This window comes from Kitasatospora sp. NPDC087861 (assembly GCF_044742585.1).
GTDB lineage: Bacteria > Actinomycetota > Actinomycetes > Streptomycetales > Streptomycetaceae > Kitasatospora.
Genome location: NZ_JBIUUS010000023.1, coordinates 66,915 through 121,892, shown reverse-complemented (window position 1 = coordinate 121,892; position 54,978 = coordinate 66,915). Strand labels below are relative to the sequence as shown.

Annotated in this window: 42 protein-coding genes, 3 pseudogenes and 2 CRISPR repeat arrays; of the genes and pseudogenes, 19 read left to right on the top strand and 26 right to left on the bottom strand. The window is 69.8% G+C overall.

All coding sequences use genetic code 11. From position 1 onward, the window contains the following. Positions 1-77 precede the first annotated feature (77 nt). Both ACIOJE_RS29150 and istA read right to left on the bottom strand, forming a co-directional pair. A complete protein-coding gene (locus ACIOJE_RS29150) occupies positions 78-485 on the bottom strand; it encodes an ATP-binding protein (RefSeq protein ID WP_400780131.1) in 408 nt (135 codons plus the stop codon). Continuing rightward, complete coding sequence (gene istA / locus ACIOJE_RS29145; RefSeq protein WP_400780129.1) at positions 485-1,753, bottom strand: IS21 family transposase; 1,269 nt, start codon at positions 1,751-1,753, stop codon at positions 485-487. The genes ACIOJE_RS29150 and istA overlap by 1 nt, the downstream gene beginning before the upstream one ends. A gap of 551 nt (positions 1,754-2,304) precedes the next feature. Between istA and ACIOJE_RS29140 the strand changes: the two genes are divergently transcribed. From ACIOJE_RS29140 to ACIOJE_RS29110, 7 genes are all read left to right on the top strand, one after another. Next, positions 2,305-3,051: a hypothetical protein gene (locus ACIOJE_RS29140; RefSeq protein WP_280685535.1), complete on the top strand. Its 747-nt coding sequence runs from the start codon at positions 2,305-2,307 to the stop codon at positions 3,049-3,051. A gap of 819 nt (positions 3,052-3,870) precedes the next feature. Beyond that, positions 3,871-4,260: a hypothetical protein gene (locus ACIOJE_RS29135; protein WP_400780126.1), complete on the top strand. Its 390-nt coding sequence runs from the start codon at positions 3,871-3,873 to the stop codon at positions 4,258-4,260. Beyond that, entirely contained in the window at positions 4,260-6,029 is a 1,770-nt protein-coding gene (locus ACIOJE_RS29130; RefSeq protein WP_400780124.1) for an alpha/beta hydrolase, read from the top strand. Before ACIOJE_RS29135 ends, ACIOJE_RS29130 begins: the two co-directional genes overlap by 1 nt. After that, positions 6,026-6,640, top strand: coding sequence for a hypothetical protein (locus ACIOJE_RS29125; protein WP_400780122.1), 615 nt, complete (start codon positions 6,026-6,028; stop codon positions 6,638-6,640). Before ACIOJE_RS29130 ends, ACIOJE_RS29125 begins: the two co-directional genes overlap by 4 nt. Before the next feature lie 58 nt (positions 6,641-6,698). Then, entirely contained in the window at positions 6,699-7,178 is a 480-nt protein-coding gene (locus ACIOJE_RS29120; RefSeq protein WP_400780120.1) for a hypothetical protein, read from the top strand. Positions 7,179-7,380: 202 nt separating this feature from the next. Beyond that, entirely contained in the window at positions 7,381-7,539 is a 159-nt protein-coding gene (locus ACIOJE_RS29115) for a hypothetical protein (protein ID WP_400780118.1), read from the top strand. A 156-nt stretch (positions 7,540-7,695) separates the two neighbouring features. Then, entirely contained in the window at positions 7,696-8,022 is a 327-nt protein-coding gene (locus ACIOJE_RS29110) for a deoxyxylulose-5-phosphate synthase (RefSeq protein WP_280685529.1), read from the top strand. Positions 8,023-8,302: 280 nt separating this feature from the next. Here the strand turns inward: ACIOJE_RS29110 and ACIOJE_RS29105 are convergent, their stop codons facing one another. Next, positions 8,303-12,283 carry an AAA domain-containing protein gene (locus tag ACIOJE_RS29105; RefSeq protein WP_400780116.1) on the bottom strand — a complete coding sequence of 1,327 codons (3,981 nt, stop codon included), beginning with the start codon at positions 12,281-12,283 and terminating at the stop codon, positions 8,303-8,305. 404 nt (positions 12,284-12,687) lie between these two features. Then, positions 12,688-13,754: direct repeats of the CRISPR family, unit length 29 nt; unit sequence GTCCTCCCCGCACACGCGGGGGTCAGCCG. Between the two features lie 526 nt (positions 13,755-14,280). On the opposite strand from ACIOJE_RS29105, the gene ACIOJE_RS29100 reads away from it, so the two are divergent. Together ACIOJE_RS29100 and ACIOJE_RS29095 are read left to right on the top strand one after the other, a co-directional pair. Continuing rightward, entirely contained in the window at positions 14,281-14,562 is a 282-nt protein-coding gene (locus ACIOJE_RS29100; protein ID WP_280685526.1) for a hypothetical protein, read from the top strand. Next, on the top strand, positions 14,559-14,840 hold the full coding sequence (locus tag ACIOJE_RS29095; RefSeq protein WP_280685525.1) for a hypothetical protein: 282 nt from the start codon (positions 14,559-14,561) through the stop codon (positions 14,838-14,840). The genes ACIOJE_RS29100 and ACIOJE_RS29095 overlap by 4 nt, the downstream gene beginning before the upstream one ends. 43 nt (positions 14,841-14,883) lie before the next feature. On the opposite strand, the gene ACIOJE_RS29090 is transcribed toward ACIOJE_RS29095, so the two are convergent. The 6 genes from ACIOJE_RS29090 to ACIOJE_RS29065 all read right to left on the bottom strand — a co-directional run bounded on the left by ACIOJE_RS29090 (position 14,884) and on the right by ACIOJE_RS29065 (position 22,551). Then, entirely contained in the window at positions 14,884-15,120 is a 237-nt protein-coding gene (locus ACIOJE_RS29090; RefSeq protein WP_400780113.1) for a hypothetical protein, read from the bottom strand. Positions 15,121-15,142: 22 nt separating this feature from the next. Next, a complete protein-coding gene (locus tag ACIOJE_RS29085; protein WP_400780111.1) occupies positions 15,143-18,325 on the bottom strand; it encodes an ATP-binding protein in 3,183 nt (1,060 codons plus the stop codon). Beyond that, positions 18,318-18,587, bottom strand: coding sequence for a hypothetical protein (locus tag ACIOJE_RS29080; RefSeq protein ID WP_400780109.1), 270 nt, complete (start codon positions 18,585-18,587; stop codon positions 18,318-18,320). The genes ACIOJE_RS29085 and ACIOJE_RS29080 overlap by 8 nt, the downstream gene beginning before the upstream one ends. A gap of 620 nt (positions 18,588-19,207) precedes the next feature. Continuing rightward, positions 19,208-21,190: a CRISPR direct-repeat array (repeat unit 29 nt; unit sequence GTCCTCCCCGCACCCGCGGGGGTCAGCCG). A 344-nt stretch (positions 21,191-21,534) separates the two neighbouring features. Next, on the bottom strand, positions 21,535-21,696 hold the full coding sequence (locus tag ACIOJE_RS29075) for a hypothetical protein (RefSeq protein WP_400780107.1): 162 nt from the start codon (positions 21,694-21,696) through the stop codon (positions 21,535-21,537). A 199-nt stretch (positions 21,697-21,895) separates the two neighbouring features. Next, entirely contained in the window at positions 21,896-22,372 is a 477-nt protein-coding gene (locus ACIOJE_RS29070) for a hypothetical protein (protein WP_400780105.1), read from the bottom strand. Next, a complete protein-coding gene (locus ACIOJE_RS29065) occupies positions 22,366-22,551 on the bottom strand; it encodes a hypothetical protein (protein ID WP_400780103.1) in 186 nt (61 codons plus the stop codon). The genes ACIOJE_RS29070 and ACIOJE_RS29065 overlap by 7 nt, the downstream gene beginning before the upstream one ends. Before the next feature lie 203 nt (positions 22,552-22,754). Here ACIOJE_RS29065 and ACIOJE_RS29060 point away from each other — a divergent pair, with 203 nt between their 5' ends. Beyond that, on the top strand, positions 22,755-24,020 hold the full coding sequence (locus tag ACIOJE_RS29060; RefSeq protein ID WP_400780101.1) for a transcriptional regulator: 1,266 nt from the start codon (positions 22,755-22,757) through the stop codon (positions 24,018-24,020). Here ACIOJE_RS29060 and ACIOJE_RS29055 read toward each other — a convergent pair. Further along, on the bottom strand, positions 24,001-24,660 hold the full coding sequence (locus ACIOJE_RS29055; RefSeq protein ID WP_400780099.1) for an HAD family hydrolase: 660 nt from the start codon (positions 24,658-24,660) through the stop codon (positions 24,001-24,003). The genes ACIOJE_RS29060 and ACIOJE_RS29055 overlap by 20 nt on opposite strands. 71 nt (positions 24,661-24,731) lie before the next feature. Here ACIOJE_RS29055 and ACIOJE_RS29050 point away from each other — a divergent pair, with 71 nt between their 5' ends. The 3 genes and pseudogenes from ACIOJE_RS29050 to ACIOJE_RS29040 all read left to right on the top strand — a co-directional run bounded on the left by ACIOJE_RS29050 (position 24,732) and on the right by ACIOJE_RS29040 (position 25,424). Beyond that, entirely contained in the window at positions 24,732-24,971 is a 240-nt protein-coding gene (locus ACIOJE_RS29050; RefSeq protein WP_400780097.1) for a hypothetical protein, read from the top strand. Between the two features lie 76 nt (positions 24,972-25,047). After that, a pseudogene (locus ACIOJE_RS29045) lies at positions 25,048-25,170 on the top strand (phytanoyl-CoA dioxygenase family protein); the annotation flags it as partial. A gap of 131 nt (positions 25,171-25,301) precedes the next feature. Beyond that, on the top strand, positions 25,302-25,424 hold the full coding sequence (locus ACIOJE_RS29040; RefSeq protein WP_400780095.1) for a hypothetical protein: 123 nt from the start codon (positions 25,302-25,304) through the stop codon (positions 25,422-25,424). Positions 25,425-25,623: 199 nt separating this feature from the next. Here the strand turns inward: ACIOJE_RS29040 and ACIOJE_RS29035 are convergent, their stop codons facing one another. Together ACIOJE_RS29035 and ACIOJE_RS29030 are read right to left on the bottom strand one after the other, a co-directional pair. Then, positions 25,624-26,925 (bottom strand): nucleotidyl transferase AbiEii/AbiGii toxin family protein, encoded by a 1,302-nt coding sequence (locus tag ACIOJE_RS29035; protein ID WP_400780093.1) that lies wholly within the window; start codon positions 26,923-26,925, stop codon positions 25,624-25,626. Next, positions 26,922-27,689 carry a hypothetical protein gene (locus ACIOJE_RS29030; RefSeq protein ID WP_400780091.1) on the bottom strand — a complete coding sequence of 256 codons (768 nt, stop codon included), beginning with the start codon at positions 27,687-27,689 and terminating at the stop codon, positions 26,922-26,924. The genes ACIOJE_RS29035 and ACIOJE_RS29030 overlap by 4 nt, the downstream gene beginning before the upstream one ends. A 424-nt stretch (positions 27,690-28,113) precedes the next feature. On the opposite strand from ACIOJE_RS29030, the gene ACIOJE_RS29025 reads away from it, so the two are divergent. Then, a complete protein-coding gene (locus ACIOJE_RS29025) occupies positions 28,114-28,749 on the top strand; it encodes a hypothetical protein (protein WP_400780089.1) in 636 nt (211 codons plus the stop codon). A 159-nt stretch (positions 28,750-28,908) separates the two neighbouring features. Here the strand turns inward: ACIOJE_RS29025 and ACIOJE_RS29020 are convergent, their stop codons facing one another. After that, a complete protein-coding gene (locus ACIOJE_RS29020) occupies positions 28,909-29,346 on the bottom strand; it encodes a hypothetical protein (protein WP_400780087.1) in 438 nt (145 codons plus the stop codon). A gap of 206 nt (positions 29,347-29,552) precedes the next feature. Between ACIOJE_RS29020 and ACIOJE_RS29015 the strand changes: the two genes are divergently transcribed. Next, positions 29,553-30,713, top strand: coding sequence for a hypothetical protein (locus ACIOJE_RS29015; protein ID WP_400780085.1), 1,161 nt, complete (start codon positions 29,553-29,555; stop codon positions 30,711-30,713). A gap of 303 nt (positions 30,714-31,016) precedes the next feature. Here the strand turns inward: ACIOJE_RS29015 and ACIOJE_RS29010 are convergent. The 4 genes and pseudogenes from ACIOJE_RS29010 to ACIOJE_RS28995 form a co-directional block, all read right to left on the bottom strand. Beyond that, positions 31,017-31,449 (bottom strand): annotated as a pseudogene (locus tag ACIOJE_RS29010) (transposase). A 35-nt stretch (positions 31,450-31,484) separates the two neighbouring features. Continuing rightward, positions 31,485-31,694 (bottom strand): annotated as a pseudogene (locus ACIOJE_RS29005) (helix-turn-helix domain-containing protein); the annotation flags it as partial. A gap of 163 nt (positions 31,695-31,857) precedes the next feature. After that, positions 31,858-32,568: a DUF2637 domain-containing protein gene (locus ACIOJE_RS29000; protein ID WP_400780083.1), complete on the bottom strand. Its 711-nt coding sequence runs from the start codon at positions 32,566-32,568 to the stop codon at positions 31,858-31,860. A gap of 48 nt (positions 32,569-32,616) precedes the next feature. After that, positions 32,617-32,766, bottom strand: a complete 150-nt coding sequence (locus tag ACIOJE_RS28995) for a hypothetical protein (RefSeq protein ID WP_280685498.1) — start codon at positions 32,764-32,766, stop codon at positions 32,617-32,619. Between the two features lie 5,635 nt (positions 32,767-38,401). On the opposite strand from ACIOJE_RS28995, the gene ACIOJE_RS28990 reads away from it, so the two are divergent. From ACIOJE_RS28990 to ACIOJE_RS28980, 3 genes are all read left to right on the top strand, one after another. Beyond that, complete coding sequence (locus tag ACIOJE_RS28990) at positions 38,402-38,929, top strand: ATP-binding protein (protein ID WP_400780081.1); 528 nt, start codon at positions 38,402-38,404, stop codon at positions 38,927-38,929. A gap of 205 nt (positions 38,930-39,134) precedes the next feature. Continuing rightward, positions 39,135-39,446 (top strand): hypothetical protein, encoded by a 312-nt coding sequence (locus ACIOJE_RS28985; protein WP_400780079.1) that lies wholly within the window; start codon positions 39,135-39,137, stop codon positions 39,444-39,446. 58 nt (positions 39,447-39,504) lie between these two features. Next, the gene (locus tag ACIOJE_RS28980) at positions 39,505-39,747 is read left to right on the top strand and encodes an integrase core domain-containing protein (RefSeq protein WP_400780141.1); all 243 of its coding nucleotides are present in this window, start codon (positions 39,505-39,507) and stop codon (positions 39,745-39,747) included. Positions 39,748-39,800: 53 nt separating this feature from the next. On the opposite strand, the gene ACIOJE_RS28975 is transcribed toward ACIOJE_RS28980, so the two are convergent. From ACIOJE_RS28975 to ACIOJE_RS28940, 8 genes are all read right to left on the bottom strand, one after another. Next, on the bottom strand, positions 39,801-40,223 hold the full coding sequence (locus tag ACIOJE_RS28975) for a hypothetical protein (protein ID WP_400780077.1): 423 nt from the start codon (positions 40,221-40,223) through the stop codon (positions 39,801-39,803). Positions 40,224-40,532: 309 nt separating this feature from the next. Beyond that, positions 40,533-40,772 carry a hypothetical protein gene (locus tag ACIOJE_RS28970; RefSeq protein WP_280685493.1) on the bottom strand — a complete coding sequence of 80 codons (240 nt, stop codon included), beginning with the start codon at positions 40,770-40,772 and terminating at the stop codon, positions 40,533-40,535. A 133-nt stretch (positions 40,773-40,905) separates the two neighbouring features. Continuing rightward, positions 40,906-41,655 carry an IPT/TIG domain-containing protein gene (locus tag ACIOJE_RS28965; RefSeq protein WP_280685492.1) on the bottom strand — a complete coding sequence of 250 codons (750 nt, stop codon included), beginning with the start codon at positions 41,653-41,655 and terminating at the stop codon, positions 40,906-40,908. A gap of 441 nt (positions 41,656-42,096) precedes the next feature. Beyond that, entirely contained in the window at positions 42,097-43,416 is a 1,320-nt protein-coding gene (locus ACIOJE_RS28960; RefSeq protein ID WP_280685491.1) for a Mu transposase domain-containing protein, read from the bottom strand. 370 nt (positions 43,417-43,786) lie between these two features. After that, positions 43,787-44,209, bottom strand: coding sequence for an ATP-binding protein (locus tag ACIOJE_RS28955; protein WP_280685490.1), 423 nt, complete (start codon positions 44,207-44,209; stop codon positions 43,787-43,789). 92 nt (positions 44,210-44,301) lie between these two features. After that, entirely contained in the window at positions 44,302-50,736 is a 6,435-nt protein-coding gene (locus tag ACIOJE_RS28950; protein ID WP_400780074.1) for an SDR family NAD(P)-dependent oxidoreductase, read from the bottom strand. A gap of 80 nt (positions 50,737-50,816) precedes the next feature. Then, positions 50,817-52,103, bottom strand: coding sequence for a beta-ketoacyl synthase N-terminal-like domain-containing protein (locus tag ACIOJE_RS28945; protein ID WP_280685541.1), 1,287 nt, complete (start codon positions 52,101-52,103; stop codon positions 50,817-50,819). A gap of 228 nt (positions 52,104-52,331) precedes the next feature. Next, positions 52,332-52,550: a DUF5988 family protein gene (locus ACIOJE_RS28940; RefSeq protein ID WP_400780072.1), complete on the bottom strand. Its 219-nt coding sequence runs from the start codon at positions 52,548-52,550 to the stop codon at positions 52,332-52,334. Positions 52,551-53,162: 612 nt separating this feature from the next. On the opposite strand from ACIOJE_RS28940, the gene ACIOJE_RS28935 reads away from it, so the two are divergent. Beyond that, positions 53,163-53,663, top strand: coding sequence for an IPT/TIG domain-containing protein (locus ACIOJE_RS28935; RefSeq protein WP_280685487.1), 501 nt, complete (start codon positions 53,163-53,165; stop codon positions 53,661-53,663). 157 nt (positions 53,664-53,820) lie between these two features. On the opposite strand, the gene ACIOJE_RS28930 is transcribed toward ACIOJE_RS28935, so the two are convergent. Then, the gene (locus ACIOJE_RS28930; protein ID WP_400780070.1) at positions 53,821-54,804 is read right to left on the bottom strand and encodes an IPT/TIG domain-containing protein; all 984 of its coding nucleotides are present in this window, start codon (positions 54,802-54,804) and stop codon (positions 53,821-53,823) included. Between the last annotated feature and the right edge of the window lie 174 nt (positions 54,805-54,978).

Below are 54,978 nucleotides of genomic sequence, written 5' to 3'. Positions count from 1 at the left end.
AACTCCCGCTGATAGCACTTCAACAACGAGACCAGACGGCTCCGGTCACGCTCGTCGCAGACATAGAAGAGAGCGGCTCAGGCCCCGTTGATAACCGGCGGGCCGAGGAAGACGACGTTCTCGCGGGCGGTTATGAAGTCCAGTGTGCCCAGGTGCGCGAGTTGTTGGCGTGTCATGCCCCGCAGGTGGGATGCGTCGATCTCCTCGATGGTCTTGACCGAGGGAAAGTGGGCGGCTCGGATGCGTTGCTCGCCGCCGTGGCTGTCGCGGGCGGAGACCTCGCGTTGCAGGCAGGCGACGAGGTATTCGAGGTGGGTCCAGGACTCGGTGCGGGCGCGCTCCGCCAGGCGTTCGGCAGCGTCCAGCAGGGCGGGCGCCTTCATCGCGCGGGAAAGGAAAGCCAGGTCGGCAGTGGTCTGTCGGCCGGTCTGGGCCGTCGGTGTGTCGGTGGCGGTCGTGGTGTTGGGAGCGGAGGTGCGGGACATCAGGTGTCCTCCTTGCCGGCGCCGCCCTCGATGAGGGTGAAGATGCGGTCGTAGGAGCCGAGCTGGCGTTGTTCGACCTCGATGCCCAGGTCCTCGAGGGCGAGGGCGGTCAGGCCGCGGGCCTGGGCGCGGGAGGCACGCTGGTGGATTGCCTGGCCGCGCAGGGTTTCGGCCGCGGCGGCGTGCTCGGGGTCGGTGATGGTCTGGTGCCGGGCCCAGCAGCGGGCGTGGCGGGCGACGGTCTCGCCGGTGCGGGTGGTGGCGGTGATCTCCTCGGTGTCGGCCCGGATGGTGATCTGCTGGCCGATGGCGCGAGGGTGGACGGAGTAATCGCAGGTGCCGACGCGGATGTAGTGGTCGCGGCCCAGGCGGATGCTCTGGGGCCACCAGTGGGGCGGGGCGACCGGTGGCAGGGTGAGCATCGCGCCCCGGTCGGCTTCCCAGCGTTCGGCGGGCCGGCAGCCGATCGTGCGGTGGTGCCGGCGGTTGGCGATCTGCAGCCATGCCGTGAGCTGGGTGTTGAAGTCGCCCGGTCCGGCGAACGTGCGGCCGGGCAGGAAGCTGGTCTCCAGATAGCCGTTCACCCGCTCCACCAGGCCTTTCGCCTCCGGGTCGCGGGGCCGGCAGAGGCGGATCCTGATCGCGAGCAGGCCGGCGAACGCCGCGAACTCCGAGGTCAGCTTTCCCTGGCCGACGCCGCTCTCGTTGTCCCAGACCAACATCTTCGGGACGGCCTGCCAGCCGGACAGCAGCCGCCAGTGCCCATCGATCAGGTCGGCGGTGGTCCGGGACGGCAGCATCCGAGCCGTGATCATCCGTGAATAGCCAGCCACCATGACCAGCACCGGAGGGCGTCCCGTCTGCCCGTAACCCAGCGGGATGTCCGTCGGCGGGAACCACAGATCGCACTGGGCGAGCTCACCCGGCTGGTAGACCGTCCGCGACACGGGATCCACGGGAAGGTAGGCGGGCCGCAGCTCGCGGACGCGTTCCTTGAGGATGGTCAGCCCGCGAGTCCAGCCGATCCGCTCGGCGATCACCGTGGCCGGCATCGTCGGCGTCTGCTTCAGCAGCTCGCGGATGGCCGGCTCGAAGACGTCGACCGCCGATCCCTTCAACGGGCGCTGGTAGACCGGCGGCCGGTCCGAGGCCAGGGCCCGTGCCACGGTGCCCCGGGAGATCCCCAGTTGCCGGGCCACGGCCCGTGCCGACAGACCCTCGGCCCGGTGCAGCCGGCGAATCTCGGCCCAGTCCTCCACGCCGATCACCTCTTTCCTCCTGACTCCCGTACCAGTGAAGTCAGGATGATCAAGAGATCACGCAGTGACCCGCTTTTGATCCGCCGTCCGTGGTCCTCGTTTCACCCGTCGCCGACACCTCCCCGCACCCGCGGGGGTCAGCCGTCTCGCCGAGCAGTGCTGTACCCAGGCCGGCGGTCCTCCCCGCACCCGCGGGGGTCAGCCGGAGGAGGCCGGCGCGTACGCGGGGGCGTTCCTGTCCTCCCCGCACCCGCGGGGGTCAGCCGGACTCCACTGGCCTGTTCGCCATCGAGTGGGAGTCCTCCCCGCACCTGTGGGGGTCAGCCGGGGGGAGGGTGGCTTGTTCGCACTGCCTGAATGTCCACCAGCCGCACGCTTACGACGTTTTCCGAGTGCGGCCGCCGGCGATCTTCCTTCTCTCGCAAGTCAAGTCGGTACTTACGGGGCATTTTGACGCGTAAGTACCGTTTCCCGTTTTCGCTTGACTCCGCACGCACCGTGTCGCAAGCATGGCCGTAACCGCCGGGGGAGGGCCTGTGAAGCGAGGTACCGTCCGTCAGATGTCGAAGCTCGGGCGACGGCATCGGCTGACCGCCGTGGCGGCCGTCGCCGTTCTCGGTGGCGGCTTCGCGGTCGACGCGTGGCTGAACCAGGACCCGGAAGCCAAGGTCTACGAAGGCCCCGTGGCCGGCCAGCTGCTGCTGGTCAGCTCCGACGGCCAGACCCTGACACTCAGCATCGGCTGGGGTTGTGAGAAGCAGCCCGAACTCGTGGCCCGCGAGACCGCCGGCACAGTAAAGGTCTCCCTGCGGCACACCGTCCCCCCGGGGTTCTGCGACCCAGGCGGCATCGGACGGATCACAACCCACCTGAACAGACCGCTCGGGACCAGGGCGCTGAACGACGCCACAGGCAAGCCCGTCATCCACTTCGACGAGCGCAACCTTCTCCGGCCCGCGTTCCTGCCGGAGAACTACTACCCCTATCCTGCGGGCAGGATGGTCGAGTTGCCCGGCCTGGCCCCGCTCCCGACCGACACCCCGGCCTGGGCCAGCGGATACCGGCTGGGAACGGACCCTGAACAGGGGTCCCTGATCATCAGCCAGACTCTCCGGAACAGCACACCACCGACCGGGCGGGCCACCGGCGTCAAGGGCCACCCTGCGACCATCACGCAACCGGATCCTCATGACGGGCCCCGTTCGCTGACCTGGTCGGACGGGACCTACACCTTCGTCGTCACCACCGGCGGCCCCCCACGACTCTCGGACCAGGAACTCATCCACGTCGCGGAGAACCTCGGGTAGCTGCCACCACGACGACGTCCGGCGGGACCGTTCATCGGGCAGGCCCCACCAGAACCGAGGCTGCGCCCGCAGCGGTCAGGGCGCAGTGACCTCGTCGACGCGGGTGATCGGTGCGGCTTCCTCCGTGCCGGATGTTCTCCCGGGCCCGCTGCGGGGCTGAGCGGTTGCGTCGCGCCGAGGACCGGGTCCGGTGGGCTTCGTGGGTGAGTTGTGAGCGCGCCTCCCGTTCGGCGGTTTCATCGAGACCGGCACCGACTGCTACCAGTCCGCCAAGAGCCGCGCCGAGCCGAGCCGTGCCGTGCCGTGCCGGACAGAAGGGAATCAGTTGCACGAAAGCGGCAACAGCCCCCGGCGTGATCGAGTGTCCGTACGGGTGGACTCGGCCGACCACCGCACGGGCTTCCGGCCGGCCAAGGGTCTGTCACGGAAGGCGCAGTGGCTCGTCTTGAGACCGCGATCCAACGCGATCTCCCCGTCCGCGGGCGTGGCACGAGCCGTAGCCACGGGCTTGAGGCGCCTTCCCTCGCGCCTCGTGGGGGCCAGCCGTATCCCGCGTTCGAGCCGTCCTCCCCGTGCCTCGCGGCCGACCGCCCACTGTCGCACGCCACTGGTAGCCGCTGCACGCGGTCGGCGGCGCGGTACGGCTCATCGTTAGCGGTCCGCGTGACCGGTCCGCTCGGATGGGTCATGATCGCGGTCTGCTACGTTCACCTGCACGAATGAATCGCTCGGACGTGCGGTGATGCACACCGCAGCACAGCCACGACCATGCCGATCCGTGGGCGGGCGCAGGCCGGCTGACAGGGGGGACCGGAATCCATGAACGCGTACGCAGGCTCGGACGGGCCGGGAGGGCCCTTCGCCCCTCCGACGGCAGCGCCGCCGCTCGGGCCGACCTTCGGGGTCAATCCGGCCGACCTGGACCTGGCGGCCAAGGCCGCAAAGGAGAGCGGTGAGGCGATGCCGGGCGAGCTCAAGGCGATCCATCAGCCCTCCGACACGGCGGTCGCCGCGCTGTCGGGCTGGCAGGTCGGCGCCTCGCTGCACAACTGCACCGCGGCGTGGGAGGAGCTGCTGAACAAGCTGGCCTCCGAGGTCGACGGGATCGCCCTGAAGCTGAGCCAGACCGCGACCGACTACCGCAACGCGGACAAGAACGGCGCCTCGGGTCTGAAGCCTTCCGGGCTGTTCCCGCAGGGGACGCGCTGATGGTCAGTCTCGCCCAGCTGCGCGACGCCGACCTGTCCGGCCTGGCGCCGGCGGCGACCGCCTACGACACCCTCGCCACCAACTTCGGCAAGCATGTCCAGAACATGCAGCACGAGGTCCTCAAGCACGTCTTCAACGCGAACTGGGTCGGCAACGCCGCCGGCGCCGCCAACGCCTCGCTGCAGCGCACCAGCAATCGGCTGGACGCCGCGCACACCGAGATGTCGGCGGCGTCCGGGCTGCTGCGCGAGGCCTCCGAGAGCTTCCTGCTGGCGCAGTCCAAGCTGCAGGTGGCGTTGCAGGAGGCCAAGGACCTGGGGCTGACGGTCGCCGACGACGGGACGGTGTCCTGGCCGGCGCCGGCCAAGGCCGAGAAGAACGACCCGGACTACAACATCCCCGAGCGGGCGAAGGCGCTGGCGAACCGGATCTCCGGCGCCGTCACCGAGGCGGGCAACGCCGATCAGAAGATCTCGGCGCTCCTGAACTCCCTGACCGAACGCGCCCGCAACGGCACGGGGCTGGAGACGGACAAGGCGGCCGCCGACCTGAAGGCCGTCACGCAGCAGGGCGTCGACCTGATGGCCGCCGGCTTCCCGCCCGCCGGCGCCTCGCCGACCGAGGTCAACTCCTGGTGGCGGAGCCTGACCTCGGCCGAGCAGCAGCGGCTCATCGAGGGGCACCCGGACCTGCTGGGCATGCGCGACGGCATCCCGGCCGTGGTCCGGGACCAGGCCAACCAGCTGAACCTGGCCAACCTCATCACCAAGTACCAGCAGAAGCCGAACCCGACGGACGACGAGAAGCAGAAGCTCAACGGGTTCCTCGCGATCAGCAAGCGCCTGGAGACGGACAGGGACAAGCAGCCCCCGAGGCTCCTGATCGGGATCAGCGAGGAGGGGCAGGGCCGCGGCATCCTGGCCTTCGGGAACCCGGACACCGCGAAGAACGTCAGCGCGTACGTGCCGGGGCTGGGCACCAAGCTCAGCGATGTCGGCGGCAAGGACGGCGACCGCGCCCTGAACGTGCTGAACGCCGCGCAGAAGGCCGATGCCGGCTCCACGTTCGCGTCGATGGTGTGGCTCGGCTACGACCCGCCGCCGGGCCTGGAGAAGCTCCAGGAGGGCGACACCCGGCCCCTTGAGGTGATGGACACCGACCGCGCCACCAAGGGCGGCGCCGCCTACGACAAGTTCATGGCCGGGTTGCGCGCCACCCACGACGGGCCGCCCGCCCACCTCGTCGCCCTCGCCCACAGCTACGGCTCCACCACCGTGGGCCTGGGCGCGCAGATGAGCGGCGGCACCGGCGCCGACGACATCATCCTCGTCGGTTCCCCCGGCACCGGCGCTCAGCGGGCCTCGCAGCTGCACATCGACCCCAGCCACGTGTGGGTGGGCGACGCGGAGAACGACCCGGTCAGCCACCTGCCGTCCAAGGGCCGCGTGGCCAACGACATCCAGGGCGCGCAGCAGGGGGGCATGATCGCGGGTCCGATCGGCAGTGTCGTCAACGGCTACGTCGCCGACAAGATGTACGACTGGTTCGGCCCCGAGAACCAGCTGTGGTTCGGTCAGGACCCGGCCAGCGGGGACTTCGGTGCCAATCGCTTCGCGGTCGCCGACGGACCGGAGATGTCCTTCGACTCCCATTCGAACTACATGACCGACCCCAAGGAGTCGGAGTCGAAGACCCTGGAATCGGTCAACAACATCGGCCAGATCCTGGCCGGACAGTACGACCACGTCACGAGGCAGGACCACCGATGAACCACCGTTCCCGCCCCGCCCCGCGTCTGTCGGCGGCCCTCGCCGTCCTCGCCCTCGGTGCCACCGCCTGCACCGCCGGCGCCGGGGCGGGCCCCGGCCAGAGCCAGGGGAAGACTCCGGGCCCGCTCATCCCGCCCGCCCAGGCCCTGCAGAAGCTCGACTCCCTGCTGGCGGAGACGACCTCGGGCGTACAGCCAGCGCTGCGGTACTGGGACGCCTGGCCGCAGGCCACCGTGCGGTACTCCAAAGGCCTCGACGAGCACTCCCTCGGCTACGCCGCGGCCTCCCGCGAGCGCCACGTGATGACCAAGGTGGCCCCCGGCAAATACGACGCCCTGCTGGCCGCGGTACGCGACACCTGGCAGGCCAAGGGCTACCGGATCGACACGGGGCCCGCCAACCTGAAGGGCTTGTTCGCCACCACGGCGGACGGCTACGGCGTGAGCGTCACCATCCATCCCGCCGGGAACATCGACATCGGAGCCACCGTCAGCCCCGTCCCGGTGCCCGACGGCCGGGACCTGTTCGGCACCCCCACCCCCGACCCGGTCATGGCCAACGGCAACCCGGACGTCCTGCCCAAGTACGACGACCCGTACTGGTCGATCTGACCGCCGCGCCCCGCCGGATCGCCTCCCGCCTCCTCGTTCCGAAAGCCTCCCCATCCCCATGACCCCCGAACAGGCCGTCCAGGCACTCGACGCGCTCCTCGACGAGGCGATGTCCGCCATCCGTCCCCCGCTGCGGTACCGGGACGGATGGCCGTGCTCCACCGAACGGACCGCGGGCCCGGACGACCACTCCCTGGGCTACGCCACCGCCACCCGCGACCGGTACGTCATGACCAAGGTCGCCCCGTCCAAGTACGGCGCGCTGCTGGGCATCACCGAACGCGGCTGGCAGGCCCGGGGATACCGGATCACCGCCGTCAACCCCCGCCAGCCCGCCATGTTCGCCTCCACGCCCGCCGGGTACGGCGTGTGCCTGCTCGTCGGCGCCGCGGGCAACATCACCTTCCAGGCCGGCGTCGGCCCCATTCCCGTCATCCGCAACCGCGACCCCTTCGGCACCTACGTCCCCGAGCCGACCCTGCCCGACGGACGCCCCGACATCCTCCCCCGGTACGAGGACCCGTTCTGGTCGCACTGAACCGCCGCCGGCAGTGTGCCGGGAGGGTCCTCCTCCCGCCTGCGGGGGTCAGCCGATGGCCAGCGCGGCCGAGGCGATGCCCAGCCCGTCCTCCCCGCACCCGCGGGGGTCAGCCGAAGCCCGAGACGGGCCGTGGGGGTGCCACCTCTCCGGCCGTCTGGACCCGGACCAGCTCGCCCAGGCGTCCGCCCCGACCCACGCCATGGCAAAGGTCCAGGGCCTCACGGGCATCGACCTCGACCAGTGGATCGACGCGCAGGGCCGCACCCGCTACGTCGAGGAGCGGATGGTCCTGGACGGGAAGGCGGTCGTCGCCAAGGTGGCCTTCCGCGACTTCGGCCCGGCCGGGACCTTCGTGTGACCGCACCCGTCATCGCCGGGTCTCCCGGTCCTACGAGTAATCGGAATCAACCCACCGACAACGTAAGGACCCGTCAGGCGGCCCCTCGGCTCCCTTCGCCCGTTCACGGCCGCTGAAGCCCGTCAACCCGTCGCGGGCGACGTCTACGCTGGTGGCATGGCCCATGCGAAGACCTCGTACGTCTGCCTGCCCTGCCGGGCTTCGTACAAGCAGCCCTACGACAGGGAACGGCGGCGGATCTGCCCGCGCTGCTCGGAGCCGCTGGCCCACGTGGGGTCGGCCTTCGCCGCACCCCGGCGACGGGACATCGCGGCCTGGCGGACGCTCTCGGTGCTGGTGAACGCGGGCGTGGGTTTCCACAAGAGCTGCTGTGGCGGCCCCGGGTACCGACCCCGCACGCCGCGCGAGGTGCGGGAGCGGATGACGCATGCGCTGCGTACCGGCGAGCCCGTGGCCAAGGCCCTCGTGCGGCGTGCACCCTGATCGGGCACCACCCCTGACGCGCCTCGTTGCGCCGCCGGCCGGACCCGTTGATGCCGGCGGGGACCAGACCGTCCCCGAGAGGCGCACACCTGACGGACGCGCAAGGATCCGTGTGCGCGGATACCGGGTGACGGCGGCGGGGCGTGCTCGGGATGGCGACACCACAGTGGCCCCTGGAGCCGGGAAGGCGCGCCTCCTATCGCGTAGAGGGTCGGCGCCGACCCCACCTCATGCCCGGTACCCGTCCCCCCTGGGGACAGGTGTGCGGCCGCGTGCCGGGCTACTCGGGCGGGCCCGACGGTTCGGGGTCGGCGAGGGGCCAGGTGTCGCGGTCGCGGACGTGGTCGTAGCCGGGGAGTTCGGCGGCGAGGACGTCGAAGTGGGGCAGTGGGGCCCAGAGGGCGCGTTCGCCGATGACGTAGAGGCGGCGTTTGGCGCGGCTGGCGGCGACGTTGAGCAGGTGGGGGGTGCGGGCGGCCCAGGTGCGGGCGCCGGGGCGGTTGCCGCCGAGGACGAGGATGACGACGTCGGCCTCCTTGCCCTGGGCCTTGTGGACGGTGGCGCAGCGCTCGTCCAGGAGTTCGGAGGTCCAGTGGGCGCGGCCGTGGCAGGTGTCGCGGGCCTCGGTGACGAGGGCGCGGAAGGGGGCGATGATGCGCAGGCGTTCGGGGGTGACGCCGTGGCGGTCGAGCTGGTCGAGGAGGAAGGTGAGGGCGCGGCGGTCGCGGTCGCCCCAGGGGGCGTCGGCTGGGCGGGCGGGGTCGTCGGTGTTGAGCCAGCGGCTGGGGAGGAGGTCGTCGCGGTCGGGGTCGGGGAAGCTCTGGGGGCGGGTGCCGTAGACCATGAGGCCGCCGTAGGCGACGTCGTTGCTGACGGTGAACATGGGGTCTTCGCAGCGGCGGTGGACGCGCAGGGGTGAACCGACCCAGACGGTGTCGTCGTCGGCGCCGGCGGGTGCGGGCAGGTAGGTGCCGTAGCGGTTGACGCGGTCGGCGACCGCCTGGGCGGAGGTGGCGGAGGGGAGCCATTCGTCGTCGACGTCGTAGGCGCGCAGGAGGCGGCGTTGGAGGGCGATGGGCATGGTGACGACCGGTTCGAGTTGGAGGGGGTCTCCGACGAGGACGGCGCGGCGGGCGCGCCAGAGGGCGCCGATGGCGGCTTGCGGGGTGGCCTGGCCTGCTTCGTCGACGAGGATCCAGCCGATGGAGCCGCGGCCGAGGCGGGCGAACATGGTGCCGATGGAGGAGAAGGTGGTGGAGACGACGGGAATGAGGAGGAAGAGGGTCTGCCAGGCTCGCTGCACCTCCTCGTCGGGGACGGGGCCGCTGGTGCCCGCCATGAGTTCCATCAGGACCTGAAGGTTGCCGCGGGTCTTCTTGGCGGTGCCGGCGACGAGGGCGCGGTGCAGGTCGAGGGCGCGCAGGAAGAGGTCGCTGCGGGCGGTGGACCAGGCCTCGTCGGACCAGGGGGAGCCGAGTTCCTGGTCGTGGTCGTCGAGGCTGGTCCAGTCCAGGGGCAGGGAGGGGAGGGTGGTGGACGCCTGGCGCAGGAGGCGGTGGGCGGCGTCGAGGTCGGCGGTGGCGGTCTCGAGGTCGCGTTGGGTGGTGTCCGTTTCGCGCCGGGCCTGCCGGACGGCCTCGTGGGCGGCGGACTCCTCGGTGCGGGCGGTGTCCTCGTGCCGTTGGGCGCGGGTGACGGCGGTGACGGCGGCGAGTTCGGTGGTGGAGCGGTCGTGCAGGTCGGCTGCGGCGAGGTCCTCGGCGTGTGCGCACCGGGCGATGTGGTCGTAGGCGTCCTCCAGGGCGGTGCGCTGCTGGACGAGCATCTCGAGGATCTCGGCCTGGGTGCGTTCGCGTTGCTGTTCGGCGGCCTGGCGTTCGGCGGTGGTCTGGAGTAGTCGGCGCAGTCCGGAGCGCAGGCCCGGTTCGGCGACGGGGGGTGCCTCGTGGCGGGCGGTCAGGGCGTCGACGTGCCGGCGGTGGTGGGCGGCGCGTTCGCGGGCTGTGGACAGGTTGGCGCGGGCGGCGGCGAGTGCCTGGCGGGCCTGCGGGACGCGCTGGGCGGCGGTGCGGTGGGCGGCTTCGGCGGCCAGGGTCGCGCTGCCGGCGGTGACCGCGGCCGTGGTGGCGGCGTCGTGGCGGGCTTCGGCGGCTTCCACGTGTTCGTCGGCGCGGCGGACGGCGGCCCGCAAGGCCTCGATGCGCTGTCGGCTCCGTCCTGACCCGGTGTCCGCCAGGGCGGCGGCCAGGTGGACGCGCTCGGTGCGGAGGCGTTCGACTTCGGCCTGGGCCGCCTTGAACGCGGCGACGGCCTGGCGCCAGGAGGGGATCGGCTGGGCGGGTGCGGTGGGTGCGGTAGCCGTGTCGGGTGGGTCGGTGCGACGGTCGCGCGGGGTGCGGGCGGGCGCCGGGGTGCGGGGCGGGATCCAGTCGCTCAGGACGGCGTGCATGCCGCGCAGCGGGGGGAGTCCCGCGTCGGTGCGGGCCGTGGTCTCATCCTCGGGCAGGCGGCCCCACCAGAAGCGCTCGCCGAATTCCTTGCGGTTGGCCTTGTTGCCGAGCACCGCGGCGACCAGTCCCCAGGCGGGTGCGCCGCCGAGCAGGGCGGAGGCGAGGTCGGAGAAGTGGTCGGGGCCTCCGTGCCAGTGGTCGTCGAGGGCGGCGGCGCCGGGGAGTTCAGCGGTGATGTTCTCCACGGCGCCGTTGTTGGAGGAGGTGACGACGATCTCGTAGCCGGTCAGCCTCGGGTCGAGTGCCGAGACGAAGCGCGGGTGGACGCCTTGGCGGTCCCTGCCGCGCCAGGGGCGGCCGACGAACGCCTCCTCGGGCCGTTTGTAGGAGGCCATCACGGTGGCCCGTTCGACGACGAGGGCGGCGACCAGGTCGCGCAGCATGGTGGTCTTGCCGGTGCCGGGCGGGCCGTTGACCGAGAACAGGCCGCCGTCGGTTCCGGCGCGGTCGGCGAGCATGCGGTTGACCGCGAACTGCTGGCTGAGCGCGAGCGGGTGCCCCGCCTTGGCGGGCCAGCGGCCGGCGGGTACGAGCGCGGGGTCGACGCCCGCCAGGACGGTACGACGGTCCTGGCGAAGGTCGGTACGGGTGTGGACGGCGATGTCCCGGAGTGCGGTCAGGTAGGCGTCCAGGGCCGGGCCGAGGCCGTCCCCGAGCCCGGTGCGGACCCGGGCGAGGTCCGGTGGGAGGAGGCTGTTGAGGAACGGCTGTGCGGCGGTGGGCTTGGTTTTGGGGTCGCGCGGGCGGTGGACGAGCCGACTGCGGACACGGATCACGCGCGGGTCGAGGCGGTGCTGGACGCCGCACAGGTGGGCGATCTGGGCGGTCAACGCGACGAGGTCGGCGAACGCGACGGGGCGCGGGCCCGTGTCGGCCCCGTGGTCGGGCGGGGGAACGTCGGCGGCGGGCTCCGCCGACGCCGGGGCCGCCCCGGGGACGGGCGAGCGCTCCTCGTCGACGCCCTCGCGCGCGGGGCGGCGGGCCGCCGCCCAGTCCGCGACCCGGCGCACCAGCGGTTCCGTCGCCCCCTGGAGGGCTGCGCCGGCGACCTCGCCGAACAGCGCGCCGACCGCCGCCACGGCGGCGCCGCCCAGGACCTGCGCGAGCAGTTGCCGCCAGCCGCCCGCCGGGGCGGCGGCCTGCGGCACGGGTTCGGTGCCCGCGGGGGCGGCCTGCGGTGGAGGGCCGGGCGGGCGAGAGTGCCCGGTCGTGTAGGGGATCGGGATGGCGGTCAGCCGCCCCACCGCCACCTCGAACGCCTCGCCCAGCTCCTCGAAGCCGTCCAGCCACCCGGTCGTCGACGGGCCCGGATCGAAGAGGCGGCCCGTCGCCCAGCCGCACGCGGAGATGACGGACGTGCCCTCGATCGGCCGCCCGTGCTCGTCCAGGACCAGGGCGAACATCGCGCTCTGCCCCGACAGCACCAGTTCCTCCGGCGGCACCCCCGGGTACGGGTCGGTGCCCTCCGGCAGCACCGCGATCATCGCCTGGCGCAACAGCTCCAGGTCGAACACCCCGCCGTACACCTCGTGCCGCCACACCATCCCTCGCGGCGCCCGCCACGCCGCCGTCACCGGATGGTCCGACGCCCACGGCAGCGACGGCGCCACCTGGCCGACGGCCGGCGTCAGGTCCAGGACATACGTGTCGGAGGCACGGGGCCTGGAGGTGCGCTGTCTGCGCGCTACCTCCGGGATGGTCGGCGGGCTGAACAACTCGATGGCACGCCAACACTCCAACAGGTCTGCCACCCGCCGGTCCCGCCCCTGTCCGGTCCGCACCCCACTGCCCCCCGTGTCGAACCCGCGGCTCCCAGCCGCTTCGTGTGCCGATCAGCCGGCCGCAGAATCTACCGGACCGGCGGCGGGCAAGCCGAGTACCCAGGTCAGAGGCCGGCGGCGGGCCCGACGGCGTCCGCATCCGCCAGCGGACGGCCGTGGCAACCGACCCCCGACGCCGGGGGCCACACACATAGAGCCACCCCAGCTCACGCGCCAGGCACGCCACGTCCCGACGGCGCTGATACGTGACACGATGTCCCCAGTACGTTGACCCCTCAACAGAGCGTCTGCAGCATCACCACGTTCACGCAACGGCACATCGGGCCGATGGCAAAGAAATGGCAAATCCGCTACTTCGCCCCAGGTCAGGAAGCGTCCTCCCCGCACACGCGGGGGTCAGCCGTCCGAATGCGGAACGGGCCGCCCGGTGGGGGGGTCCTCCCCGCACACGCGGGGGTCAGCCGATGCCGCGCGAGCCGAGGTGGCTGTACAGGTCGTCCTCCCCGCACACGCGGGGGTCAGCCGGGTTGAGTCAACCGGAGTGGAGGAGGCGGCGTGTCCTCCCCGCACACGCGGGGGTCAGCCGGAGGAGCCCGGCGACCCGGACTGGTCCCGGATGTCCTCCCCGCACACGCGGGGGTCAGCCGCGGTGGGCGGGGTCGAGGGCGTCGTGGCGGATGTCCTCCCCGCACACGCGGGGGTCAGCCGTAACTACCCCCGGGGCTGCCCCCGGGGGGTCAGTCCTCCCCGCACACGCGGGGGTCAGCCGTTCTGGGACAGCTCCCGCCGTGTCGTCTTCTCGTCCTCCCCGCACACGCGGGGGTCAGCCGGCGTGTCGTGCGTCCACCGCCAGACGCCGTGTGTCCTCCCCGCACACGCGGGGGTCAGCCGTGGAACCAGGAGGTGCGCGACGACCTGATGCGGTCCTCCCCGCACACGCGGGGGTCAGCCGGCCGGGCAGGACTTCATGCCGCTGGCCCCGGCGTCCTCCCCGCACACGCGGGGGTCAGCCGTACGGGCCACCCGTCGTAGGGGTGCGGTGCTTGTCCTCCCCGCACACGCGGGGGTCAGCCGGACCTCCGCCGCTCCCTCCGGCCGCTCGTGACGTCCTCCCCGCACACGCGGGGGTCAGCCGCAGGCCATGGTCCGGCGCTCGGGCGAGGTGCTGTCCTCCCCGCACACGCGGGGGTCAGCCGGTTGAGCAGGGCGTCCGACCAGCCACCGACGCGTCCTCCCCGCACACGCGGGGGTCAGCCGCCCTGCAAGACACCCTCCGGTCGGCGCATGGCGTCCTCCCCGCACACGCGGGGGTCAGCCGGCCTGGATCTCGGCGAGCGGCTCCGTGGCGTCGTCCTCCCCGCACCCGCGGGGGTCAGCCGTAGAGCGTCGGGAGGCCCATCTGGGCCACCCAGTCCTCCCCGCACCGGCAGGGGGTCAGCTGGCTCGCCACGTGGCGGCGCGGGAACTGTGCGACTCCTCTCCGCCACGGGGGTCAGCCGTACCTGCTTCGGCCGCCATCGGGTGGCCGGCGCCCCGCTCCAGGACAGCAGCACCGCCAGGAGCACGCGGCGCTCAGCCTGCACGGCCACCAGCGCGCGCTGCGCTCCCCGGCGCTGCCGATCGCTCTGGCTACAGCTCCCAGGTCCCGTACCGGCGCTGGTGGGGGTCAGCGAGAGTACGCCATTGGTCGCACCCGAAACTAACACTGCAGCGCCTGAGAACGTTGAAACCGCCGAAACAGGCCAGGCCGAGGCGGCCCGCAACAGCGGGCCCGCTGCACCGTCCGCGCTGTCGCCCGCGCGATCCAAGTCAGAGCGATTCCGTCGTGCCCGAAACCAGCCAGCCCGGCGTGTGCAGTGAGACCTCACGGCGCATCGCCACGTCAACAGGGCCGGTTACCACCCGTGGCTGCCGGGGGAGGACACTGGTTACCGGTCCCGCCCGTACGAGAGCCTCTGGAGGACACGGTGAGCGCCGCCCCCTTGCACGGCCATCACGACGACCAGCAGTCCATCCCGCGCACCCAGGACGCCGTCGCCGCCGCCTTGCCGCCGGCGCAGCGGATGGAGTTCTACCGGGAGATGGGCGAGGCCGACGACGAGACGATCGGTGGCGTCCTGCGGCGTTGGTGGCTGCGCGCCCAGCTGTACCGCGACCCCGAGGGCGACCGCATCCACGCCGACGTCCAGGCCGGCACCGCTCCCGGTGCTTCGGCCGCTTCGGTCCTGCGTCGTCTCGGGGCCCTGTGAGCGAGTTCCCGGACGAGGACGACCCGATCACCGTCTCCCCGGCCGTCGAGGAGTTCCTCGGCGACCCCGGCACACCGGCCGAGGTGTTCTCCGCCGTCGTCGCCTTCCTCGTCGACCTGCGCGAGAACCCCTTCCCACACCTGAGCATGCCGGTCCCCGGACGGCCCGGCATGCACTCGGCGCCGCTACGCAGGGATCTGGGACTGGTGGAGTATGCGGTGGACGAGGGGCAGGATCCGCCCCGGGTCTACGTGTCCCGGATCCTGCGCGCGGACTGACGCTTCCCCCCACCTGTCCGAACGGCCCGCCTACAACAAGCGTCTACGCGCTGTCCGGCCGCTGTTCGAGCAGGCCATCCGCGACCTGGCCCGGGCGACCGGCCTGTGGGCCGAGCCTCGGCCCGGGGACGAACGGCATCGAGACCGTCCCGCACGTGCGGATCACGGCCAGGTCCACCGTCAGCAGGCGCCGGCGGGCGGCCGGAGGGAACAGCACGAAGTGCGTCGACAACGCGATCTGCAGAAACGGCGAAACCGCCCCCGACAGCACGGACAGCACCAGCAGCCCGCACCCGCGGCGGTCAGCCGTGGTCGCCGCCCTGCGCGGACGGGTACGGCCGCTCCTCCCCGCCCCCGCGGGGGTCATCCGATGCCTGAGGAGGACCTGTTGTGGGACTGACTGTCCTCCCCGCGTCTGCGGGGGTCGGCCGCATGAAGGTCGTGGGCCGGTCCGTCTCCAGTTCGCGCTCGATCCGGTCACGCGTTGCGACCGCCCGTGGATCGTCGTAGCCGGCCAGGAGGGCAAGGGCGTCCTCCCGGTGTCGGCGTGCGGTGCGCGGGTTCTCGGTGAGCAGGGCTGCGCTGAGGGCGTCGAGGGCCAGGGCCTCGTGCCAGGTGTCGCCGAGTTCGTGGTGGGCGGTGGCGGCTTGGCGGAGGAAGGCGGATGCCTCCGTGTGGCGGTCGAGGTGGCGGTAGGTTTCGCCGCTGCCATGCCAGGAGAGGGCTTCGCGGCTGCGGTCGCCGAGGCGGCGGTGGAGTACGGCGGCACGCTGGTAGGAGTCCAGGGCGTCGGTGTGGTGTCCGTTGGCCCGTTGGGCGTCGCCGAGGGTGAGGAGCCAGAAGCCTTCCAGTCGGTGGTCCCGCAGGCTCAGGGCGATGTCCAGGGCCGCTTGTGCCGAGGTCAGGGCCCCGACCCGGTCGCCTTCCTCGCGTTGGAGGTCGCTCAGCAGGCGCAGGGCGTTGCCTTCGCCGCGCTGGTTGTCCGATGTGCGGTAGGCCTCGAGTGCCTGGTGAACGGCGGCTGTGGCCTGCTGTGCGCGTCCGGCGCGGTAGTGGGCGCTGGCGAGGTTGGCGAGTGTGGTGGCTTCCCAGTGATGCTCGCCCTGTAGGCGGAAGCCGGCGAGTGCCTGCTCGAAGTACTTTGCCGCCTCGCCTAGTTGGCGCTTGTGCAGGTGGGCCAGGCCCAGCAGGTTGAGGGAGTGCGCCTCGTTGAGCCGGTCCCCGAGGTCGCGCCAGATCGCCAGCGCCTTCCGGTGGTGTTCCAGGCTCTCGTCGAGGGAGTTGGTCCGGGTGTGGCCCATGCCGAGGTCGGTGAGCAGGAGGGCCTGGGCGGTGTCGTTGCCGAGCCGCTGCGCCGCGGCCAGGCCGATTTTTCCGGCCGGGAGCCAGTCCGCGCCCGGTGCCGAGGGGGCCTGGGCGTTCCAGAGCACGGCGGCGAGCTGCCAGGTCAGGTGGTCTTCTCCGGCTGTTGAGGCGGTTCGGACGGCCTGCAGGAGGTTGGCGCGCTCGCGTTCGGCCCAGTCCACGGCGGCGTTGTAGTCGGTGAAGGCCAGCGCTTGGACTCCGTCCGGCAGTGGTGCGAGCGGGAGGCGGGCTTCCGCCGGGCGGAGCCATGGCTGAGCGGCATCGGCCGTGTGCAGGTACCAGCACAGGGCTCTCCGCAGTGCGGCCTGGCGCTCGGCGGGTGGTTCCTCGTTCTGTGCCTGGTCGGTGGCGTAAGCACGCAGCAGGTCATGGAACTGGTAGCGGTCCGGTGCGGTCTGCTCGACGAGGTGGGCGCCGACTAAGGAGTCGAGGAGCTGGCGGGTGCGGCTGGTGGTCAGATGCGCGATCGCGGTTGCGGCGTGGAGTCCGAAGTCGGGGCCGGGGTGCAGGCCCAGGAGGCGGAAGAGGCGGGCGACCTGGTCGGGCAGGGCGCGGTAGGACCAGGCGAAGACGGTGCGGACGGCGTCGGCGTCCTCGTCGTCTCCCACGCTCAGGGCGTCCCACAGGGCGGATTCGTCGCGCAGGTCGGAGATCAGGTCGTCCAGTCCCATGTGGGGCAGGCTCGCGGCGCGTTCGGCCGCGATGCGCAGGGCCAGGGGCAGTTGGGCGCAGAGCCGGGCGAGTTCGGTGAGCTGGGCTGGGTCGTCCTGTGGCCGGTGGCCCGCGGTGACGGTGCGCAGCAGGGCGACGGCTTCGGGTTCGGGCAGGGTGCCGAGAGTGAGGCGGCGGGCGCCGTCGCGGACGGCGAGGCCGGAGAGGCGGCTGCGGCTGGTGACGACGACCAGGCTGCCGGCGCTGCCGGGCAGGAGGGGGCGGACCTGGCTGACGGTGGCGGCGTTGTCGAGGACGATCAGGACACGGCGTTCGGCGAGCAGGGAGCGGTAGAGGGCCGCGGCTGCGTCGGGGTCCTGCGGGAGGGACTGGGTGTGGACGCCGAGGGAGGTCAGGAAGCGGTGGAGTGCTTCCTGGGCGGTGACGGGTCGGCCGGGGTCGTAGCCGCGCAGGTTGACGTAGAGCTGTCCGTCGGGGAAGCGGCTGCGAGCCTGGTGGGCCCAGTGCAGTGCGAGTGAGGTCTTTCCGGCACCTGCGGTTCCTGCGATGACGAAGACGTGGGCGTCGGCCGGGTCCTTGCTTTCCTCGGTCAGGATGGCGTCGAGCAGGCGGAGTTCGTCGACGCGGTTGACGAAGCCGCGTACGTCGGCCGGCAGCTGGCGGGGTGTCGGGGTGGCGTTCTCGCGGTCCGCGGTGCTGTGGAAGTGGACGCCTCCGCTGATGTCCCTTGCCTGGACGACGTCGTGGGCCGACGATCCGGACAGCGCGGAACGCGTGCTCCCGGGTCCGCCGCTGCTCCCACTGTGCGCGTCTGCCACGTTGCTCCGCTTCTGTGTGGGCGGGGGAAGGCGCGCCACTTCACGGTCGAAGTAGGTCAGCACGTCTTCACCTGTCCGGTGGAGATCCTCGATGTAGTTCTCCCAGCGGAGGACGATATCGGGATCTGTGTAGCGGATCGCGCCGATTGGGATTCCTGTTGCCGAATACAGGACCTGGTAGAGGGTGCGACCGCCGAGAATGACGATTTCCGGCAGCGGCCCGAATTCCTCGGAATCGGCCAGTGCCTCGGCGTTGACGATACTGATCCTCTCGCCGCATTCGGCGCGGATCCGCAGCGAATGCAGCTCCCACTGCAGATAGGCCGTCAGCGGCTTCTCGACCACCCGTACGCGGTGGAAGAAGGACTGGCGCTCCTCGTCCTCCCGGCCGATCTCGAGCAGCGCCTCGCGCCTGTTCTCGAGGAGCCGCAGCGCCTCGTCCCAGTCGCCGCGCAGGACGGCCTCCCAGCTCGGGCTGCTTTGCTCCTCGAAGTGCTGGCGCCGCTCCAGCTTCCAGGAGTCCCGGCCGCGGACCTGCGCATCCCGCTCACGGAAGTCGCGTTTGTAGTCCTGCCGGGCGAGGCTCTCGCCCCACTCGGACCGCAGCTCGGGGGCCTGCCGATCAGGCATCCGCGATGTCCGTTTTCGCCGCGCGGAGCATGAGGCCGGGGATGACGACGAGCCGCTCGTCAGGGCCGATGACGACGTCTTCGGGCAGCCGGCCGCCGTAGTTCTCGGTGAGGTCCCGGCCGATCACGGCGATGTCACCGTTCGAGAGCTGCCAGATGTCCGGGCATTCGTTCCGGCCTTCGGACACCCCGAGCTCTTTCGCGGACTTCCCCAGGCGCTTCTCGAACGAAACGGAAGGATCTACTTCCCATGCACGAGCCATGTCTGCCCCCGTTTGTTTCTGCCCTCGACACAGAGCTGCGGGTTCGGCATCCTACACCTGAAGGCTGGTCAGGGAAATATGCAGTACATTCGCCATGTACTCCTAAATGATCACCATCGCGGCACAATCGGCCTGTTTTGTGGCGGTACTCGTCCACGTCCGCAACCGGCCCGGACAGATCCTTACGCCACACCTGGCGCGCATCCGGCTCAACTGCCGGAGACACCAGCCGCAACCGCCACGTCCGGAACCGCCACGGGGAGCGCGAGCTGTTCCCGATCGGGCCCACGCCGGCTCTGATTCCACGCACCTCACGTCGCCCGGTTCACGGCCTCGTGCACCCGCTTCGACCGAATCCGACCCGCCCCAGCGACTCCAAACCCACACCTCTCAGCACTCACGAAACTGCTCGGACAACAGCTACTGGCCGGTTCGCCCGCCCGACGACAGCGAACCGTACGTGTGGGGCTACCGCTCCCCATGTCACCGACACGTGGGATGATTCGCAAGCCCTTTGACATCTCAACAGCTCAAACGGCGACGTTGTAACGTCCGCACAACAACGCGCCAAGCTATGCAAAGAAATGACAAAGCCACCACAACGCCCCAGGTCGCGAAGGGTCCTCCCCGCACCCGCGGGGGTCAGCCGGTCATGACGGGGGCTCCTCGGTCAGCTGGTCTGTCCTCCCCGCACCCGCGGGGGTCAGCCGCACCTGCGGGTAGCAACCGAGATCGCGTACGGGTCCTCCCCGCACCCGCGGGGGTCAGCCGGACGTTTGCCCGCGTTCCGGCCGGATCATCGGGTCCTCCCCGCACCCGCGGGGGTCAGCCCTCGCGTTCGGCCCGCGCCCGGTCTTCGCGCTCCGTCCTCCCCGCACCCGCGGGGGTCAGCCGTACATCTTCATCCCCTGGCGGCTGGAGTCGGTGTCCTCCCCGCACCCGCGGGGGTCAGCCGTGCGGTCGCGACGGTTGAAGAGACCGTCGTCGGTCCTCCCCGCACCCGCGGGGGTCAGCCGTCAAACACCCTCCGCCTCTTCTGGCCATGGGCGTCCTCCCCGCACCCGCGGGGGTCAGCCGCGTAGGGAAGGGCCTCGCGGCCCAGCGCACCCGTCCTCCCCGCACCCGCGGGGGTCAGCCGGAGCGGGCCGCCAATCCAGCGGAGTTCGGCGCGTCCTCCCCGCACCCGCGGGGGTCAGCCGTCGAGGTCGGCGGGGCCAGTGCTGATGGTCGCGTCCTCCCCGCACCCGCGGGGGTCAGCCGAGCTGAATGGTGCCCTTCGCCCGGCTGAGCCGGTCCTCCCCGCACCCGCGGGGGTCAGCCGCCTGGCGTACGTGGACGAGGCGACCCTGATTCGTCCTCCCCGCACCCGCGGGGGTCAGCCGTACGGGCCACCCGTGCCAGGGGTGCGGTGCTTGTCCTCCCCGCACCCGCGGGGGTCAGCCGTACGGGCCACCCGTGCCAGGGGTGCGGTGCTTGTCCTCCCCGCACCCGCGGGGGTCAGCCGTTGGCGACGAAGACCGGCAGCAGGATAGTGATGTCCTCCCCGCACCCGCGGGGGGTCAGCCGCCGCCCGCTCCGATCCATTCGGCGAGCTCGTAGTCCTCCCCGCACCCGCGGGGGTCAGCCGGAAGCGGACCGGATGGACCTGCTGCACCGGCTGTCCTCCCCGCACCCGCGGGGGTCAGCCAAAGGTGGACGATGACACCGAGCGGGACGCCAAGTCCTCCCCGCACCCGCGGGGGTCAGCCGGTCCACGTCCGACCACTCAGACTGGGGTCGTCGTCCTCCCCGCACCCGCGGGGGTCAGCCGCCGCCCGCTCCGATCCGTTCGGCGAGCTCGTAGTCCTCCCCGCACCCGCGGGGGTCAGCCGTCGTACCAGCGGATGGGCTGCTTCCCGAAGGCGTCCTCCCCGCACCCGCGGGGGTCAGCCGCTCGCCGGCCTCGCCGGGGGGCGGCCTGGACGGTCCTCCCCGCACCCGCGGGGGTCAGCCGTCCAGGCCACGGTGGCGGCCGCCGCCGGGCAGGTCCTCCCCGCACCCGCGGGGGTCAGCCGATCATCAACGGGCGCGTCTACGTGACCCGGATGTCCTCCCCGCACCCGCGGGGGTCAGCCGCTCAGGATCGCGGAAGCGCCGCGGACCGGGCTGTCCTCCCCGCACCCGCGGGGGTCAGCCGCGGCGTATTCAGACGGCGGTGTTGGGCGGGGCGTCCTCCCCGCACCCGCGGGGGTCAGCCGGTTCTCGACAGCGCTGCCGCGTAGGCGAGTTGATCCTCCCCGCACCCGCGGGGGTCAGCCGAGTTCCAGGCCGGGAAGATCTCCATGGGCGACGTCCTCCCCGCACCCGCGGGGGTCAGCCGGAGACAGACCATGACCCAACTGACCGAGTACCGTCCTCCCCGCACCCGCGGGGGTCAGCCGCGGCGCCCGGTCTCCTGGTCGGTGAGGGGGCGGTCCTCCCCGCACCCGCGGGGGTCAGCCGGCCGGCCGGGTGGTCGGCGGCAGCCGGTCCGGGTCCTCCCCGCACCCGCGGGGGTCAGCCGCACCCGCTGGTCATGCTCGTACGGGTTCTGGAGTCCTCCCCGCACCCGCGGGGGTCAGCCGACACCGCCCAACCTGGACGACCTGATCGCCATCGGTCAATCGCTGGTCGTGTCGACCTGGCGTCTGTTCCACGGGTAGACGGGTAGGCCCTGGCCAGCCGGACCGCCGTACGGCGGCCAGGGAGCGGCGGTGCCTACTCGGCCGGCGGCGGGTTCTTCTGTGGGGTCATGTCGTCCTCCTCGGTCTCCAGCGCCACCGGGACGTCGTCCGGCGGCATCGTGGGGCGCTTGTTTGCCCTCGTGGGCCCTCGGGTCTCGCGGCGCCGCGCGGACCACTGGCCCTGCTGATCGGGTGGAATGGTGGCGCTCCCGTGGCGCGGTTCCGATCATTCGGCTGGGCAGCCATCACCACCCCTCGCGGTCCATCTCCTGGAGTGCCGCCGCGGCCTCGCCCGCTCGATGGAACGCATCGTCATACGTCGCGTCAGATGTCGCGGCCCGTCCGTCCCGGGTGGCGTCCACCAGGTGGCCCAGCTGCTCGAAGAACGCGTCGTCCGGGTCGCTCATGCACTTCTCCGTGGGGGGTGCTTGCGGGCGGTGATCACGACGTCTGGCTCGTCCAGTGGCGGGCAGTGCTCGACCGCAGCCGTGTACGCGGTGAGGTCCCCCAGCCACCGACCGCGGACCCAGCGCCCGCAGACGGGGCACACGCCCCTCTCCGTCCGCTCCTCGGCCTCGACCTCGGCTGGCGTCCCGCTGACGACGCTCACTCCACGGACTTTCGGGCCGGCCCGCTCTGGTAGTTCGCGTTCTGCACCTGCCGGCGAATCCACTCGCACGCGGTCGACTCGGTGGGCAGCCAATCGGTAGCCGGGTAACCCGTCACCAGGTCCAGGACGATCCACTGGTCAGGGTGGCCAGCTGGGCGCTTCACCAGCTCCGGGCGGTAGCGGGCGGCGACGCGCTGCCGACAGGTCAGGCGGTCGCCGTACGACACCCGCACGACAGCGACAGCATCCCCTTCGAGGGCGAGCGTCCAGTCCGTGGCCTCGTCGCCGTGCATCCAGTTTTCCAGGTCGCGCGTGTCGCCGCTGCCCACCAGCCGCTCCATCGCCCGCAACTGGTACTCGCCGATCGGCAGCTCGCGCAGCGTCTGCCACAGGATGTCCAGAGCCTGCAGTGCCGGCGCGGTGACCGGCTCCAGGTGACCGTCCACCGCAACGGTGAGATCGTCGGTCAACATGTCCTCTCCTTGGTGCACTTCGGGTGGGCCACAACGGCCCAGCCGAGCGGGGCCTGCCCGGGGCTGGTGGGGGTGTAGACGTGACCTGTGGGAACCAGCTCGCCGCCCTCGCCGCCGCAACGGATGCAGGCGGCGCCCTGGAGTTGGGCACGCGTCGGCGGCGGCGCCGTCTCGGGCATGCGACCCCCACTGTCAGTGAGCCGACGCCACCGGTCGGTGACAGGGGTAATCGTCGTCCGGACAGCGGACGTCCTGAAGGCCTTGCAGAGGACTCTTAGCGGACGTTGAGAGGCCTCATTGGCTCATCACATGTCCAGGGAGTCCCCGAACTGTCCTCCCGAGTCGTAGGGTTGACCCATCATCGGCTCGTGCGGAGGAGATCGTGCCCAACACCGCGCTAAAGGCGGCCCGCCAGGCCGCCGGCTACGCCAGCCAGCAAGCGCTGGCCGACGCTCTCACTCGGGCGGCCCGGCAACTTGGCATGAGCAACATCGTGGTTAGTACCCGCCAAGTTCGCCGTTGGGAGTCCGATACGCCGCCGTGGCCCGGCGGCGACTATCAGCAGCTCCTCACCCACGTCCTGCGCCAGCCGATCGAGAGCCTCGGGTTCCGCGCCCCCTGGAACCGGTCCCAGGCGGTACCTTCCCCGTCATTCTCAACGACACCGTCCCCTATGACACCGACGGCTCTTCGCGGCACGCTGCCCCGACCGTACGGACCCGCTGGTACACAGCCCGGCACCGTGGGTGCCGACTACGCCATAGTCACCGAGGCCCATCGACGGCTCTACCTGTCTACGGCCCCAGCCACCCTCCATCCAGCCGTTGCCGCACACGCCGATCTCGGCACAGCGTTGCTCGGCGAGACCGACGGGGTGGCCCGCCGCGTGCTGGCCTCGGCCCTCGCCGAGTCGCTGCTGCTGCTGGGCCGCATCGAGTTCTTCGACCTCCGCCAGTCCGACGTTGCCGATGCCACGTTCGTCCGTGCGCTCCAGGCCGCGGGGGAGGCGAACGACAACTTGCTCGGCGCCGCCATCCTCGCGCACAGCGCATTCGTCCCCGGATGGGCAGGGCGCCTCAACACCGCACGCGAGCGTATGCAGGCCGCCCGTACCTACGCACGTCGGGCGCCAGCCTCCGTGGAGCTGCTGGCGTGGCTCAACGCCGTCGAGGCGGAGTGCCTCACCCGGTGCGGCGATCACCGCGGCGCCCTCGCGCTCCTCCGCCACGCCGAAGACGTTCTCGCGGCCGGCGGGGAGACAGTGTCGCCAGACTGGTTCACCTGGTTCTCGGCAACCAGATTGCACGCCTTTCGCGGCAACACCGAGCTACTGGCAGGCTTGATCCCACAGGCCCGAACAACCCTGGAACAGACGCTCGCCGAACTGCCCGAGACCGACGGCAAACAGCGAACCGTCGTCCTGGGTGATCTGGCGTCCGTAGAGGCCGCAGCCCGACGCCCAGAGGCCGCGTGCGTCCTGCTGGAGCAGGCGCTAGACCAGCTCGCGGTCACCTGGTACGCGACCGGCATGGAGCGCGTGCGCGAAGCCCGCCGAGCGCTCGCCCCATGGCAGGACTCGGCGGCCGTCCGACGCGTGGACGACCGCCTCTACTCCTGGAGCGCGACGCTCAGCTCGCTCCAGCGTTAGCCTTCGCGATCAGCTCCGGCAGCTCGGCCAGCGAGTCGATGCGGAACGTCGCCTCGGCGGCGGCCGGGTCGTGCTGCTGAATCCATCCCCACGGCCCTCGCCGGATCAGGGCCGTCTGCATTCCCGCCCGGGCAGCGGGGAGGACATCGTTGTCGAGCCGATCGCCGACGTAGAGAATCTCGTGCACCTCGGCGGGCACCACCTCGGCGACCCGCTCGAAGAAGGTGGGATCGGGCTTGCTCGCACCCCAGTCGTCGGAGGTCCCGATCAGGTCGACGTCGCCAGTGAACAACTCGCGCAGAATCCCGCCGGCGCGAACTGTCTGGTTCCCGGCGATGGCCAGCCACAGGCCATCCGCCCGGAGCTGGGCAAACGCGGGCCGAACGTCCGAGTAGAGGTCCTCCTCGCCGAAGTGCTCCGGCTGGCCGGCCTCGGCGCGGCGCTTGCGCTCCTCATACAGGTCGAAGCCGGGCCGGAACACCTGGAACGTCTCGCGGTAGTCGCCGCCCTGCGCGATCACTGCACCAAACTGGGCCACGAACGTGTGCCTTGGCACGCCGAGCCAATCGGCCCAGGTGCCGTACTCCCTGGTCTCGTCTACCAGGCACTCCCCAACGTCGAACACCACAGCGCGAATCATGCTCGCAGCGTACCGAGGAGAGGGCGTCCCGTCGGCGTCCTCTTATCTGATGCCGGTCGTACGGTGGCGGCATGGCCGACATCGAACCCCCCGCTGACCTGCTGTCCCTCCATGTCGCCGCGCTCCAGGCGGACCGGGCGATGACCGCGGTGCGGTTGGCCGGCGGCGATGTCGAGGCCTACATCGGCGCGGCGGAGGATCTGCGAACCCACCCGATCTGGGAGCAAGCCCGCGCCGAGGGCAAGCACCAGAAGCTCTTGCAGGCCAGCCTTGATGCGGCGAAGCGGGCACTCGACGACGAGCAGGCCTGACCGGTGTCCTCCCCGCACCCGCGGGGGTCAGCCGAACACCTTCCTCGTGGTGAAGTGACCCGACCGCACCTTCGAGATCCCCTGGCGCCAGGACGGCATCGACGCCCAGGTCGAACTCGACCCCGACCGGTCCGTCTCCGCCTGGTTGGCCGTCAGCGTCGCCACCCTCGACAACGGCAGCCTGCACGCCGTCCCCGGCTCCCACCACTTCGGCTACCTGCCGTTCTCCTCCGAGTACGGCGCCGAACGCGGCCGGGCCGACCAGGCGACCGGCTTCACCGCCGACGCCTCGACCCCGCCCTGCCGCTTCGCGCCGGCACCGCCCTGCTCATGGACAGGCGCCTGCTGCACCGCTCCGGCACCAACACCAGTGACGGCGCCCGCGTCGGCCTGAACGTCCGCTACATCGCCCCCGGCGGCATCCGCCGCCGAGGCCGCCGAAGCGCTCGCTGATCTGCACTCCGTCGGCTGGCCCCGTAGCGACCTCCAGCCTCCTCCTATCGATGGTGCCGGATCACTGCGGCCACCCTGTTGATGCGCGGTGCTGCTTTCAAGTCCGCCTCGGAGGATGGATTCCGACCGGCTCCCGGGCCGGCTGTTCGGTGCCGCCCCGGGAGCCCGGGCAGTGGCCGCGGGGCTGCCCGGCGGGGTATCAGCCGCCGGTGCCGTCCGTCCGACGGTCGTCGGCGAGCTCTGCGGTGTAGCGGGCGGCGGCCTCCGCCAGCTGGCGAGTCGTCCGGTCGGACTCGGTGCCGAGGTGGCCGGCGACGGTGCGGTGGGCCGTGTTCAGGTCGCCGTTCAGCAGTTCGCTGGTGATCACCAGGGTGTTGTCCGGGGGCATGTGACGTCGGGACATCCGTTGCTGGACCTCGTCCATGCCCGCGCGTGCCAGCGTCTCCCGCAGTTCCTCGGTCACCGGGGCCAGCCACAGGGCCCGCAGCGCGTACTCGCCGCGGTCGGCGAAGGTCGCGTGGAGTCCGGTGAGCAGTTGTGCCGGGTACTCCTCGACGGGTTCGGCGAATTGCGGGTAGTCCTTGGCGAATTCGTCCCAGTCGACCTCGAGTCCGGTGATCTGCTGGGGGAGGACCGGCCAGCGCGACCAGCTCTCGTCGGACTGGGTGACGACCTGCCGAAGCAGGTCGTAGGACACCTCGGCGGTGCGCGAGAGCAGGATCGCGTCGTGGAGGTCTTTGCCCTGCGGGTGGTTGTCCGAGACCAGCCACAGGATCTTCCAGGCGAGGGAGAGCTGGGGCGTGGCCGCGAGCAGCGGGCCGGTGACGCCGGGGAGCTGGTAGGACTGCGGTGGGACGGGCAGGTGCTCGGTGAAGACGAAGTCGAGCTGGACGGTGCCGCCCGGGATGCCCGGTGCCGACCATGGCAGGACGAGCCTGCGCCCGGGGATCCTGCTGTACGTCCAGATCTCGTCGCTGACCGCCTGGTCGGCGTGCAGCCGCACCGTGTCCGAGAGCCGTTCGGCGTCGACGGCGAGCTCCTCGAGCATGTGGTCCGTGCGCTCGTCCTCCAGTTCCCAGTCCGCCGGGCGGACCACGAAGTCCAGGTCTCCCGGCTCCCGGGCCTGCTCGCCGTACCAGGCCCGCAGCAGGACGCTGCCGCGCAGCACCAGGTGGTCGGCCCACGGTGAGGCGGCGACGGCGGACAGGACGGTGTTCAGCGCTTCGCTCCGGGCGGTGAGCCAGCGTTCGGCGAGCTGTGGGTCGGTGAAGGCCGGTTCGCTGGGACGGAGGGCCCGGCTGTACCCGGCGAGGGCGGGGTCGAAGACGGGTTGCTGGCTCACCGTCTCGTCGTCGATCGGCCTGATGCTCCTGGGCAGGTCCCGGTTCTCCCGGATGTCCTCCGGCGGTGGCTGTTTGGGCAGCAGGACATCCTGCCAGGGCCCGTATTCGAGTTCTTCCCATGCCACTGGCGGGTGGGGCTGGGGCTGGTTCTCGGTCATCTCGGGTCTCCCTCTGCGTACGGCCCGACGCTGTGCTCGTGCGCATGCTCGCGATCGCGTTGCTGTTCGTGTTCGTGTTCGTGCTCGGATATCCAGCCTGCGTCCAGGGCCTCGTCGCTGTCCGTGACGACGAACTCGCGTTCCACCGACAGCACCTCGTGGCCGTCGGCGGCGAGGTCCCGCAGCAGCGCCTCCAGACGGAGTCCCGCGGCGCTGAGGCCGACCAGGCGGCACCGCTGCGTCACGAACCACTCGCACCGGCCGTCCTCACGCACCCGGCGCGGGTTGCGTGACAGGTGCGCACCGTGCCGGACGACCAGCTCGGTGAGTCCGGCGAGGCGGGCGGAGTCGGCTGCGGAAGCCCGGCCCGGGAGCAGCAGCTTGACGTGGTGCTCGAAGTACCGGCCGGACCCGTGCGGCACGGCGTCCTCGTCCGAGACCGGGACGCCCTCCGCCCACGGCGTGGCCTCGATCTTCGCCCGCAGGACGGTGAACCCGGCCCGGGCCAGCCGGCCCACGGTCCGGGAGGTCGCCGCGGCGACCTCGTCCAGCGTGCCGCCGGCCCGCAGGGTGAGCATCGGCTGTGAGGGCACCGCACCGCGCGCCAGCAGGATGTGGGTGAACTTCAGGCCGTGGCCGTCGGCCCACGCGGCCAGCGCCTCGGCTGCACCGGGCGCCACGGTCAGGTGCACCTCGAAGTCGCCCCGGACGTCGGGCGGAGCGAGCCGGTCGTCACGGCGCTGGTCAGGACGGGTGTCGAGCATGGAGGGCATCCTGCCAAACCCCTACGACAACGCCTCACGTGCCCGGGCGCTGAGCTCCTCTCTGCGCAGGCGGGTTCGGCCGGTCGGTCGCCCGGTCCTTCGGGAGGGACTGGCGGGATCCGGCGCTGTCGGCAGTTGGGGTGCCGGAACGGGGACGGTGGTCGGCCATGGGGACGGATGAGCGCGGAAAGGGCCGTCAAGGCCCGGGTCCGGCGGCAGCCGGACTTCCGTGATCGGCGCGGTGAGGCCCACTCGGTACGGTGTGCATCCGACGACGGCGACCGGCCCGGGCGGCGGAAGCGGCACGGATCGTCAGACCGCCGGGGCGAATGCAGCTGGGGTGCGCAACGGCAGCGGTCGAACCGTGTCCACCGGAATCAGGCTACTGCTGTCGATGTCAGCGGCGGGTACTAACGTCCAGAGTATGGGCTTCACCAGCGTTTGGGCGATCACCAGCCACTCGGATTCCTTTATCTCCGACCTGTCTCCCCGGTTACTGCCCGCTATGGAGGCGGACCGGTCCCAGCCCCGTGCTCAAGAGCGATGGGAACGCTGGCTGCAGGCTCCTCTGCCCGACTACCGGACCTGGTACAGGAGTTCAGGGTCCACGCTGGCCGACAATGCCGCAGTGGAATCGTTCCGGGAGCTCACCGCCCCAGGGCTCAACGTTGACGATATGTGCTGCGGAGAGGCCGATCCGGACTTCTGCGTCATCGACGATGTGTGGACGAATCAGCCAGGAGACGGCCTTTTCGCCTCGGCCAATTCCAAGGAGTACGCAATCGCGTCGCTGTTCCATGCCATCGGCCCGGCCCGTGCTTCCCTCATTCCGGGCTGGTGCGGCAACTTCCTACTCACCTCCGCCCAGGTCCGCCAGACCTTGCCGCGCGTGGAGCGAGCCCTCACCTTCACCGAGGCTGAACGTTCTGCGGCGGATGCTCAGGACTGGCTGCACTACTCGCCCCGAGAGGAGTCTGTCCTTGACGGCCCGCTGCGGCTGTGGCGCGCCGCGGCCGAGATCGGGCTCGGCTTGTGCGGCGTGGCGGTACACGTTTCCTGACTCCCTTGGCCCAACTGGGCTTCCTGGAGGGGGTCTTACGCTTACGCTCTTGGCTTCCCGCTGGTCGGGCTGACGGGCGGCCTTGCTGACCGAGCTTTCGGATATGCGTCCGTGGCCCGGTCGTCGCGCCTCACCCGCAGGGTCGAGCAGGTCGTCTTGTCAGCCGCCAGTCCGCAGATCACGCAGGCCTTCCTCGAAGGCCGGGAGTGCGTAGTGCCCGGTGCCGTGCCCTGGCATCTCGAGCTTCTTGAGCTGTCCGCCGACGATGTGGGAGACCAGCGGTACCGGGAGTGCGTCAGGCCATAGGCCGGTGCGCTTGCCCTCCGTGAGCACCCGGCGGAATGCGCCGGTGGATCCCCTCAGGCTTCGGCCGTTCGCCTTCAACTCCTCTGCGGCGCACTCGCCTTCGCCTTCGAGGACCTGGAGGAGGATCTGCTGTGCGCGGGGCGGCAGGCGGTCGAAGTACGAGCGGGCGCGTTCGGGGGTCCAGCGGTCGTCGGGCTCCGCAGTCACGACGGCGGCCGGCATGGCGGCGAGGGCGAGCAGCTTCTCGAGTGCCTCAGGGGTCGGATTCTCTACGGTGATCGTGATCTTCATGGCGGACAGCCTCGCAGCTCAGATACCTGAACACAAATAAGCACGACAAACACGCCAGAGACGAGAGGAGCCGCTTCGAGCGCTTCTTATGTATCAGACTCTGCATTGCGTCCTCTAACTGAATTTAGAGGACGCAACACAGGACCTGGTACAGATAGGCTGTCCCGGACGGATCATCAGCCCGCCACACCGAATGGAGAGCGCCTGTGGACGCGGACGCGGAGAACCTGCCTGCTCTGGTGGAGCGCGCCACCAAGGTGGTGATCGGCGAGCTGGTGGACGACAGTCACGTCCTCGTGCCGTTCGCGCTCGACGGGGTCGACCCGAACGAGACGCTGACCGAGGACGCAGCCGACGACCTCGCCTCCGCCCGGCCGGCACGCACCAGTCAGACCTACGCCGAACAGTGGCGCTACTTCGCCCGCTGGTGCACCGACAACGGCCGCCGCCCGGGGCCGCGCACCAGCGAGGCGAACATGGTCTCCTACATCTCCCACCTACGCCGCCTCGGCGGACGCGACGGCACGGGCGCGCCCGTCAGTTCCCTACGCCTGGCGATGGCCGCGATCCGAGACGCCAACGCCCGGGCGGGGTACGAGAGCTGGCCCCCGAAGAAGGCGACCGCCGAACTGATCCGCAAGCAGGCCGCCGACCACGCCCGCACCCGCCGCACCCCGAAATCGAGCCCACCCGTCGACGCCGCCCGCATCGCCCACCTCCAACAGGGCACGACCGCCGACATCCCGCTCGCCCGCTGGCGCGACCTGACGATCCTGCACCTCGGCTATCGAACCCGGGCCCGCCGCTCCGAACAGGCGGCCTACCGAATCGACTCCATCGTCTTCGAATACCCGGAAGACGGCACTGAACAGATGGTCGTCGGCAAGCGCACTAGCAAGAACGACCACTGGTCCACCGGCCGCGAGTACGTCATCCGCGACCCGGTGGCGATCACCGTCGTGCGCACCTACATGTCATTGCTCGCCGAACTCGGCCAAGCAGAGCCGCAATTGCCGCTGCTGCGCGGCATCACCCGGTGGGGCCGGCTCATGCCCGTCCCCGCCTCCGGAACCGGCATGACCGGCCACGCGGTGAACCGCGCCTTCAAACGCATGGTCACCCGCACTCCCGGCTTCGATGCCAAGAACGCCACCAGCCACGGCCTGCGCGCCGGCGTCCCCGCCGACCTCGCCGCCCAGGGCTACAGCGCGGCGGAGATCCTGGTCATCACCGAGGACTGGAAGTCCACCACCATGGTCGAGAAGTACGCCAAGGCCGGCCTCCGCCGCGCAGGCAAGGACAACCTCGGCCGAGCCCAACAGGCCCTCGACGCCCTGGTCGTCCCGCCGCCCCACCGTGACAGATAGGACAGGCAGAACCAGTTGCCCAAGTCGGCGTCTATGTAATTCGAACTATTCTCGGGCAACCAGTCACACGGTGTCGAGAAGGCGGTACGAGGCTGAGTGGTTTCACAGCCTCCAATGATGACTTGACGTGGTCGATGATGGGAACGCTACTTCACCTGTCGATCGTCTCTCGCATCACACCCCTGCCCCCTGACGTGCTGGATCGGCGATGATCATGACCGTGCGGTCGTCCTCATCACCCCTGGGAAGGTTGGCAACACCAGGACAGCAGGCCATGGACACTGCCCTACTGACTTCGGCGTGTCAGGGTGAGGTTGGAATGTCGAGGGTCAGACCGGTGCCGGCTATGAAGCCGTCGAGGGTGTCGGGTCGGTGCTGCAGGCGTTTGAGCCGGTTGCGTACGAGGGTCTCGAGGCGGTCGAGGGCGACCACGGCGAGGTTGGCCAGGCTGTGCTTGATGTGTGCCCAGACCCATTCGACGGGGGTTGAGGTCGGGTGAGTAGGCGGGGAGCAGGAACACCGTCAGCCAGGCACGCTCGGCGATCAAGTCGCGCATGGCGTGGGAGACGTGGGTGTTCAGGCGGTCCCAGACCAGCACGATCGGTGCCTTGACGAGCTGGTGGACACCGTCGACCAGGGCGATGAAGTCGCGCTCGCCCATGCTGCGGCGCTTGCCTCTGCCCGCCGGGTGGGTGCGCAGGCGGTGGCACAGCCGGGTGCGGGAGCCGGGCCGCATGGCGATCAGCCCCGCCACCGACAGCCGTCCCGAACGGCGAGTTTCTCCAGACAGCGCGGCGACAGACGGCACCGCGACCCACCCGAGCCGCGAGAGGCCAGAGCCTGCACACCGCCATCCCGCCACAACTCATGCCACTGGTAAGCCGACTTCGGGCTCACCCGCAGACGCCGTGCCACTTCCGACGGCTCGATCCTCTGCTCGAACAGCTCGGCCGCCTGCATCCGCACCGACTCCCGGCGCAGCCGTCCCTCAGCGGTCAGTCCGCCCCCATCCGCATATCTCACACGCCACCGAATACAGCCACCACACCAAGCCCATCAGGGACTTCGGGAAAATTCACCCCGACGAGCCGAAGTCAGTAAGGCACAGTCACCGCCAACCCGGCGAACGTTGCCAGTCAGAGCACTAGCGAGATGCCCGGTGTGAGGGTTTCTGCCGAGGATCCTCCTGGCGCATTTGTCGGGTTACGAGCAGCTGGCGCACCATCTGCTGCAAGGACACCACAGCTGTCACCGGCGGAAGGCCCGTGACCACGGCCTCAGGCATTGTACTGGGCGTGTCGACGATACACAGGAAACTGGCTATACCTGCGAACACCAGGATGACCGTCCAGGAATTCGCCGCCTTTCGTCCTCCCAGAGCGGCCCGCAGAACGGAGAGGGAAGCGGCCATCCACGGCCCGTAGACGACGGCCGGCCAGTACTGGGACAGACCCCTCGGCAGCTGGGAAAGGGCCATGTCCTGCAGAGGGTGATAGGAGATTATCCATCCGAGGATGCACACCACAGTGACGATCGTTGCAGTCAGGAATCCGATGACGGATCCCATGATGTCGGACCGGCGGCGCGCCGGGCGTGCGTGACGCTCCCGGCGGTTAGCGACTAACTGGGGGCGGAAGCCCATGGCCTGCAGGCCGGCTTCCTCTTCGAGCGCTTCCGCATCCGAAGGGTATGACTGCAGGCCTGGATCGGCCCAGCCATTGACGACCGGATAGGACAGGTCGGCGGCCAGCTGCCCGGTGGGCGGCCAGAGGGCGTGGTTGTGTATCACTTCGTCATCGGGGATGAATCCAGCTGCGTAGTAGGGGTTGAAAGCGGTGTTCGTTGACTCGTGCAAAGCAACCCTCCTGTTCGCGTCATCATGGATCTCGACTGGCGGTCTCAATCAGTCGTTCTCTGATCGATACAGCCGCATCGAGAATTCAAACTCGAGCCGACGCAGGATGCGGAAGAGTTCGGCCAGCTGGCGTGAGCAATGCGTCAGCACCACGCGTTCGCCATTCTTTACAAGATAACCACCTTCGAGATCACCCACGGCATTCCTCCGGCCTGGAACGAATAGCCAGTTATCACCGGCACTACAGATCCTGTCTCGCTCCAGCAGCAATGGAACAGGCGGCTTGGCTGTTGGACTCATGCCCCGACAACGATGGGCTAATCACCGAGAAATGTACGGCATCCGGGTGTCCTGAAATATGCTCACGCCGCCCGCGCTCAGAGCTTTTACTCAGGTCACCGAGCTCCTCGCCCGAGCGTGCAGCGGTCCTGCGGCTGGCCTTGGAGGGGAGCGATCGAAGCGAGCGTTACCTTCTCCGCTCGCTCGGCTTCCCCACTTTCCAGGCACGGTGGCCGCGAAGGGGGCCAGATACTCTGCGATTCTCCCCAACATGACGCGCCGGCGCGCGGAGCCGCAGGTGGCCAGACTTCGGGCGGACGCACCGTTGCGCCCCTTGCCCGTTCAGCCAGCCGGTTGACGGACGCTCAGGTTGTCTGAGCGGTACGTCAGTTGTGTGTCTCATTTGGGTGACCAGCGACAGGACCGTTTGATGCCGCGCCATGGCCGTCGACATGAGCCGTGGTGGCGATCGACGCAACTGCACCCCACTTGGTGATCAACTGGCAGCCTCCGTGTCGACCCGTGGATGACTGGTGGCGGCGTCCCATCGCGACCGCGGAATCTTCGGCAGACCGTGGGTTTCGACCGTCCCGCCCGAAACCTTCCCCGGCGACGGGAACGGGAGCGTTCGAGCCGTCCGCCGGTCGACTCGAACGAACTTTCCCGCAAGCAGTTGCAGTGGCCCCGGAGATGAGTCGTGTACGAGAGTATTCACACTCTGTTATGAAGCGGGTACTCTTGGTCAAGCCATGGCCCAGTCATGGATCAGCCGCCCGGACTCTGGCAGGTCCGGACGGCTCCAGGGGCAGTCGGCGCGACATCGCTGTTCCAGATCACCCCTCAGGCATCTGGACTCGAAACCGCGCCTGGCAGAAGCGACCGCTCATGATCGCTTCTCACTGTTCGTTCGGCCTTCTTCAACCACCCTGCTCCCCTACGGGGAGGTCTTGACATGACCTAGCAGCGACGAGACGGCTCCGTCCGCACCACCGGACCTTCACCGTCTTTGCGCCAAGCACATGCCTCGGCATCTGAACGCTTTGCTTCCGCCGTCACTGAGCGCATGCCCGAGTCGGCGACGGAATCCACCACTGCCTCGGCCCATCTGCACACCTGGGATCCTGCGAGAACCTGTGTCCTGACGGGCCGCTGCCTCCTCACACGTCCGTAAGTAGGCAATGCCATTTTGCATCACCGAATCAAAATCTGCCAGCTCGCCCCTGCCCGTGTCCTGGGTCGTCGCTCCATCCGTCTAGGAGGAGGGCGCAGAGTCCTCAATGAGCGAAACCTCCAAGGACCTCCCCAAGCAGGCTCTCGAGCACGAGTGATCAACGCTCAAATGGAGCCGACCGCGGAAAAAGTCGCCTCGACGACTTCGGGACGGTCGGTGCATCGCTCCTCGACCAATCCGGGTGTCGATGGGCGGTCGGCCGGGCCGGCCAGGGAAGTGAGCGAGCATCGGGCTTTCGGCGGTGCTCCGTGAGTCCGCGATACTCGGGCGCCATGCCCACGAAACCGGCCGGGGGTCCCGGGCCTGCTCACGGGCACGCGCGTGCGACCGAGCAAGTTCGCCTGCCCGCTACCCGGTTCCCAGCGGCGTGGCTCAGTGACAGGGACTTGACCGGTGACCTGATCCGGGTCGTGACGCTGGTACAGGACTACGGCTGGAAGTCAGGATTGTGCTTCGCCGCTGACGAGACGATCGGGAGACAGCTGGGGCTGTCCCGGGGCGGTGTGAACCGCCTAATCGCCAAGGCAAAGGCCAAGAATCTGGTTCGCGCGTCTCGAAATCCTGCCACCCGAACCATGAACCGGCGTGTTCGCCCACTGGCCGACGATGAGCTGGCCGTGTGCATCGGCTCATATGCTCGGGCGCATCTGGCCGGTACTCGGTTCAAGGTTTATGCGTTGCTCTCCCTACGGCAGCAGTTCACCGAATCGACTCCCGTCGCGCGAATCGCACGCGAGTGCCAGATAAAGGAGGACACGGCCCGCGAAGCGGTGGCCGAACTCCTGGTCCAGGGCTGGGTGAGCAGAGGACAGAGTGAGAAGAGGGGATACAGATACGTCGTCCACCCCATGCCCGTCCGCGTACCGAGCGGGCCGAGCGAGTCTCTCCCGAACGGGCCCGTTCCCGCGCTGCGATCCGCGGACGGGCCCGCAGGCGGCGGTGTCGAGGTCTTCGGCTCCGGACCGGATTCCCTTCGCGGCGCCTCGCTCGGCGTGTGCCGGGAAGCTCCCGGTTCGGCGACAGCCGGCTCCCCCAGTCCGGTGACACTGAGCCCCCCCGATCCGGTGACAGAAACACGATCCCCCCAACATGACGTGCTGAACATGTCGGCCGTCGTGGGTGGTTGTTCGTCCCGCGAACCGGAAACCGCGCGCCCCCGCGCGCGAGGACGCGCGGCAGGAGCCACGGGGGGCGGAGCAAGCCCGGCAGGGCACGGCACAGGGCAAGCCGACCAGAAGATGATCCAGTCGATGACCAACGAGCAGAGGCGATGGGGACAGCAAGCCGCGTCATCGGCTCTTGGGCGCCTGCCGAGGCAACTCGCGGACCGGCTGACCGAGCGACACCTCGACCTCCTCACTCAGCACATTGTCGCAACATTCACCGACTACAGCACATCCCCTGAGGTCCATGGCGCCGTGATCCTCAAAGCTCTCGAGTCAGCGTGCGAGTTCGCGCGACGCAGGGAGCCGGTCGGCGCTGTGCCGTGGTCTTCGGTGGTCTCCCCGCTTCCCTGGCTGATCAGGGTCGTCGACCGGGCAAGCGAGACGGTCACAGGGACCAGGCCGGTCCGAAGCCCCGAGTGCGCACTCTGCCGCGGGCCCCTGGTCGTCCGCGACGCCGAGGACCCGGAAACCTGCCGATCCTGCGGTCCCGCCGCCGCCGCTGCCGCCTGCCGTCGGCTTCGGGAGCAGTGGGAGCTATCCGGTCACCAGTGGGACGCGCCACCCCTAAGAGACCCGCTCACGGCGCCGCCCGCGCCCGTCCACCGACGGAGTACGCCAACAGCCGCCCCGAGCGGGCTCTCGGACCGGATGGCGACAGAGGGCGACGAGTCGGAAGGAACCGTCCTTCGTCGGCGGCTTGCCGCTCGCCGACTTGAGCGGGAACAAGCCCGTGCCCGGGCCGGCGAGGATCTGTCGGCGGCCCGCACCGCCTTTGCCGGACCCCGTCGGCAGGGCGCGACCGAAGCCGCCCGCCAGGAGGGCACCGGTCGAGGAAGCACCGACCAGGCGCGCGGGCACGACACCGGGCTCCGCGACGCGCCCCTGGAGGCCGTCGCGGCTTCTGATCCTGCTCCACGGCGGGACGGCCGACCTGATGCAGGGAAGGCCGGCGTGGTCGCCACAGCGCGACCGGGGCCTGCGAGACGCCATCGTGGGACCTCTCGTCATGTCCGCCTTTCCGGTGGTCCGCCAGTTGCCCCCTGGGGCCAAGGGCCGACCGGGCGCGGGGACCTGCGCGGGCGTCCCCGCGACCGGACCGGAGGCCGGAGACTGCCTGGGGAGTCCGCCGTGATCATCGCCGATTGCAGGTCCATCGCGGGCGCCGTCCCGCGTGTGCCACGAGTGGTAGGCCTCCTGCGTTTGTCTGGAAGTCAGTGCACCGTCAACGTTTGGCTTTGCCGAAAAACCGGTCAAAATGTAATCGAACCGGCACAGGGAAGATCGAACGTACGCTGGGACTGGGAATCTTGGCGTTATCTTCGGATAATTGCAATTCTCTGGTGGCGCGGCAACGAAACAACACCTTCGGATGCATATCTCCACTTTCCCTCCTAGGCAAAGTGCCCGCAGGAGATGGAGGCATCGCTGCGCCAATTCAGTTGCGCGCGGGATGGGCAGTGGCAGCACTTACTGGGGATGAAATCCTCCGGTACATCCGGCGAGGGGTCCGGCGTGCGGCGATCCACTGGCACATCGCAAGCGCGATGCTTGCCCGGATCACCGAGACGGTCCACTCGGAGGCGACCCACAGCGCTTCGGGCGGCGCCTCACGGAAGGATTGGCTTCCCCGTTTGCAGGTCTCTCGCGAGAGCTGCCCGCTCCGGTGCTGTCCGAGCTTGAGGCCGCGGTTTCCGAGGCGATCAAAGACTCTGCTGTTCACGTCAGCATGAGTGTTGTGGAAGCCACTCGTGATGAGAAGGGTCTGCGATCCGATCTGAGCTATGTCAGTGTCCTGATCGCTGTCACGGATCCCGACCGGCTACCACGGGCGGTATTCCGCGATCATTCGGCAGTTCCCTTCGGATATGCTGTCCAATTTTCCGAGCGAGCAGTCAGAATATGAAAATTGTCCGGCGGGGGGTTTCCAGTCCGATCGCACAGGCGTTTGCGTTTCCGGCGCGCTCGGCCATGCGGGTGAATCGGCCGACCAGGGGATTGCGGCCATTTCGGCTCGATGGGTAACTAGGTACATCCGAACCGGGTGGGTCACCCATCCTCTCCAGGGGATAAGCAGCTGCCGCGTCTGCCAGCGCTTCCGGCTTGCGCCTCATCGCTGAAGAGGCGTGTTGCCATCCCCCGGTTGAGGAATTGGATCCGCGGGCCGGTGCGATTCTTGTCGCACCGGCCCGCAGCGGCTCACGGGGTCGCCTCCGTAAGAGCCGGCAGAGGCTCACCCCCGGTGCAATCGGGCTGGTCGAAGCCCACGGCGCAAGCAGTCCGCTGGGCGCCCCGTCGAGTCCGCAAGCATCACGGACGTCCACGGACAGGAGTCGGCTCGCCGCCCTCTCGCAGTCGGGTTCTCGGGCGCCGACGCGGTGCTCGAAGAGCCTTCAGTAGAGAACCGGCGCCGGATTCCGCCCAGTCAGCGCAGTTCCTCGGGGCCGTCGGTGCTATTGGTGGCCGCCTGCTCGTCGGCGATGCCGCCGGTTTCGACGCAACGTCTGGCTGACTAGACGCACGGCCCCGGCTCCTCCTCGTCGGCCAGCCACTTGGGAGGGACCGGTCCGGAAGGCGGTCGGCGGGCCGGACGCCGTCCCGGCCATAACGCGCACAAGCGGAACGGCTGATTTCGGCCAGGTCGGTGCGGAATTCCATGAGCGAGTTGCCGGTCGCCCTCGGACACCTGGAAGAAAACTTGCCCGAATGGCTCCATCGAAGACCAAGATCAATGGCCCTGACCATCCGCCATTCGCCGCGAAACCCGGACTTGAGTGAACGAAACAAGCCAAGCTCATTCCGTCAGATCCACAGCGGCGCGAACAACTCTTCTTACCGTCACACTAGGCGCCTGCATTTCACAAACACGCCCCCTTTTTTTTGGAACGGATCGCTCCCCGCGGATAATCTATTTCTGATTTACTTCGACCAGTCCGGCACCCGTTCGGCCAGCTGCTCCAATCCTCCGGTGGGAGAAGAGCCCTGGACGGACCGAGGAGCCTTCCCCGGCGAAACGTGGGCCATGAGCCGTGGAGAACGCATGAACCAGTGTCGAGCGAACAGGGAGCCGCCTGCTCGCCGGAGGGAATGGTCCTCATGCAGCGGGCGCGGCCTGAGCCGCGAAGCCACGAGCAGTCATACCGGCAGCTGCTTTCGGCTCGTGAGCCGAGAAGCGACCCCGCCGTTCACCGAGGAGGAGATTTCACTGACCACCGCAGAGATCAATGAACGGCCGACGGGAGCTCTCGCCGAGGATGTCCTGAGCCACTGGGTCAGCGGCCGTCCGCTGTCCTTCAGGCTGCCATCTCTCGGTCGCGCGGTACCGATCGCCCGGCGGCTGGCAGGGCTGTGGCTGGACGCCGAGGACGTTCGGGCCAACCATGCCCGGGACGCGGCCTTGCTCGTGATCTCCGAACTGGTCACAAATGCCCTCGAGCACTCCGACAGTGCACACATCACCGGTTGGTTGCGCCGGACCGCGGACCGGCTCCTGCTGGAGGTCCGTGATCAGGGAAAGACTTCCTCGGTGCCGCGGCTGCACCGCGCCACGCCGGACGAGGACCACGGCAGAGGCCTGGCGCTCGTTGCGGGCTACTCGCAGGAGTGGGGGATGCGGCTGAGCATGGACGGCAGCTGCTCGGTGTGGGCCGCCGTCCCGCTGTCCAGTCGGAGCACTGCCGCATGGTGACCGTTCAGGGGCGGTCGCCGGCCACGCGCCGCAGGTGCCGGTGCCCGGCCGGCAAGCCGGCTCCGGGGAGCGACGCGGTGTTCCCTGACACCACCCGCCACCGGTTGCGTCCGCCGGCGTGCGGGCGCCCGCGATCCGACCAGGCCGGACGGCACATCGGGCGTCGAACCTCAATCATCCACTGCGCACATCGTTAGGAGAACCCATGCCCAGCTCAAGCACCGAGAGCCGTGAAGTCGTCAATAGCATCATCAACTCGGTGACTCAGCTCGACCGCGACGCCCTGCGTCGCCTCGATCCCGAACGGCTCAGCGCGCAGTTCGACGCGCGTCTGGAGCTCGAGGACTACTTCCACGCGCTTTGGGAGCATTTGAAGGCCAGTGGTGAGCGCCCGGCCATCCGCACGGAATATCAGCCGCTTGCCGCTGTCCTCGATCTGCTCACGGGTTTGAGCGAAAATGTCATGTTCGCAGACTGCGTGAAACAACGGGACCTGCACCATCTGCCCCAGCGGTGACAGGCTTGTCCGGAGTCAGGTGTAAGGGGCTTCGCCCGGAGGGTGCTGCAGTCCGTGGCTGGTCGTCCGGCCCGGCTCCAGCTACGACAACGCCCTCGCGGAGAACTTCTTTGCCACGTTGAAACGCGAACCGCTCCACGGTTCACGCTGGCTGCCCCGGCCGCAGGACCGGATGGCGGTCTTCGCCCGGATGGCCTGGTACAACCGCGAGCGGCGGCACTCCGCCCTCGGCTATCGCAGCCCGGTCGACTTCGAGCGGCAGCACGTCAGGAGCGTCAATTATCTGGACTTGGCCGCATAGCAGGAAAGTGTCTACGAGATAGGGCAAATCCCGCACCCGTGTGCCGTGAGACCTCACACCTCGGCATACCGGACAACCTCCAGGGCGTCCGTCAACTCGGCCGCCACGGCGTCCTCGCTATTCGAGGCAGCGGCGGAATCGCCGATCGCGTTGGACATCGCCGCATGGATGCTGTCGGTCGCCGCGGCGATGATGTCCGCGTGGACCTGGGCCGGCTGGCAGAAGCAGGTGAGCCCCGCTCCGGCCAGGATGACGAGGGTGCGGAGGTTGTAGGTGCGAGCGCCGGCGGTGTCGCCGACGGAGTCGGCGTCGATGGCGGCTGCGTTCCTGTCGAGCGCAGCCGTGAGATCGGCGGCACACCTCGACACCTGGAGCCTGGGAGCTTCCGCTGCCCGCGCCGCGGGGGCGATGGCGAGGGCGGCGCCGGATGCGATGGCGACGGCGACGACGCTGGCGGCAAGACGAGAACGGGTCATCCGAATCCCCTCCGAAAATAAGCATTCCTGCTGGTGGGACGCCAGCAGGAACGGAACGTAATTCACCGCCAAGGGCGGGCGGCAGGGCGCGCAGACCGGCAGAGTGGTGCGAAGAATTGGCGTTCCTGCAATCGAAGGCGAATTCAGTAGTCTTCATACAACTTGGCGCTGCTCCATCCGAGCTACTATAGGGAAGACCGGAGTCCGAGGCCTGGAAGGGCGGGATGGGGAATTCGGTTAGCAATTTCCGGCGTTTCACTTGTCGCTGGTCCAGGGCTTCGGCGTAGTCGTGTGACGTCCGTTTTGTGATCATGCGAGGCCGAGGAGAACCAGCGAGCGGTGCGGATCGCGGGCGTTGCGGCAGAGCGCGGCAGCGATATTGGTGGCGTCGGACAGCTTCAGAGCGCCGATGGCCAGGTTGCGCCAGGTCGCCATCGCGCGCGGTGCGTTGCCGGTTCGCAGCTGGGGGACCTCCTCGGGCGCTGCCTGAGAGTGCTCGCGAAGCTGGTCAAGAGCGGCAGGGATCAGGGATGACGCGTCGGCAGGCACGGTCTTCCACTCGGATCACGGGGCGTAGAGAACTCCGTGATATCGGAGACCGTGCCTGTCACGTTCCCGGGGCCGCACTGTCCGACAGATCGTCACCAACCGGACGGCCTGCTTCTACACCGAAGCCCTGGGATCAGACGTAGGTGTAGCCGTTGGTGGCGGTGCTGGCGCCGCCCGCCGTGGTGACGGAGACGTTGACCGCGCCGAGCAGAGCCCCGGGGGGCGTGTAGAGCGTGAGCGTGTGGGTGCCGCCGACGGCGAAGGGCATGGAGGTGCTGCCGAACAGGACCTGCGACGTGGTCGTCGCGTCTCCGGTGGTCGTGATCGTGACGTGGGTGCCGCCGGTGAGTAATCCGGTGTTCGGAGTGATCGTCAGCGTGCCGGGGCTGGCGACGTAGGTGTATGACAGGCCGCCGAAGGTGCCCGCGGCGGTCGTGACACTGACGTTCACTGATCCGGCCGCGCCCGCCGGGGCGGTGACATTGAGCTGACCGTCGGTCTTGGAGACCACGGTCGCGGCGCTGGCGCCGAACGACACCGCGCTGGTGGTGTCCAGGCCAGAGCCGGTGATGACGACCCCGGTGCCGCTGGCCAGTGGCCCGGCCGTGGGGCTCAGCGTCGACTCCACGGGCGCCGGGATGTAGTAGAAGGGCACACCGTCGCTGACCTGACCGTTGGCGAGGACCACCGTCACATCCACCACGCCCGCCCCGGCGGGAGAGAGGCAGGTGACATGGTCGGCGCCCGCGTTGTAGGCGACGTTGGCGGCCGGAGTGTCGCCGAACAGCACCTGGCTGACGGTACTCAGGGCGTGGGCCGTGGTGCTGGTTATCGTCACGGAGGTGCGACCCCCCGTGGAGCCCTGGTTCGGGGACAGTGGCATCAGGCTCTCCCAATGGCAGGCACCGCAGTGGGGTGTACTGGTTCGGAATACAGCCAGTAGCCCAAAAGGATGCCCTTCGCCGCAAGGATGCTCACGGGAACTCAGCCAGATGGCCGAGCGCGAGAGCAACAGGTATTCCGGCGTGCGGGCTGCCTCACGCATCGATCAACGTGACAGCACCGTTTCCATGGCTGGGCCCGCTTCCACGGCGACGCGAGCGACCGGCGCCTCGACGCTTCGTCCTGCCACGCCGGTGGGGGGACAGGCTGCGGTCGCTGGTCGAGTCGAGGCTCACCGGGTTGTGTTCGGGCTTTCGGGAGCTCGGTCGGTGACGGACACTCGGGGCGCACCGCTCGGGGTGCGCTGCGGGACGGCAGTCAACGTCATACCCGGCTGATCTCCTCCGCAGCCATAAGACGGTGCTGGCGCGCTCGGCGGCCGTCAGTCCGCTCCTTCCGGTGCGGATGCGCGGTACCGGAGCCGACTCCGCGCGGGGGAGGCTGATCCGTCTCGTGATTCTGCGGTGCGGGCGAGAGGCTTGGTGGGTTGCTGGTCGTCGCGCCGGGACAGGGCTTGGTCCTCGTCCATGGCGGCCCGACACCGCGGGCGACGGGTTCTTCCCGCCGCCCAGGCTCGCGCCCCGGCGCCGGAGGTCCGGTTGGGCCGTTCCAAAGTGATCGGGCCACTGTGCTCGGCGACCGTCTGGCCTGCCCCCCTCGGAGCCCTCGGGAAGCGGGCGATGACCGCCCCGCGAGTGGTGGTGATCGACAGGTGTGGTTCGTCCAGCCGTCGGCGGATCCCCACCTCGTTACCAGCGAGACCCGGGGGGAGCAGGTAGAAGTTGCCCTCGAAGGACACGAGTCCGTGAGGATCGACCCTGCGCTGAACGCAGATGCGAGCCGGGAACGGCTTCGAGGGCAGCGGCAGCAGTGCTCGAACGTTGCAACTCGTCCGTCGGTGCCAACTGTCCGAGCGCTCGGACAGGCGGTCAAGGCTGTCCTGGGCCGCCTGCACGCTGAGTTCGTTGACCGCGGTGTTCCACCAGTGAAGGACGACGGAGCGGTGGGCGCGGACGACGGGGCTGGACGCTCTCATCTGCGGGCGGATCGCGATGGAGGCACCGTAGTGGATCGCGATCCCGTGGAAGACGGCGGTCACCTTGCCGGCCGTTGAGCAGACCGGCCGGGTCCGGTCGAATAGCCAGCGCTCGCCGGTGCCGCCGAGGCGACGCAGCACCTGGTCCAGGGCTTCCACGTAGTGCGGGAGGTCGTCGGTGTCGGCCAAGGCGGCCCGCCAGTGGCCGGATCGCGTGAGCGAACCCATGAGCAGGTGCATCTCGCGCCCGCAGTCCCATGCGACCGGCGGGGGCGGGAGCTGTACCCAGTCGAACTGCACGTCTTCGAAGATGCCGCGGCTGGGGCTGGCCCTCCCGCGGTGGCACGGTCCGCAGTGCGGCCGCGTCAGGTGCCTGCGCAGGGCGCGGGTGAAGGTCGAGTAGGCGCGGTTGTAGCCCAGCTCGACGATCTCGCTGTGGAGCACCTTCGCCTGTAGGTGCGGATCGTCCTCAAGGCGCTGCCGACAGTACGGGACGAACTGCAGGAACTCATCACAGGTCATTGTTCGAACCCCTACGCTCCGCTCTCCGTTGAGGTAGGCCCTGACCGTCTTGCGGTCACGGCCCAGGCATCGGGCGATCGCAGAGATGGACCAGCCCCGCTGGCGCAAGGCGTAAGCCTCTTTGTATTCCTCTGCACTGAGCATCCAAACCCCCTGACTATCGGACTTCGCCGCCGCAAAGCGTCTTGCATTAGCAGCGACCGCCAGGCATGGTCGAAAGATATAGCATGCAACAGAACCGCTCAAGGGGCGGAAACGTTTCTTTTTGGATATGTGATGGACAATTTCAGAGAGCGATGGGAGGTACGCCGCCGCCTTCCGCCAGAGATTGAGTCCCGACTTCGCAACATAACCTCCTTGCATTCCCGGGAATTCTTCCGAGCGATGCCGGAATTGCATATTAAAGGACGCTCGAATCGCGCGCACGCGAGGATTGGCATCGAATCGTTCGTGCGGCAGGTTCGGTGACGCCGGAACCCCGAATCACGGCGGGCGCGGGAGACGGCTCGCAGCCTCACAGCGGCAGTCGGCAGGAGACCGTCTTGGTTCCGTCGAGGTGGAAACGGTACGCCCATGCGCCGGCAATGCTCTCCACCAGAAGCAGCCCGCGTCCGCCTTCTTGACAGGCGGTTGCCCGGCGCGCCTGGGGAGCGCTCGCGGAGCGGTCTCGAATACCGATCGCGAGCCACCGCTGCTCGAGCGCGATCGTCACCCTGATCGGCTGCTCGCTATCGGTATGCCTGATCGCGTTCGTCAGAAGCTCAGTGGTCAGGAGTTCGGCGTCCTCGGTGAGGTGTGCCATCTCCCAGTGGCCGAGAATGGCCTTCACGGCATGGCGTACGGGCCGCACGCAGTGCGGCTCCGGCAACACGAGCATGGTGAGGCGTCGCCTCTGCATGTCATGCGCGCCCAGGCATGGCAGGTCTGTCGAGGTCATGGTCGTCCCCTGGTTCCCTTCCCCCGCCGAAGGCGGAATCCCGTGCCTCGCGGTCCGGCAGTGGCTTCGCGCGCCGACGGCCCGAGGTGAGCTCATGAGTGCTTCCTCAGCGGCTCGGTGTCGGCTGTGGAATCCGGTGGGGTGTCGGTGGTCAGGCCGATGCCGATGTGCTGTGCGATGCCGTCGGCGAGAGCCGCCAGAGTCGGGTGGCACGCGACGAAGTCGCCGGCGAGTCTGACGTCGAGCGAGGCTTCCAGCCGGGTTCGCAGTTCGATGCGGAGCAGGGAATCGAACCCGAGTGCATTCAGCGGGGTCTGCGGATCCAGGGTGCTGGCCCCCAGCCGGAGGACGGTGCGGATGTGTTCGGCCAGGTAGTCCTCGAGGACCGTGCGGCGGGCGAGGCCGGGTTCCGCGGCCCGCAGCTCGCGTCGGATGTCGCTCGCCGCATCCTGGCCGACCGTCTGCATCTGCATGGAGGTGTCGGGCGCCTCGGGCGTGAGGAGGGCGAACAGCGATGACGTTCGGCCGGCCGAGGGGATCCAGGTGTCCGGCGGGCCGGGGATGACGCCGGTGCGTACTCGGCTGTGGGTCAGGAGCGCCGCGAGGGCCTCGAGTCCGTCGGCGGTGGGAATGGTCTGGTAGCCGCGGGTCGCGAAGTCGGTGGCGACCCCGATTTCGCCCCAGGGGCCCCAGTTCACGGCCAACGTGGGCAGGTCCAGGGCGGTGCGCCAGCTGGCGAACGCGTCAAGCCACGCGTTGGCGGCCGAGTAAGCGCCCTGGCCCGGGTTGCCGAGCAGGGAGGCCATGGAGGAATAGAGAACGAACCAGTCGAGTGGCAGTCGGGTGGTGGCCTGGTGGAGACGCCAGGCGCCGGTGACTTTGGGACGCCAGACGCGTTCCAGCTGGTCGTCGGTGATGTTGGACACCGCGGCGTCGTCGAGGACCATCGCGGCGTGGATGACGCCGCGCAGTGTCCCGCCGTCGGCGGTGGCCTCGGCCACCAGTTGCTCGGCGATGCCGGGCTGCGCGATGTCGCCGAGCACGACGCTGATGCGGGTCCCCTGTTCGAGCAGTCCGGCAAGGACCCGTTCGGTGTCGGCCGAGGGCGGTGTGCGTCCGTTGAGTACGAGGTGGGCGGCGCCTTGGCCTGCCAGCCAGTGGGCCGTGGCGAGGCCGACGCCGCGCAGGCCTCCAGTGATGACGTAGGCGCCGTCTGCTCGCACCGGCGAGGGCGGGTCGCGCAGTACGGCGGTGGTGTGGCCTTCGCCGGGTACTGTCAGGACCAGTTTGCCGATGTGCCCGGCACCGGCCATGAAGCGAAAAGCGTCGGCGGCCTGCGCGAGCGGATAGGTCCCGCATGGCAACGGGGCCAGGCCGCCCCGGTTGAATTCGGCCAGGACCTCGCCCAGCAGCTCAGCGAAGGTGTCCGCGCGGGCGTGCTGGAGCTCGACGAGGTCGACCGTGCTCATGGTGATGTTGTGCCGTAGCGGTGCGAGACCAAGCGGGGTGTCGGCGAGGATGTCGCGTACACCCAGCTCGACGAACCTGCCGAAGGGGCGCAGCGTTTCGAGTCCGGCCCTGATGGCGTGTCCGGAGAGGGAGTTGAGGACCACGTCGACACCCTCTCCGGCGGTGGCGGCGCGGGTCTGCTCGGCGAAGTCCAGTGAGCGGGAGTCCATGATGTGCCGGATGCCCATCGCGCGCAGGTATCGGCGCTTGTCCTCGCTGCCGGCGGTGGCGAGCACTTCAGCGCCCAGGCGCTGCGCGACCGCGATCGCGGCCAGTCCTGTTCCACCGGTGGCGCTGTGGATCAGGACACGCTCGCCGCTGGTGAGCCTGGCGACGTGGCGCAGTGCGTACCAGGCGGTGAGGTAGGCGATGGGCAGCCCGGCGGCCGTCTCGGCGGACAGGCCCGCCGGGATGGGGGCGACGGCAGCGGCGGGCACGGTGGTGAACGTGGTGAAGAGGCCGCCTCCCACGTCGACGGCGAGGACTCTGTGGCCGACGCGCAGGTGCCTGACGCCCGGTCCGACGGCGGTGATCACGCCGGCGGCTTCGAAGCCGATGCGGTAGCCCGCTTCATCGTCGGTCGCCAGCATGCCCATGGCGGTGAGCACGTCGCGGAAGTTCACGCCTGCGGCGTGGAGGCGCAGTTCGACCTCGCCCGGGCCAGGAGCGCGTCGTGGAGTGGTGGTCAGGCGCAGGGCGTCGAGGTCGCCGAGCCGCCCTGCGTGGAGCTGGAAGCGGTCGGCGCCGTAGCGCACGGTGCGGGTGACGGCGGTGGCGCGTTCGGTTTCGGACAGGGGGGTGTAGGCCAGCCGGGCGATGTGGCGGGTGTCACCGCGCAGGGCGATCTCGTCCTCGGGGGGGTCGGTGAGGAGTTCGGCCGCGAGTCGGCGCAGGTCGACGTCGGCGGGATCCGCGTCGATGAGGGTCGCTCGTAGCTCGGGGTGTTCGTGTGTCAGGACGCGCACGAGTCCGCGCAGGGCGCTCTGGGCGGGGTCGGAGGGTTGCCCCGGCTCTGGATCGTGGGCGGATCGGGTGACGGCGAACAGGCGTGTGGGCGCGCTGTGCGCGATCGCGCTCTGTGCGGCGGCGAGCAGGCGGCGGGTACGGTGCAGTGCGATCGCGGCGGCGTCGTCCTCGGGCGCGGACGGCGCGGACAGGAGGACCACGGCGCATGGTGCGGGTGAGGAGTCCCAGGGTCGGGCGATGGTCTGTTTGAGCGGCTGGAGGGTGGCGCCGTCGACGGGAGCGTCGAGGACTTCGGTGCGTGCTCCGGCGCGCTCGAGGGCGTCCGCCAGTGCCCGGGCGGATCCGTCCGCCTCGCCGATGACGAGCCAGGGTCCCGGGCCGGCCGGGTCGAGGTTCTCCCGGCGCGGCACGGGCTGCCAGCGGGTTTCGAGGAACCACCGGTCGACGGTTTCCTCGGCCCGCGCGCCGTGGCGTATGAAGCGCAGTGCGTCGATCTCTACGAGGGGGTTTCCCGCCTCGTCCAGCAGCCGCACATCTCCGATGATGCTGTCCGCGGCGCAGTGGGTGAGCCGGGCGTGCGCGTAGCGGGCGTCCTCGGGGGCTGCGAGTATTCGCATGGCGTGCATCTGGACGGGCAGTACCAGGCCGTGGCCTGGTTCGTGGATCAGGCCGGCGACGACGAGCTGGGCGCACAGGTCAAGGAGGACCGGGTGAATCCGTAGGCCGTGGCGGGCGGTCCGTGCCGACTCCGGCAGCGTCACGCGAGCCCAGAAGCTGTCACCCTGGGCGGACGTGTGCAGCTCGGTGATGCCGCTGAAGGCCGGGCCGTGCTCCAGGCCCCGTGCGCGCAGACTCGCGTAGAGGGCGTGCGGATCCAGGACGACGGGGTGGTCGGCGGTCAGTCCGGCCACGGAGAACGCCGATGTCCGGGGGGCGGCGTCGATGCGACGCAGAACCGCGCTGGCCTGCCGTACCCAGGTTCCGTCCTCGTCCTGGCCGAAGACTTCGCAGTCGGCCCGGTCGGCGCCGGTCAGGGTGACGGTCGTGCCGATGGGCGTGCGGGCGTCGAGGTGCATCAGCTCGCGGAAGTGGATGTCGGCTGCTTCGACATCGTGCGCGGCACCGTGGAAGATCTCGCTGGCCGCGGTCAGGGCCAGGGCGCAATAGGCGGCGCCGGGCAGGACCGGTTGGCCGTGGACACGGTGGTCGGCCATCCAGGGCAGGACGTCGGTGCCGGTGTCGCCGCGCCAGGTGTGGCGGGGTTGCTCGCCGGGCACCTCCGTGTGTGTGCCCGGCAGGCCGGCGGGTGCGCCTTCGGCGTGCTGGGAGGCCGCTCGGGGTGGGGTGATGTCGGTCCAGTGGGGTCGACGGTTGAAGGTCAGCGCAGGTACGTCGGTCAGGCGGCCCTCGGCGTAGAGGCGGGACCAGTCGACGCCGACTCCCGCGCAGTGCAGGGCGGCGAGCTGTGTGCGAAAGGTGGTGCGGTCGTCTTCCCCCTTGCGCAGTGTCGACAGGATCACGGGTTCGTGGAGCAGGCCGGTCAGGCTCTGGGAGAGGGGGCGGGTGACGACGGCGTGGGGCGAGATCTCGAGGTACACCTGGTGGCGGTCGGCGGCGGCTGCGGCCACGGCGGCGCTGAAGCGTACGGGGCGGCGCAGGTTGGCGCACCAGTAGGCGGCGTCGAAGACCGGGGTGTCGCGGGGGTCGTCCAGGACGGTGGTGTAGAAGGGGATGGTCGGTTGGCTGGGGGTGAGCTCGGCGAGCGCGGCGGCGAGGTCCGCGAGCAGCGGGTCGACCTGGGGGCAGTGCGAGGCGACGTCGACGTCGATCATGCGTGCCACGACTCCGCGGGCCTGCCAGGTGGTGGTCAGGTGCCGGATGGCTGCCACGGTGCCGGCGACGACGGTCGAGTCGGGCGCGGCGACGACGGCCACGGACACCGTGTCGTCGCCGATGGCGGCGAGATCGTTCTCGACGGTCGCGCTGTCGAGGCCGACGCTCGCCATGGCGCCGGCTCCGGCGATGCGGGTGAGGAGAGCGGATCGTCGGCAGATGACGCGGACGCCGTCGGCCAGGGTGAGTGCTCCGGCGGTGACGGCGGCCGCGACTTCGCCCATGGAATGGCCGATGACTGCGGCCGGCTCGGTCCCGTGATCGCGCCAGGCGGCGGCCAGGGCGACCTGCAGGGCGAACAACGCGGGTTGCACGTGGCCGCAGCCGCTGACGTGTTCGCGGTCGCGGACGGCTCGCAGAACGGAGAACCCGGTTTCGGCGGTGATCAGCGCATCGGCTTCGGCCAGGGTCTCGGCGAAGGCCGGCTCGTGGTGGAGCAGGCCGTGCCCCATGCCCTGCCACTGCGAGCCCTGACCGGAGAACACCCAGACGGGACGGCGGCTGACGCCCGCGCCCACGTGGCCGCGAACGACGCCGGGGTGGGCTCGACCTGCTTCGAAGGAACGCAGGGCGTGCGTCAGGTCACGGTGGGAGTCGGCCACCACGCCGAGCCGGCCGTGCCCAGGGGAGCGGCGCAGGGCGAGGGTGTGTGCGATGTCGTGCAGCGGGGTGGCGGCTCCCTCGGTCTCCAGCCAGTGGGCCAGGCGCGCGGCGGCGGTGGGCAGTGCGTCCGGGGAGCCGGCGGCCAGGAGGAAGACGTGGGGTGAGGAGGCCTGCGCCTGCGATGACGGGGCGTCGGTGGGGACGGCGGCCGCGTGTGTGGGAGTGCCGGCGGTGGGACCGTCGGGGAGGATGACGGTGCGGCGGCGGGCGGGGGCCTGTTCGAGGATCACGTGGGCGTTGGTCCCGGAGAAGCCGAAGGAGGACACCGCGGCCAATCGCGAGGCCGTCCGGGTGGGCCAGGCGGACAGGTTGGTGGGGACGAACAGGCGGGTGCCTTCGGCGCTGATGGCCGGGTTCCACCGGGTGAAGTGCAGATTGGGCGGGACGAGCCCGCGCTGGAGGCAGAGCACTGCCTTGATCAGGCCGATGACGCCGGCCGCCGGTTCCAGGTGGCCCACGTTCGTCTTCACCGAACCCAGCGCACAGCGCCCCTGTCCTACCCCGTAGACCGCGGCCAGGCTGGAGAACTCGACGGGGTCGCCGACGGGTGTGCCGGTGCCGTGCGTTTCCACCAGGCCCACGTCGCGCGGGTCGGTTCCGGATCGGGCGAGGGCCTGGTGGTAGAGGGCCTGCTGGGCTACGGCGGAGGGCGAGGCCAGGACGTCGGAGCGGCCGTCCTGGTTGACGGCCGAGCCGCGGACCAGGGCCAGGACGCGGTCGTCGTCCCGTAGCGCGTCTTCAAGGCGTTTGAGGACGACGACGCCGCAGCCTTCGCCGCGTACGAAGCCGTCCGCGGCCGCGTCGAAGGTCCGGCAGTGACCGGTGGGCGAGAGCATTCCCATGCGGGCGAAGGACATCGTCGTCCTGGCGCCCAGCACGAGGGTGACGCCGCCGGCCAGCGCGAGATCGCACTCGTCGTTCCGCAGGGCTTGACAGGCCAGGTGGACCGCCACGAGCGAGGACGAGCACGCGGTGTCCAGCGCCACGCAAGGGCCCTGTAGGCCCAGCAGGTAGGAGATGCGCCCCGGGGCGACGCAGTGCCCGTTGGTCAGGATCGCGCCCTCGAGTTCACGGGGCTGGCCGGAGAGGGCCTCCATGTAGTCGGTGTAGCTCAGGCCCGAGAACAGTCCCGTTGAGGTTCCCGCCAGTCGCTCCGGGGGAAGTCCGGCGTGTTCGAGCGCCTCCCACGTCACTTCCAGGAGCAGCCGGTGCTGGGGGTCTAGAACGTCGGCCTCCTTGCCCGAGACCCCGAAGAAGTCGGCGTCGAAACCGGCGACGTCGCGAAGGTAGCCCCCCCACAGCGGCATCGGCCCGGCGGTGTGGGCGCCAGCCACGTGCCCCGCGCGGCTTATCGGCGGTTCGCCGACCGCGTCCTGGCCGGCTTCGAGCAGCCGCCACAGCGCGGCGGGCGAATCGATGTCGCGGGGAAGTCGGCATCCCATGCCGACGATGGCGATGTGCGCATCGGCGGCTCTCGGGTTCTCTGCGTGGCCCATCACATGGTCTCCTACGCGCTTGCGTGAACGGGGGGTGGGGAGAGCTCTCCGTCCGGCGATGTGGCCGCCGGGGGCCGGGGTCAGTCGACGTCCGAACTGCCCAGCAGGATCGCGCTCTTGACACCTCCGATCTGGTAGTTGCAGGTCAGTGCGTAGTCGAACTCCAGGTGCCGGGTGTGGAGGCCGGGGACGGGATCGAAGCAGATGTTGTCGGCCGGCTCCTCGCAGTTCGCGGTGGGGCACACCTCTCCCTGCTCCAGCATCAGGAGGGTCAGGGCGACACCCAGAGCTCCCGCCGGGGCGCCGTTGTGGCCGAAGCAGGCTTCCTGGGAGGTCATCAGGAGGTCTTCGACAGCGTCGCCGTAGAGCTGCCTGGCTGCGTTCGCCTCGAACGCGGTCACGACGACGTCGCCGTCGCTTCCGCCGTGGATGTAGGGGACCTGGCCGATGTCCCACCGGTCGCCGAGGCACTTGCGGATGGCGGCGACCAGTGACGCGCCGTTCTCGTCGCTTGCGAGCGGATTGGACAGGCCGTCGCGGGTCATACCGTGCGACAGGACCCGGCCGTAGGTGTACGCCCCGCGTTGCTGGGCACGGTCGCGGCTTTCCAGCACCAGGGTCACCGATCCCTCCCCGTGGTTCACGCAGTCGGCCCGCCGGTCGTAGGGCCTCATGATCCGGTCGAAGGCCGGGAGGAGTTCGGGCATGCCGTCGACGCGGATGGAATCGTAGGCACGCTGGGCACCGTGCAGCAGACGCTGGACGTTCTGGATCACATCCACACCGAACACGTCGACGCCGGTGACGACGGCGAGGTCGATGTCACCGTCCGCGATCATGCGGCGGGCGTTGCCGATCTGGACGGCGGAGGACGCACAGCCGCACGAGACGGTGAAGCAGGGGCCGGTCGTGCGCATCAGCGCCCCTTGGACCAGTGCCACGTCAGAAGGGGTGAGTCCCTGCTGAGCCCTGACGAACAGCTCCATCGCCTGGTTCGGGGTGGTGGTGCGTGCGTCGGCGTGCAGGACTTCGAGGTAGCTGGAGACGTTGGCATCGATGCCCCCGCGCCCGACCAGGACGGCGGCGTCGGTGAGGTCACCGTCTCGGATGCTCAGTTGGGCGTCCGCGCAGGCTTCCACGAGGGACACCAGCCCATAGCGGTGCGCGTTGGTGTAGTGCTGGGAGAAGATGCCCGGCACGTCCGGCAGGCGCTCCGCGAAGGCCGTGTCCGGCAGATCGACGGAGCCGTAGTAGACGCCGTGGTGCTTCAGGCACGAGCGGCCGTTGGCGGCCACGTCCCAGAGTTCGTCCGCGGTGAACAGCGGCTGCTCCTCGCCCGGCAGGCAGAACCCCATGCCGGTGACCATGGTGTCCCGCCCGCCGGTGGCGCCTCGTGGGCGCGCGCTGGAGGGCCTGCTCACGACGCGTACCCGAGAGTGCGGGGCGGACGCTCTTTCCGTACCGGTGCGGGAAGGTTGCTGATCATTGCTCACCTCGGGGTGTGGGGATGGGGTGATGCGGGACGGCGCCGCGTTGGTGTGCGGCTGCTGGGACCCGGCGCCGGCGTCGGATGCGGGGGGAGACGGTGACGGGCGCTACTCGGCGATGGCGGTTCGATACGACCACCGGTAGACCCGCATCAGTACGCCCCCGACGTCTTTGAATTCCTGCGTGATCTCGAAGTGCTCATAGCCGTTTCCGCGAGGAATCTTCAACCGATCCTCAATACTTCCAGATTCCAATTCCCGGATCTCAGGAATGTCACTCGGGCCGCCCTTGAGGAAGACGAGCAGACAGTGGGACGTGACACTCACCTCACCCATTCAAAACCGCTAAATAATTCTTCGAGGAGGATCAAGCATCCGATTGACGGCGCACACCCTGAATACCCGCAGGGAAGGCCGGTCAACCCAGGAATCTCAACAGCGCATGAAGTGCGATAGGGGCGCACGCGCATCGCAGTCCACAGGGGTGCCAGCCGTGATGTTATCTGAATAAAGCCCAGCCGAGAATCACTGGAAAGAATAAATACGAAGACTTCGCCACGCTCTCCCGGTTGCGCCATGCCATTGGCATAGCTGCAGGTCAGACGGCTATCTTGGCCGATTTCCGCAGGTTTCATCCCCAGTTTCCGGGCGCTCTCGGCACGATTCCTGCCCGGATCCTCGAGAACTCTTCGACGGTCGTCCGGGAAGGCACTCGCTCGCGCTCACCTAAAATGCCCAGCGGCAAGTCTTTTGTCGTTACCGGCCCCCTCCGGCGAGGCGTCGAAGAGATTTCGCGCCCCCGATGCGGACTTTGCTCCCACCTTTAGCAAATTCCCTATTGCCACCCAATGGCGCCCGAACCTACCGTGAGTGAAACGCCTCGTCGACTTGGCCACAATGGCCTTGTCCGGCGTTCGGAAATCGGAAAAGAGGAATCCTATGTCCCCGATTCTCCTCGCGCTCGTCCCCTCGCAGGGTCCGACGACCGGGGGTAACCCCGTGCTCCTGGTCGGCGCCGGACTGACCGGCGCGACGGCGGTCCTGTTCGGCGCCACCCCCGCGCTCAGCTTCACCGTCCAGTTCGACGGGGCCATCACGGCTGTCGCCCCGCCCGGGACCGGGACGGTCCCGGTCACGGTGGTCACGTCGTCCGGCACCAGCAACAACCTCAGCTACACCTACCAGCTGCCGGCCCCGCCGACCATCCTCGCGCTCGTGCCGCCGATCGGCCTGGCCATGGGTGGCCTGCCCGTCCTCATCGTGGGTCACGGCCTGTCCGGCGCGACGTCGGTCCTGTTCGGCGCCACCAACGCCACGAACTTCACCGTGCTGGGCGACGGCGCCGTCCTGGCCGTCTCCCCGCCCGGAACCGGAACCGTCCCCGTCACGGTGGTCACGCCCGCCGGCACCAGCAACGGTTCCTCCTACACCTACCTGTAGGACGGCGGCCGACCGCCGGTCCGTGCGCGACATGATCCGGCGGGATGAGAACAGTGAGCTCCGACAGCGGCCGCGCTGTCGGAGCTCACTGCTTGTCGGACGCTCGGTCGGGGGCGGGATTCCGATGTCCGCGCCGCTCTCGGAAGAGGAGGCGACCCTAGATCGCCGGTGGGGCGGTGTAGGTGTAGGCGAGGCTGTTGCTGGTGCCGCCGGGGGTGGTCACCGTCACCTGCACCGTGCCCGAGCCCGCCGGCGCCGTGGCGACCAGGTAGCTGTCCGACACGACGGTGAAGGCGGCCGGAGCGGACCCGAAGGTGACCGCGGTGGCGGCGCTCAGCCCGCTCCCCGCCAGCGTGACCGTGGTCCCACCCGAGGTCGGCCCCGCCGTAGGAACCACACTCACCAGTTGGGGAACGGGAACGTAGGTGAACGCGACACCGTTGCTGGTTCCTCCAGGCGTCGTCACCGTCACCAGCACCGTGCCCGAGCCCGCCGGCACCGTCGCGGTAATCTGCGTCGCCGACACCACCGTGAACGACGTGGCGGCGACGGCACCGAACCGCACCGCCGTCGCCCCCAGCAGATTGCTTCCTGTGAGGGTGACGGTGGTTCCGCCGAGAACAGGCCCTTCGTCGGGGACCACGGCGGTGAGCTGGGGGTTGCTCAGGTAGTAGTAGGGCACGGGGAGGCTGGTGCCACCGGCCGTGGTGACGGTGACGCCGGACGGCCCGGGCCCTCCGGCTGGCACCGTCGCCGTGATCTGCGTCGCCGACACCACCGTGAACAACGTGGCGGCGACGGCACCGAACCGCACCGCCGTCACCCCCGTGAACCCGCTGCCCGTCAGCGTCACCGTATTGCCACCGGACGCCGGCCCCTGGGGCGGGACGATCGTGGTCACCACCGGTGGGGCGGTGTAGGTGTAGGCGAGGCTGTTGCTGGTGCCGCCGGGGGTGGTCACCGTCACCTGCACCGTGCCCGAGCCCGCCGGCGCCGTGGCGACCAGGTAGCTGTCCGACACGACGGTGAAGGCGGCCGGAGCGGACCCGAAGGTGACCGCGGTGGCGGCGCTCAGCCCGCTCCCCGCCAGCGTGACCGTGGTCCCACCCGAGGTCGGCCCCGCCGTAGGAACCACACTCACCAGTTGGGGAACGGGAACGTAGGTGAACGCGACACCGTTGCTGGTTCCTCCAGGCGTCGTCACCGTCACCAGCACCGTGCCCGAGCCCGCCGGCACCGTCGCGATGATCTGCGTCGCCGACACCACCGTGAACGACGAGGCCGCAACGGCACCGAACCGCACCGCCGACGCCCC

Coding starts and splice junctions, on each gene's coding strand:
- ACIOJE_RS28955 (WP_280685490.1), bottom strand. CDS start 44,209: ATGACCTCGACAGACCTGCCATGCCTGGGCGCGCATGACATGCAGAGG.
- ACIOJE_RS29070 (WP_400780105.1), bottom strand. CDS start 22,372: ATGTTGACCGACGATCTCACCGTTGCGGTGGACGGTCACCTGGAGCCG.
- ACIOJE_RS29050 (WP_400780097.1), top strand. CDS start 24,732: ATGGCCGACATCGAACCCCCCGCTGACCTGCTGTCCCTCCATGTCGCC.
- ACIOJE_RS29125 (WP_400780122.1), top strand. CDS start 6,026: ATGAACCACCGTTCCCGCCCCGCCCCGCGTCTGTCGGCGGCCCTCGCC.
- ACIOJE_RS28950 (WP_400780074.1), bottom strand. CDS start 50,736: ATGGGCCACGCAGAGAACCCGAGAGCCGCCGATGCGCACATCGCCATC.
- ACIOJE_RS29055 (WP_400780099.1), bottom strand. CDS start 24,660: ATGATTCGCGCTGTGGTGTTCGACGTTGGGGAGTGCCTGGTAGACGAG.
- ACIOJE_RS29025 (WP_400780089.1), top strand. CDS start 28,114: ATGGGCTTCACCAGCGTTTGGGCGATCACCAGCCACTCGGATTCCTTT.
- ACIOJE_RS28945 (WP_280685541.1), bottom strand. CDS start 52,103: ATGGTCACCGGCATGGGGTTCTGCCTGCCGGGCGAGGAGCAGCCGCTG.
- ACIOJE_RS29140 (WP_280685535.1), top strand. CDS start 2,305: ATGTCGAAGCTCGGGCGACGGCATCGGCTGACCGCCGTGGCGGCCGTC.
- ACIOJE_RS29120 (WP_400780120.1), top strand. CDS start 6,699: ATGACCCCCGAACAGGCCGTCCAGGCACTCGACGCGCTCCTCGACGAG.
- ACIOJE_RS29035 (WP_400780093.1), bottom strand. CDS start 26,925: ATGACCGAGAACCAGCCCCAGCCCCACCCGCCAGTGGCATGGGAAGAA.
- ACIOJE_RS29030 (WP_400780091.1), bottom strand. CDS start 27,689: ATGCTCGACACCCGTCCTGACCAGCGCCGTGACGACCGGCTCGCTCCG.
- ACIOJE_RS29065 (WP_400780103.1), bottom strand. CDS start 22,551: ATGCCCGAGACGGCGCCGCCGCCGACGCGTGCCCAACTCCAGGGCGCC.
- ACIOJE_RS29020 (WP_400780087.1), bottom strand. CDS start 29,346: ATGAAGATCACGATCACCGTAGAGAATCCGACCCCTGAGGCACTCGAG.
- ACIOJE_RS28935 (WP_280685487.1), top strand. CDS start 53,163: ATGTCCCCGATTCTCCTCGCGCTCGTCCCCTCGCAGGGTCCGACGACC.
- ACIOJE_RS29130 (WP_400780124.1), top strand. CDS start 4,260: ATGGTCAGTCTCGCCCAGCTGCGCGACGCCGACCTGTCCGGCCTGGCG.
- ACIOJE_RS29150 (WP_400780131.1), bottom strand. CDS start 485: ATGTCCCGCACCTCCGCTCCCAACACCACGACCGCCACCGACACACCG.
- ACIOJE_RS28960 (WP_280685491.1), bottom strand. CDS start 43,416: ATGCTCAGTGCAGAGGAATACAAAGAGGCTTACGCCTTGCGCCAGCGG.
- ACIOJE_RS29135 (WP_400780126.1), top strand. CDS start 3,871: ATGAACGCGTACGCAGGCTCGGACGGGCCGGGAGGGCCCTTCGCCCCT.
- ACIOJE_RS28985 (WP_400780079.1), top strand. CDS start 39,135: ATGCCCAGCTCAAGCACCGAGAGCCGTGAAGTCGTCAATAGCATCATC.
- ACIOJE_RS29085 (WP_400780111.1), bottom strand. CDS start 18,325: ATGCCTGATCGGCAGGCCCCCGAGCTGCGGTCCGAGTGGGGCGAGAGC.
- ACIOJE_RS29040 (WP_400780095.1), top strand. CDS start 25,302: ATGGACAGGCGCCTGCTGCACCGCTCCGGCACCAACACCAGTGACGGC.
- ACIOJE_RS29075 (WP_400780107.1), bottom strand. CDS start 21,696: ATGAGCGACCCGGACGACGCGTTCTTCGAGCAGCTGGGCCACCTGGTG.
- ACIOJE_RS29080 (WP_400780109.1), bottom strand. CDS start 18,587: ATGGCTCGTGCATGGGAAGTAGATCCTTCCGTTTCGTTCGAGAAGCGC.
- ACIOJE_RS28965 (WP_280685492.1), bottom strand. CDS start 41,655: ATGCCACTGTCCCCGAACCAGGGCTCCACGGGGGGTCGCACCTCCGTG.
- ACIOJE_RS29110 (WP_280685529.1), top strand. CDS start 7,696: ATGGCCCATGCGAAGACCTCGTACGTCTGCCTGCCCTGCCGGGCTTCG.
- ACIOJE_RS28975 (WP_400780077.1), bottom strand. CDS start 40,223: ATGACCCGTTCTCGTCTTGCCGCCAGCGTCGTCGCCGTCGCCATCGCA.
- ACIOJE_RS29115 (WP_400780118.1), top strand. CDS start 7,381: ATGGCAAAGGTCCAGGGCCTCACGGGCATCGACCTCGACCAGTGGATC.